The sequence below is a fragment of the Amycolatopsis speibonae genome (genome assembly GCF_042647925.1).
Lineage (GTDB): Bacteria > Actinomycetota > Actinomycetes > Mycobacteriales > Pseudonocardiaceae > Amycolatopsis > Amycolatopsis speibonae.
The window spans coordinates 1-55832 of the sequence record NZ_JBHRWK010000037.1 but is presented as its reverse complement, the minus strand read 5'-3'; the positions used below and the strand labels follow the sequence as shown (position 1 = coordinate 55832).

The window sequence follows — 55832 nt, the reverse complement described above, 5'->3', positions numbered from 1 at the left end:
GGTGTTGTTCGACCGGGTCGCCGGGTCCGCGGTCTTCGCCGGCGTCGCGGTCGCGTACTGAATCCCGGACGCGGAAGTTGTTGTCCGGGGACGGTGGCAGGGTGATGGGGATGTCGTTGTCGACTTCGGATCCGCAGACCGCGATCCGGCGGGTGGGCCAGGTGACGGATACGTCGGCTACGTCGTCCCAGGAGGTGAGGTCTGGCTCTGGTGCGCTGTCCCAAATCTCGGTGGTGACGGTGATGTCGCCGAGGTGGACGCCGCAAGTGACCGCGACGAATCCGGTTGCCACCGCGAGAAGTCCCGTGGCGTCGGGGGTGGGGAGGGCGCCGACGATGTAGAGGGGGCTGTGTGGGTCGGCGCGGTCTCCGAGGGAGAAGCCGTTGTCTTCGATGAAGATCGTGCCCGTGGAGTGGTGGAGCATCGCGGGAGGCATCGGTCTCCGGTCCGGTTTACGGGAACACGCCCGAGCGGAATCGTACCCATACGGCACGGCGAGAAACCTCGGCGCCGTGACAGACGGTCTGCCGCGTCGATCGCCACGGGTAGCTTGGTCGCATGGGGAAATCGCCGTACCAGGATCTGGTCGACGCAGGTGGTCTCAAGGCCGTGCTCCAGGCAGCCTGCCCTGACTGTGACATCGAGATGGCGGACGCTCGGGGCGCCTTCGGCGGCTTCGTGGCCACGGTAAGCAAAAGCGACCGCGCCGTGTACGTCAACCGCTCCGTGACAAGCGCTTGTTCCACATGCGGCACAAACTGCGGTCGACGTACCTGAGCCGGCTGACCACGACCGATCTGGCGGAGGTCACCGGATCTGCCGCGACCTGGCTCGGCCGGCGACGGACGGTTCACGGTCGTCGCCGACCGGTGTGTGGAACCCGAGGTCACGTACGACGCCGCAGAGGCGGTCCGGGTGTGTCTGGCCGAGATGGACCGCCTCGGCGTGTCGTCGCCCGACGCGCTTGGCGCCGGACAGTCTTCCAGTGCGTCAGCAGAAGACTTCGGTTAGCAGCTTGAGGAACGCCGGGTTGGCGTTGCCCTCGGTCGGTGCGCTCGTGACCGAGAGCTCCAGCCGTTTCTCGGTGTCCGGCGTCGTCAGCAGATGCGAGGAGTAGCCGGGGATGCCGCCGCCGTGGCCCCACACTTTGGTGCCGCACGGCAAGGTCTGCACCTGCAGGCCGAGGCCGTACTCGGGGCTGACCGCGGTGGTCTTGCTGATCTCCTGCTGCTGCGCGGGCTTGAGCAGCTTGCCGCTGGCCAGTGCCACACCGAACGTGTCCAGGTCGCGGGTCGTGGAGATGATCTCGCCGGCGGCCCACGCGACCGACGGGTTGATGCGGGTGATGTCGTTCGGCTTGCCCGCCACGGTCACGTAGCCGTGCGCGTGCGGGCCCCTGATGTCGACGTTGTCGCCGGGAACCTCGGTGCCGTCGAGGTGCAACGGCTTCAGGATCCGGTGCTCGACAGCCTTCTCGTACGGCCTGCCGGTCAGCTTCTCCACCAGCAGACCCGCGACCACGTAGTTGGTGTTGGAGTAGCTCCACCGGGTGCCGGGGTCGAAGTCGAGCGGCTTGTCGGTGGAGATCTTGAGCATCTCCTGAGGTGTCCAGTGCTTGTAGCGGATCTGCTCGAACTTGTCCGGGTCGAGCGGCAACGCGTTGGTGTAGTTGTAGAGCCCGCTGGTGTGCTGCATGACCTGGCGCACCGTGACGCGGCCGTCGATCAGACCGGGCAGGTAGCGGACGACCGGCGCGTCCAAGTCGAGCTTGCCTTCGCCGGAGAGTTGCAGCAGGACCGTCGACACGAACGTCTTGGTGATGCTGCCGATGCGGAACCGGCCGTTCTCCGGGACCGGGCGGTTCGAATCCAGTTCCGCCTTGCCGGAGCGTGCGGTGAACCGTTGGTGGCCATCGGTCACCCTGGCTTGCACACCGAGCGATCCGCCGCTCGTGGTGATCTGATCCAGCGCCTCCTGCACGACCTTGCGGTCAGCGCTGGTTTCCGCGAGCGCGGTGCCGGTGGTGGCGATGAGTCCGGCCGCGGTGAGCGCGGCCACGAGTCGAATCCTCAGCAAAGGCCGCGAGAATCTTCTTCGCATGATAAGAAAATCTCCCCTCAAAGCCCGAAATTTCTCCCCAGGCGGCGGTTTGCCGCCAGTTCAGCCGACGCTGGTGTCCGCTGATCGCCACCCACGTTACCGGAAAATCACCACCACCCGAGTAGGGCGGAAAACGTTGAATCGAATGATCCATTCAGCGCGTCCTTTTCCATCATCTGCGGTGTCGAACGGTGGAAACCGTCCACCGCGCCGATGCCTCAGGGCCGCAACCGGCGGACGAACACGGGCCCGCCGTAGTGAGTGCGTTCCGTACCCTGAAAGCCGTAGCGGCGCCAGAAACCCTCGGCGCCGCCCGCGACCGGTGCGACGCTGGTCTCCGCTGATTCCCGGTCATCGGCGCGGAGTTCGTCCGCCAGCAGCTCGACGGCTTGGCTGCCGACGTCGCGGCCCTGGTGATCCGCGTCGACCATGAACCGGAGCAGGTGCGGCGTCCCGGTCTCGACTTCGACGAGCAAGACACCGACAGGCAGATCGTCAAGATGGATGGCCCGCAGGAGCGCGTCCGGTTCGTAATTGCCCTCGGCGACGGTGAAGGCCGCCGGTGCGACGAGATGGCGTTGACCTTCGGACAGACGCAGCTCGCACACCGCGCGGACGTTCTCGCGGGACAGCTGCCGCAGCGAAACGGTCGGCGCGATCCTGACCATGCTCGCCGCCACAAGCCTCGGACAGCCATGGCGTCCCCGTCGCGGCGTGCTCGGCTGGGGCAGCGCTTCCGGAGTCCTCGCCGCCCTGTACCCGGCCGTCACCGTCCTGCTCGCCGCCCGCTTACTCGGAGAGCGGATCGGCTCCGTACAACGAACGGGCATCGGTATCCGCACCCTCGCGGTGGCCACTCCGGCTCTCGGCTGAGTCACGACACCATTCACGACAGGAGACCTCGAATGAACAAGACCGAGCCGCGGGCCGCGGAACGAATCACGAACGGAGGAGCCCCGTGCTGACACAGGTTGCCGAGGGTGTGCTGGTCCATCAGAGCGAATTACTCCAGAACAACACGGTCGTCGCGCAGGGCGAGGGTGGCGTGCTGCTCATCGATCCCGGGCTGACAAACGGCGAAATGGCTTGCTTGGCGAACGACCTCCGCAAGCTGGGCCAGCCGGTCACGGCGGGCTTCTCGACGCACCCTGACTGGGATCACGTGCTCTGGCACACCGAACTCGGCGAAGCGCCCCGCTACGGTACGGCCCGCTGCGCGGCGCGTATGCGGGACCTGCGGTCGAACCCGGACTGGAAGTCCCGGGCCGCGGAGGGATTGCCGCCGGAAATCGCCGGGGAGGTTCCGCTGGACCTGTTCGGCCTCATCACCGGTCTGCCCCCGGAAACCGCGCGGATCCCTTGGGACGGCCCTGAAGTCAGCCTCATCGAGCATCCGGCTCATTCCCCGGGCCATGCGGCGCTGGTGATCGAGGGACGCGGGGTTCTCGTCGCCGGCGACATGCTTTCCGATGTCTTCATTCCGATGCTCGACGACCTGAACGGCACCAACGACCCGATCGAGGAGTACCTCGTCGGACTGCGACTGCTCGAAGAAGTGGCGGACGACGTCGACGTCGTCGTCCCGGGTCACGGATCCGTCGGCCGGGGTGATCAGGTGAGCGCAAGGATCGAAGTGGACCGCGCGTACGTGCATGCCCTGCGTGACGGGGATGATTTCGACGACCCGCGGATCGGCTCGTCGGCCAAGCCTGGCTGGGAATGGGTGAGCGACATCCACGCCGGGCAAAGCCGCCGCTTCGCCAAGGGAAGCGAGCGCGACGGGACGCCGGGCTAGCGACCTTTCGGGCACGGCGCCGATCTCCGTCGGCGCTCAGGTTGCGCAGTGCTGTTCCGGTGTCTTCATGGCTTGGGACAGCCAACGCATCGCCGGTGTGAGGCTGTCCGGTGCTGCCCAGCCGTTGATCACGGCGAGTAGCTCGAAGTACCGGTCTCGGCGGGTGTCGGCGACGGTGTCCAGCCAGGCCAGAAGGTCGCCGGGCTTGTGCCGTGAGGTGAGGGCGGCCACGACGTGACCGGCCTCCGGCGAGTTCGGGTCGAGACCGGAGTCGAGGGCCGGGGTGACAGTGTCGCGGATGTCCGCGACCGGGTTGCGATGCAGGCCGGCGTCGGCGCGGCGGCTGTCGTGCTGCTCGGCGATGCGTCGCATGAGGGCGCGAAAGTCCAGGTCCTTGGACAGCTCGGCCAGTTCCACCCAGGCTTCGACCTGTTCGACTTCGGGATTGTCGGGTAGTTCGGGGGTCATCGAGCGGGCGATCCCGATGAATTCGGGATGATCGAGCCCGCGGAAGGTGGTCGCGAGGAAGTCGCCGATCAGGTGGCGGCGTTCGTCCTGGGTCAGCTTGGCCAGTTGGTGCACGAAGGTCATCTCCTCGGGGGTGGATCCGCGCTTGGTCACCGCTGTCAGCACCGCATGACGCAGGCGTAGCAGGCGGATCTGAACTTCCAGCGCCTGGATGTGCGCCGCTGCGACGTCGGACAGGGCGGCTTCGCTGTCGACGACCTTCCTGATCGTGGTCAGGTCGAGTCCGAGTTCGCGCAGGGTGCGGACGAACTCCAGGCGCGTGAGCGCTTCGGCGCCGTAGCGGCGGTGACCGGACACGGTGCGGCCGGACGGCGCCACGATGCCGCGGTCTGAGTAGAAGCGGATGGCCTTCACCGTCAGCCCGGTCCGCCGGGACAGCTCGCCGATCGAGTACCGGAGGTCGTCATCCATACCCGCCACCCTCGCACCTCCCCTCGGGGGAGATACAAGCGCGACTTGGCCGAGCTTCACCGTCGGTCAGCGATACTCGCGACATGGGGTACGACGCGTATGGGGCTGTGGTCGAGTGGGAGCCTTTGCTCTCCCTGACCCGCGAGCCGCATTGGGATCATGTGTGGCTGTGGGACGAGACCGGAGAGCCGATGGCGCCGTTCCTGTCCGTGGAAACCATGCCCGGCACCAAAGGCCACTGGAACAGTCTCTGGTACTACGGCGACTGCTTGCGCCCACGGCTCACCCTCGAGACTCGCGCACTCACCGACAGCGTGCTCGGTACGTTGACCACCGGCTACACCTTCACCGAGGAGTGGGAACAGGAGCGCCGCGACGACCTGACATCGGACGCGGGTCCGCACGCTCAGCCGACGCCGGGTGACTGGCGCGACCTGGGGACCTACACACTGCGCCCCGCCGGTGTGCGCGAGGTACTCGAGGCGGCTCACCGGCTGCCCTGGGGCCTTCTGGCCCGTATCGGTGAGGTCTGCGACGCGATACCGCAGGAGCAGCGCGAACCACCGTCCGGCGCGGTGCTCTGGTTCCACGACTTCCGCCACTTCACTCTCTCGCACGTCGCGCTGCTCGAGGAGGCCGCGGCCGGTGGCCACGGAGTCGTCACGATAGGCGGTTGGTGACCGAGGATGGGGACAAGGCTGGGCGAGTACGAGGACGCGCTTTCGACGGCGGAGGCGATCGAGCGCGCCATCCGCGAACAGGTCGCCGGTGTGACTCCTAAATGGACGGACCTCGGCATCCCGGTGATCGACCGGAGCGCGTATGCGATCTTCTCGCTCGCCATCGCGGCCGTGCGGGACGAGGGCGCGTCCGAGCTGGCGGAAACGCTGTACCGGCGCTGGGGATACCGGTACGGCGGGCATGACTACCGAGTCGGCCGGCTCGCACCGGACGAGGGATACGGCCGGAAGCTCGCCGTGCGTGCGTGGCGGAACACGCTCTGGATCGCCTTCTCGGTCTCCCCGATCCACTTGCTGAGCAGATCCGCGAGGGTCACGTGGATGAAGGACGCGCCGAGATCGCCGGCGATCGCCCTGGCGATGAACGTCTTGCCGCACCCGGGCGGGCCGTACATCAGCAGCGATCCGCCCGGCTTCTGCCCGAACGCCGCCGTCAGCTCGGGATTGCGCAGCGGAGCGAGGAACGCGGTGTCCAGGTGCTGCTTGACCTCGGCGAGACCCGCGACCTCGGCCAGCGTCACCGCCGGGCGCTCGGTGTCCCACAGTGTCGCCGAACCCGCGGCACCGCCGTACTGGCGGTCCTCGTCGGCAGGGGACGCCACGGTCCCGGCGGGCGGGTTCGAGGTTCGCAACCGTGCGGCCATCAGCCTGGCGCGCAGCAGGCGGATCCGCGCCGGACTGCCACCGTGGGCCTCGAACGCCGTAAGTTCGGCGGCGGCCCGGTCCGGGTTCTGCTCCAGCGACAGCGTGATGAAGTCCTCGCGCAGCGCCGGATTGCCCGGGTCGGCCTCCACATCGCGCGCGATCACCTCGATGAAGGCTCCGCTTTGATCGGCACCGCTCACCGCGCGGCCTCGGCGATCCAGCCCTTGAGCAGACCCAGGTTCGGTAGCGGGATGTGGTGGCCGATCCGAGGATGGTCCAGCGTCACACCGACGACGCCGGACCCGCCGAACGCGGCGAGGTAGTCGATCGCGGCAGGCATCGGCACGCCGAACAGCGGCACCGCGTCACCCTCCGGGACGGCCAGGCCGAGGGCGCGGGCGGCTTCGTTCGCCCGTCCGGCACTGCTGTAGAGGCAGATCATCGGCCCCTGCGCGGAGGCCACCGCGTAGGGGCGGGGACGGTCGGCCGGGCCGCGCGCGATGAAGAACCAGTGCTCCAAGCGGGTCGCGTGCCGCCACAGCGCGATCTGCGCCGTCGTGTCTCCCGCGGGCGCTGCTTCGACCGCCTCGTCGAGGCGGTCGAGTTCGGCGACCAGTTCGGGGCTGTTGTCTCCCGGCATTCGGTTCTCTCTCGCGTCTGAGCTCAGCTGTCGGCGGCTTCTCCTCACCTCGACCAGGTCGACGCCACCTTGGCGGCTGGGCCCGCACTCCAAAAGGGCCGAAGAGACCACGCCGCCCCGGCGGATATCGATCTTTCGGATATGGCAGGCAGGGAAGGCGGCTGTTGTTAGGGTCCGCGCCATGCGGATGTGGTGCTGTGGCCTGGTCGTGGGCGTGCGTGTGCTGCTCGGCGCGTGCGCCGGGGGTGGGTCGAGGGGTGGCCAGGTCGTGCCCGCGACGACCACGGAGGTCTCGAAGACGGTGGCGACGAGCCCTCCGCAGACGCCGACCGCGTCACCGCCGGAGACCCCGGTGACCACCACGGCCCAGCTGACCCCGGAGACGACGCGGACCACGGCTCATCGCTCCACGACGACCGCGAAGCGCCCGACGACCCCGCGTCGCACTCCCACCCGGAGACGCTGACGGCGGCGCAGCGGACCGTGGAGATCCGGAGGCCGAGCGGTGACACCCGGTGACGGAGTTCGGGCGGGGCGTAACGCGTCGAGTGCTGGTCAGGGCGCCCGGAGCGTGGCTGACAGACTGCGGGGATGATCGTCGGATACGTCCTCGCGCTGCTGGCGGCGCTGGCCTCGGGTAGCGGCTCGGTGCTGGAGTCGATCGGCGTCCGCCGCGCGGGCGCTTTCGGCGGCAGCGCGCTGGATCTGGTGCACGTGCGGCGCCAGTGGATCTACTTCTTGGGCATCGGCGTCGACCTGGTCGGCTTCGCCTGCGCCGCGGCCGCGTTGCATCGGCTGCCGCTGTTCCTGGTCCAGTCGGTGCTGGCGTTCAGCATCGGCGTGACGGCCACGATCTCCGCGTTCCTGGGCACTCGCCTGACGGCGCCGGGCTGGGCCGCGCTCGGCGTCGGGGCGATCGGTCTGATCCTGCTGGGACTGTCGGCGCAGCCTGGGCCTGCCAAGGCGCTCCCGTCGGCCTGGCGCTGGGTCCTGCCCGCGATGGCGGTGGTCGTGGGGGCGATCGCCTGGTACTTCAGGCGCTTCGACCGCCCCTGGGCCGCGCAGGTGCTCGGCTTCGCCACGGGAGTCGGTTTCAGCGTGGTCGGCGTCTCGGCGCGCACCCTGGAGCTCCCGTCATCGGGCTGGGCCGTGCTGGTGGAACCGGCCGTATGGGCGATGGTCCTCAACGGCTTGGCCGCGGCGGTCGCGTTCGCCCTGGCGCTGCAGAAGGGTGGCGCGACGGCGGTCAACGCGATCATGTTCACCACGAACACGGCGTTGTCTTCGGTCATCGGCCTGCTCTTCCTCGACGACCGCGTCCGCGACGGCTTCACCGCTTTCACGGTCGCGGGCCTGATCCTGGCCATGTCCGGCGCGATCGTCACCGCCCACTACGCCACCCAGGTCAAGGAACCCGTCCGTGCGGCCCAAATGGCCTCGTGAGTCTTTGTCGAGCCGTTCGTGCCGAGTGAGCTACCGGCCACATCGGGGAACGCCGGGGAGTGGGTCTTCCCACGACGTGCATCACGCGGTGGTGCCGGGTCTGCGGGCTTCACCAATGGTAGGAATGCCTGGTGACCGAACCGAATCTGATCGAAGCCGCCGCCGAAGAGGCAGTCACCCTCACCAGTGAACTGATCCGCATCGACACCACCAACACCGGTGACCCCGACACGCTGGTCGGTGAACGCGTTGCCGCCGAGTACGTCGCCGAGAAGCTCACCGACGCGGGCTACGAGATCACCTATGTCGAGTCCGGTGGCAAGAACCGTCACAACGTGATCGTCCGGCTGGCGGGTGCCGACCCGTCGCGGGGCGCGCTCCTGATCCACGGTCACCTCGACGCCGTCCCCGCCGACGCCTCGGAGTGGTCGGTGCACCCGTTCTCCGGCGCGATCCAGGACGACTACGTCTGGGGCCGCGGCGCCGTCGACATGAAAGACATGTGTGGCATGGCGCTCGCGCTGGCCCGCCACTACAAGATCAATAACATCGTCCCGCCGCGTGACCTCGTCTTCGCGTTCCTCGCCGACGAAGAGGCTGGCGGCAAGTACGGCGCGCAGTGGCTGGTGGAGAACCGGCCCGAGCTGTTCGAGGGTGTCACCGAGGCGATCAGCGAGGTCGGCGGTTTCTCGATCACGCTGAAGGACAACGTCCGCGCGTACCTCATCGAGACGGCCGAAAAGGGCATCCGCTGGATGAAGCTGCGGGTGCGCGGCACCGCCGGCCACGGCTCGATGATCCACCGCGACAACGCCGTCACCAAGCTGTCGGAGGCCGTCGCCCGGCTCGGCAACCACCGCTTCCCGCTGGTCATGACCGACTCCGTCCGCGAGTTCCTGGACGGCGTCACCGAGATCACCGGGTGGGATTTCCCCGAGGACGACATCGAGGGTTCGGTCGCCAAGCTCGGCAACATCTCCCGGATGATCGGCGCGACCCTGCGCGACACGGCGAACCCGACGATGCTCACCGCGGGCTACAAGTCGAACGTCATCCCCTCGGTCGCGGAGGCTTCGGTCGACTGCCGGATCCTTCCCGGCCGTCTCGAGGCGTTCAACGCCGAGCTGGAGGAGATCCTCGGCCCGGACATCGAGAAGGAGTGGATGGAGCTGCCGCCGGTCGAGACGACCTTCGACGGCGCCCTCGTCGACGCGATGACCAACGCGGTCCTCGCCGAAGACCCGGGCGCCCGCACGCTCCCGTACATGCTCTCCGGTGGCACGGACGCGAAGTCGTTCCAGTCGCTCGGGATCCGGAACTTCGGCTTCGCGCCGTTGCAGCTGCCCGCGGACCTCGATTTCTCGGCGTTGTTCCACGGCGTCGACGAGCGCGTCCCGGTCGACGCGCTGAAGTTCGGTGTGCGGGTGCTCGACCGCTTCCTTCGCTCGTCCTGATGCCCGGTCTGCTGGCGGCCGACGGGACACCCCTGCACTTCGAGCGCTGGGGTGATCCGTCGGCGCCGGTGACCGTGGTGCTCCTCCACGGCTACGCCCTCGACAGGCGGAGCTGGCGGGCCATCGCGCCGGTGCTGGCCGAGGCCGCGGAGGAGCCGATCGCGGTGCTGGCCTACGACCAGCGCGGGCACGGCGAATCCGGTGAGGTCCGGGCCGCCTCGGCGACCATGGGGCATCTCGCCGACGACCTGGCCGAGGTGCTGGGCACGGTGATTCCCGACGGCAGGGTCGTCCTGGTCGGCCACGACATGGGCGGGCTCGCGATCCTGTCGCTCGCCCAGCGCCATCCGGACGTCTTCGCGGCCAGGGTGGCGGGGATCGGGCTGCTCGCCATGTCGGCGGGCGGTGTCACGCCGGACGCGATCTGGCCGAACGCGCTCGGGAAGCTCGGCCGCGACCTGGAAATGGTGTTCGGGACGAAGCTGATCGGGCTGGTGCGGGAGCATACGAGCAAGGCGGTGACCGCCGGGTTGCGGTGGTGGCTCTTCGGGGACGACCCGGTGCCCGGCGACGTCGAACTGGCGGTGCGGATGATCCGCGGCAACTGGCCGCAGACGGTGTCCGCGTTCCGTCCGGCACTCGACGCCTACACGCGGGAATCGGCGTTGTCGCAGGTCGGTGCGGTGCCGGTGACCGCGATAGTGGGGGAGCGCGACAAGCTCGTGCCCGCGGCGGACGTCGAGGAACTGGCGGGTGCGGTGGAGAACGGGACGTCCGTGGTGCTGCCCGGCGTCGGGCACGTCGTCCCGCTGGAGGCGGCTCCGCAGGTGGTGCCCCGGCTCCTCGCCCTGGCGAACCTGGCTCGCCGACAAGACTGACTTTCTTGACAATTTCTGTTTTCGGTGGCACCTTTTTGCCATGTTCTCCGTAGCGGTGATCGAGGACGCGGAAGCGGCCGAAGTGTCGCTGGACCCGGTCCGGGCCAGGTTGCTCGCCGAACTCGCCGAGCCGGCGTCGGCCACGATGCTGGCGGCGCGGATCGATCTGCCGAGACAGAAGGTGAACTACCACCTGCGCGCGCTGGAGAAGCACGGGCTGGTCGAGCTCGTCGAGGAGCGGCGCAAGGGCAACGTCACCGAGCGCATGATGCGCGCGACGGCGGCGTCGTACGTCATTTCACCGACGGCGCTTTCGGCCGTGCAGCCCGATCCGGCCCAGTCGCCGGATCGCCTGTCCGCGCGCTGGCTGCTCGCGGTGGCGGGCAGGCTGGTGCGCGACGTCGGCGTGCTGATCACCGGCTCCACCAAGGCGCGCAAACGGGTCGCGACCTTCGCGATCGACGGCGAGGTGCGGTTCTCCTCCGCCGCGGACAGGGCCGCGTTCGCCGAGGAACTCACCGTCGCGATCACGAACCTGGTGGGCAAGTACCACGACGAAGACGCCGAACAGGGCCGCGACCACCGGATCGTCGTCGCCGTCCACCCGAGCGTCGGAACCGGGACCGAGGAGAGCTGAATGGGACACGAATACGAGATCGCCGATCGCGTCGAGGTCGACGCGACGCCGGAACAGGTTTGGGACGCCATCGCGACCGGCCCGGGGATCACGTCCTGGTTCATGGGGCGCAACGAGGTCGACGGCGGCGTCGGTGGCACCGTGAAGACCGCGTTCGCCGCCTACGAACCCTCGTCCGAGATCACCGCCTGGGACCCGCTGGAGCGGCTCGTCTACGGCACGGAACCCGGGCCGGACGGGCGATTCGTCGCCTACGAGTTCCTCATCGAGGGTCGTTCCGGCGGCAGCACCGTGCTGCGGACCGTGACGAGTGGTTTCCTGCCCGGCGACGACTGGGAAGACGAGTTCGAGGCGATGACCGCCGGCGGAGAGCTGTTCCTCCGCACCCTGGTCGAGTACCTCAACGGCTTCGCGGGCCGGAAGGCGGTGCCGGTGACGGCCTTCGGGCCGATGATCGAGGACTGGGACCGCGCGTGGCTGACGCTGGGCCGGGAACTGGGGTTGGCCGGGCGGCCGGGAGTGGGGGACAGGGTGCGCCTGTCCACCAGCGCGGTGTCCACTGTGGACGGCGAGGTCTACTTCGCGAACGCGCACACGGTCGGGATCCGGACCCCGGACGCGCTTCTGAGGTTCGTCCGCGGGTTCGCCGGGCCGATGGTCGCGATGCATCACCTGTTCGGCGAAGTCGACTCCGCGAAACAGGACGAACTCTGGTCCGGCTGGCTCGGCCGGGTGTTCAGACGATGATGCCGGGCAGGGGAGTGGCGGTGCGCTTGCGGCGCAACCACACTCTCCTGGTCCCGTCGGAGTAGAGCCGGACGGTCGAGAGCTCCCAGCCGGCGAACTCGGCATGGATCGACAGCTGCGTCGCCGCCGCCCGCCGGGAAACACCGGGAGGCAACTGCAGCCGCCGGTACTCCCAATCCCCTTCGACCACCGCCTCGTCCACAACTGTCATGGCGTGATCACCTGGATCCCTTCTCCGATGGCCGAGCCGACGACCACGCGGCCGCTCTGCTCGTCGACGGTGACCGAATCTGGCTGCCGCACGGTGGGGAACCGGTGCTTCTCGATCGGCTCCCCGCCGCGGACGTCGAAGCCGACGACCTCGTTGCGTTCGGTGAGGGTGACCCAGGCCAGGCCACGGGTGCGGTCGTAGGCGATGCCGTACGCCCCGCCGGGGACGGGGTAGCGCTGGCGCAGCAGCAGCGGCGTGGTGGAGAACGCCAGGAGCGCGCCCGCGCGCGCGTCGGTGACGAAGACACGTCCGAGGTCGTCGGTGACCGCGTTGGCGGCGCCGTCACCGGCTCGCAGGCCCTCGCCGATCTTGCCTTCGGCGAGGTCGACGGCGAACAAGGCGGTGCGCAGCTTGTCGAGCACGACCACGCCGTCACCGGTGTTCAGCACGTCGTCGGCGCTGTAGATCTGGCCCGTGATGGTCTTCGGGCCCGCGTTCTTCGACAGCACCTCGACGACCTTGCGGTCCCGGACCGAGACCAGCGTCGCGTCGCCGTCGGCGAGACCGGCCGACGGCTGCCCGGCGACCGGGACCGTCTCCAGTGCGCCACCGGGCAGGGCGACCTTCGCCAGCAGACTCTTGCCGGGAACGCTGGCGAGCACCTGGGAACCCGAGACCGTGAGCCGCTCGGCCGGACCGGGCAGGGCCACGGTCGCCTTCGGCGTGTCGAGGCTGGCGAGATCGTAGATGCGCAGGGAAGGCGGCTCCGAGACGGCGACGACGAGCGTCTTGCTCACCTCGTCGGTGGCCAGCGCCTTCACCCCGGGGACGGCGAACACCGAACCGGCGGGCTTGACCGTCGCCGCGGGGGAGACGGCCGCCGTCACCGCGACGGGGTTCTGCACTATCTGGAGCGAGTCGTTCGGGGTGTCGTCCGTACCGCAGGACGAAAGCACCAGGGCACCGGCGAGCGGGATCGCGATCCGGGAAACGGCGGACAGCCGACCCACCTTGGTGCCTCCACCTGCTACTCGTCGAACGGACTTGTCCAGCATCCCCCAGGAACCCCACCGCGTCACGTCTGTGTCACCCAACAGTCACCTAATCCAGTAATCGAGACGGCTCAGAGGCCGCGTTCCGGGTACCCGACCTCGATCGCGCTGACGTCGTCGAGCGCCGAGCGGATGGCGGGCGGGAGCGTGATCTCCTCGGCCGTGAGCGAACCGGTCAGCTGACCGGTGTCACGGGCCCCGACCACGGGCGCGACCACTCCGGGCCGGTCGCGGACCCAGGCCAGCGCGACGGCCAGCGGCGAGGTCCCGAGGCCGTCGGCGGCCGTCGCGACCGCCTGCACGATGCGGGCCGCGCGGTCGGTCCGGTGATGTTCGACATAGCCCGCGAAAACACTCGAGGCGCCGCGCGAATCGGCGGGCGTCCCGGTCCGGTACTTGCCGGTGAGTACACCCCGGCCGAGCGGCGCCCACGGCAGGAGCCCGATGCCGTGATGCTCCGCGGCGGGCACGACCTCGCGGTCGACCCCGCGCTCCAGCAGCGAGTATTCGACCTGCGTCGAGACCAGCGGGGCGACGGCGGAACTGCGGGCCGCGGCGGTCGCCAGCTGCCAGCCGGAGTAGTTGGAGACGCCGACGTAGCGGGCCTTCCCGCTGGTCACGGCGTAGTCGAGGGCGGCGAGGGTCTCGTGGACCGGCACGGTGGTGTCCCAGGCGTGCAGCTGCCAGAGATCGATGTGGTCGGTGCCGAGCCGGCGCAGCGACCCTTCGAGCGCGCTCAGCAGGGCACCGCGGGAGGCCCCGCCGCCGAACGGGCCGTCGGTGCGGCGGGCGACGGCCTTCGTGGCGAGCACGATGTCGTCGCGGGGGACGAGGTCGCCGAGCAGCGCGCCGAGGACGCGTTCGCTCTCGCCCTCGCCGTAGATGTCGGCGGTGTCGACCAGGGTGCCCCCGGCGTCGACGAACGCGACCAGCTGGCTGGCCGCCTCCTCCGAGTCGGTGTCGCCACCCCACGTCATGGTCCCGAGGGCCATCCGCGAGACCCGCAGTCCCGACCGGCCGAGCTGTCGCTTTTCCACGACGGGCGAGCCTAGCCGGAAGGCAAGTGCGGGACGCGGAGCAGGTCAGCGTGTCGTGATCGAGTACCACCGTGCGGGTCATCGGCTGTCAACACCCTGAACGGAGGCGTGCCGCCCCGATCGATACATTCACGCCGTGCGACTCGGACTGAACTTGGGCTATTGGGGCGCGGGAAACGACGCGGCCAACCTGGCATTGGCGAAGAAGGCGGACGAACTGGACTACGCGGTCGTCTGGGCCGCGGAGGCGTATGGCTCGGACGCGCCGACGGTGCTGTCGTGGGTGGCGGCGCAGACCTCACGGATCGACGTGGGCAGCGCGGTGCTGCAGATCCCGGCGCGGACCCCGGCGATGACCGCGATGACCGCCGCGACCCTGGACACGCTCTCGGGCGGCCGGTTCCGCCTCGGACTCGGTGTTTCCGGCCCGCAGGTCTCCGAAGGCTGGCACGGCGTGAAGTTCGCTTCGCCGCTCGGCCGGACCCGCGAATACGTCGAGATCGTCCGCAAGGCGCTGAGCCGCCAGCGGGTCAAGTACGAAGGCGACCACTTCCAGCTGCCCCTGCCCGGCGGGCCCGGCAAGGCACTGACCCTGACCGTGCACCCCGTGCGCGAAGAGATCCCCGTGTACCTGGCCGCCATCGGCCCGAAGAACCTCGAACTGACCGGCGAGCTCGCGAACGGCTGGCTGCCGGTGTTCTTCTCGCCCGAGCACGCCGGTGACCAGCTGAAGCTGATCCAGGCGGGAGCGGACAAGGCCGGGCGGTCCCTCGACGGCTTCGACGTCGTCCCCACCGTCCCGCTCGTGGTCGGTGACGACTGGAAGGCCTGCGCCGACGCGGTCCGCGGCTACGCGGCGCTGTACCTCGGCGGGATGGGCAGCCGGGAGAAGAACTTCTACAACCAGCTCGCCTGCCGGATGGGCTTCGCGAGCGAAGCGGCCGACGTCCAGCAGAAGTACCTGGGCAGGGACTACGAGGGCGCCATGGCGGCCGTCCCGCTCAAATTCATCGACGCGACGTCACTGCTGGGACCCAAGGAACGGATCGCCGAACGGATGCAGGCCTTCGCCGGGGCGGGCGTCACGACGCTGACCGTCGCGCCCTCCATGCCGGACCCCGAGAGCTCCGCACACGCTCTCGAGGTCGCCGCCGAAGCGATCGAACTGGCCGGTGTCGCCTGATGGGATGGTTCGAAGCACTGGTCCTCGGGCTCGTCCAGGGCCTCACGGAGTTCCTGCCGATCTCCTCCAGCGCGCACCTGCGGATCACCGCCGCGCTCGCCGGCTGGGACGACCCGGGCGCCGCGTTCACCGCGGTCACCCAGATCGGCACCGAGCTCGCGGTCATCCTGTACTTCTCGACCAAGATCGGGCAGATCCTCCGCGCGTGGTTCTTCTCGATCTACAAGAAGGAGTGGCGGCAGGACCCCGACGCCCGGCTGGGCTGGCTGATCATCGTCGGCTCGATGCCGATCGTGGTGCTGGGCCTGCTGCTGCAGGACGCCATCGACCAGACCTTCCGTGACCTGCGGATCACCGCGACCACGCTCATCGTGTTCGGCCTGATCCTCCTGGTGGCCGACCGCATCGGGAAGCAGCAGCGCACGCTCGACCACCTGACCGTGCCGCACGGCCTCGGCTTCGGGTTCGCGCAGGCGCTGGCGCTGATCCCTGGCGTCTCCCGCTCCGGTGGTACGACCAGCGCCGGACTGCTCCTCGGCTACACCCGCGCCGAGGCGGCGGAGTACTCGTTCCTGCTGGCCCTGCCGGCGGTGTTCGGATCGGGTCTGTACAAGCTGACCGACATCGGCAAGGACGGCGCCCCGGCCCAGTGGGGGCCGACGATCCTGGCGACGCTGGTCGCGTTCGGCGTCGGCTACGCGGTCATCGCCTGGCTGATGTCCTACATCAAGACCAAGAGCTTCGTGCCGTTCGTGATCTACCGGCTCGTGCTCGGTGTCCTGCTGTTCGTGCTGATCTTCGCCGGCGTCCTGGACCCCGGCGCGGGCCCGCACCTGTAAACCCTCGCATTTAGTCCTCTGGACGCGGTCCTTGCGTGTGCAAGTACCGCGTCCAGAGGACGAAACGCGTGAGCAGGCAAAGCGCCGGCACGTAGGGTGGGCCACGTGAGTACTGTGATCCTTCTGCGCCACGGCAAGTCCACGGCGAACGGTTCGGGCATCCTGGCCGGGCGCACGCCCAAGGTCGGCCTGGACGACACCGGCCGGGCACAGGCTGCCGCACTCGTCGAGCGCTTGGCGCCGGTCCCTCTTGCCGAGCTGGTGGTCTCGCCGATGCTCCGCTGCCGCCAGACGGTCGCGAAACTGGCCGAGGCACGCGGTCTGGACAAGGTCAAAGAGCCCGGTTTGTCCGAAGTGGACTACGGCGAATGGACCGGCCGCGCGCTCAAGGATCTGTTCGAGGAACCCCTGTGGCGGGTCGTGCAGGCGCATCCCTCGGCCGCGGTCTTCCCCGGCGGCGAAGGGCTCGCCGAGATGCAGGCCCGGTCGGTCGCGGCCGTCCGCGCGCACGATGCCCGGATCACCGCGAAGCACGGTGAGAACGCGGTCTGGCTTCTGTGCAGCCACGGCGACGTGATCAAGTCGATCCTCGCCGACGCGCTCGGCCAGCACCTCGACGCGTTCCAGCGGATCGTGGTCGATCCGGCGTCGGTTTCGGTCGTCCGCTACACCGAGACTCGTCCGTTCGTGTTGCGCGTCAACGACAACGGTGGCGACCTGGCCGGTATCTCCCCATCCGAACCCAAGGCCAAAGCCAAGCGTGGCAAGGGAAAACAGAGCTCCGACGCGGTGGTGGGCGGTACCACCGGAGCGTGACCATCGCCGACGGTGGCATCACCGCCACGGACGGCATCCACCGGCCCCTCACTGCCCGTAAGGTGGCCAGAACAGCAGATTCGACGACCCGGGAGCAACACCGATGATTTCGCAGGACAACCCGTTCGCCGCGCCGAGTGAGCTGCCCTACGCCCTTCCGCCGTTCGACCGGATCTCCGACGAGCACTTCCTGCCCGCCTTCGAAGCGGGCCTGGCCGAGCACGCCACCGAAATCGAGGAGATCGCCGGTTCGGCCGAGCCGCCGACCTTCGAGAACACCATCGCCGCGCTCGAGAGGTCCGGCAGGCTGCTGTCCCGCGTCTCCAGCGTGTTCTTCAACCTCGCCGGATCGAACGCGAACGACGAGATCCAGCGCGTGCAGGCCGAAATGGCCCCGCGACTGGCCGCGCACGCCGACGCCGTCAACCTGAACCCGGCGCTGTTCGCCCGGATCAACAGCCTGTTCGAGCGCAAGGACGAACTCGGCCTCGACGCCGAGTCGCTTCGCCTGCTGGAGCGGCACCACACCGACGTCCGCCGCGCCGGCGCCGGGCTTCCCGAAGCCGACCAGAAGCGCCTGCGCGAGCTGAACGAACAGCTGTCGACCCTGTCGACCCGCTTCCAGCAGAACCTGCTGAAGGACACCAACGAACTCGCCGTGGTCGTCGACGACGTCGCGGAACTCGCGGGACTGAGCCAGGACGAGATCGCCACGGCCGCCGAGACCGCGGGGGAGCAGGGCAAGTACGTCCTCAAACTGACCCTGCCGACAGCGCAGGCCTCGTTGGCCGCGTTGGAGGACCGCGCCCTGCGCGAGCGGATCTTCACCGCCTCGGTGTCCCGCGGCAACCGGGGCAACGAGTTCGACAACAACGACGTTGTGTCCCGGATGGTGCGGCTGCGCGCCGAGCGGGCCGCCGTGCTCGGCTTCCCCGACCACGCCTCGTACGTCATCGAAGACGAGACCGCGAAGACGGCCGCCGCCGCTGTCGGGCTCCTGGAACGTCTCGCGCCGGTCGCGGTCGCCAACGCCAAGGCGGAGGCCGAAGAGCTGCAGCGTTACCTCGAAGCCGACATCCCCGGCGCGATCCTGCGGCCGTGGGACTGGGCGTTCTACGCCGAGCGCGTCCGCAAGGACCGGTTCGAGGTCGACACAGCGGCGTTGCGCCCGTACTTTGAACTGAACCGGGTGCTGACCGACGGGGTCTTCTTCGCCGCGTCCAACCTGTACGGCTTGAGCTTCACCGAGCGGGAAGACCTGCCGAAGTACCACCCCGAGGTCCGGATCTTCGAGGTCTTCGACGCCGACGGCGCGGAGCTCGGCCTGTTCCTGCTCGACTACTACGCCCGCGACTCGAAGCGTGGCGGCGCCTGGATGAACAACTTCGTCGACCAGACGAAACTCCTGGGCACCAAGACGGTCGTGGTGAACGTGCTCAACGTCGCCAAGCCGCCGTCGGGCGAGCCGACCCTGCTGACCTTCGACGAGGTCGTCACCGCGTTCCACGAGTTCGGGCACGCGCTGCACTCGCTGCTTTCGGACGTCGAGTACCCGGCGTTCTCCGGCACCAACGTCCCGCGTGACTTCGTCGAGTACCCCTCGCAGGTCAACGAGATGTGGATGCTGTGGCCCGAGGTGCTGGCCAACTACGCCAAGCACCACGTGACCGGCGAGCCGCTGCCGCAGGAGCAGGTCGACAAGCTCCTGGCGTCGCAGCAGTACGGCGAAGGCTTCTCGACCACCGAGTACCTCGCGGCGTCCCTCCTCGACCAGGCGTGGCACCGGCTCGGCACCGAGGACCACGTCGAAGACGTCCAGCGGTTCGAGGCCGAGGCGCTGACCAAGGCCGGTGTCGCGCTGGAAGCCGCGCCGCCGCGCTACCGCACCACCTACTTCGCGCACATCTTCAGCGGCGGCTACAGCGCCGGGTACTACTCCTACATCTGGAGCGAGGTCCTCGACGCCGACACCGTCCAGTGGTTCCGCGAGAACGGCGGGCTCAGCAGGAAGAACGGCGACCACTTCCGCCGTGAACTGCTCGGACGCGGTGGCAGCATCGACCCGATGGCGGCCTTCCGCGCGTTCCGCGGCCGCGACCCGGAGATCGAGCCGCTGCTGAAGCGCCGCGGTCTCGCCGGGGCCTGATCCACCTGACGGTTCCCCCGCCCGGACACCCCAGTGCCCAGGCGGGGGAACCGCGATCAGGCGGGACGCCCGGCGAGTTCGGCGACGGCCGCGGCCACGTCGTCCACTTCCCGCTCGGTGTTGTAGTAGTGTGGGCTCAGCCGCAGGCACCAGTCGACGTCCTTGTCCCCGAAGTCGAACTGCGCGAACTCCCGGTAGCTGAGCGCCGAGTTGATCCTTCGGGCGTCCATCGCCTTTTGAAGGGGATGGCTTCCCAGTCCTTGAGCGAGAACGTCACCAGCGCGCCCAGCTTCGAACCCCTGTCGAGTACCGCGACGCCCGCGACGGAGGCCAGTCTGTCGCGCAGCCTCGCCGCGAGCACGGGGGTGCGCCGTGAGATCGCCTCCAGGCCGACCTCCTGGGCGTAACCTCGCGGCGGCGGCGCAGCCGAGCACCGTGGCGTAAGGGAATTCCCATTCTTCGAAGCGGGAAGCTGATTCCGCGGGTTCCACGCAGGAACTTGCGGCAGGTCGAGGTGAGCAGATCGGCGCCGATCTGCTCCACGTCGACGGGGTACTGGCCGACCGACTGGCAGGCGTCGACCAGGTACAGCAGCCCGAGTTCCCGGCAGTGCCGCCCGATCTCGGCGACCGGCTGGACCAGTCCCGAGTTGGTCGGGATGTGCGTGGCGGTGACCAGTTTCGGTCTCCGCGTACGCATCAGGGCCGCCATTGCCTCGACGTCGACACCGCCCTCCGGCACTTCGGGAGCGTGCACGACCTCGACGCCGAACCGCTTCCGCAGCGACAGGAACGCGATCTGGTTGGCGACGAAGTCGTTGCGGGTGGTGAGGACGACGTCGCCGGGCCCGAACCGGATCGAGGACAGCGCGGTGATTCCGTGCGGTTTTCAGTAGCACTACCATGGTCTTTCATGTCGGATAGTAGCACTTTCGCGCTCGCCCTCCAGTTGCGTTCCCTGGTCCGGGCAGCGGCGCCGGGGGACCGGTTGCCCAGCAGTCGTGAGCTCATCGAGCGCTATCGGGTCGGCCCGGTGACGGTCTCGCGGGCGATCGCCCTGCTGGCCGCCGAGGGCGCTGTCGTGACCCGTCCCGGGAGCGGGACTTATGTCGCGACGAAGCCAACGGCCGCGGGCGAACCGCTCGACACGGCCTGGCAGACGGTCGCGCTGACCGACCGCAGCGTCGACACCAGATCGCTCACCGGCACCCTCGGTTCGCCTCCGGACGGAGCGATCCTCCTCGACGGCGGCTATCCGCACCGATCCCTGCAGGCGACCCGGTTCCTGAGCGCGGGGCTCGCCCGAGCTGGCCGTCGTCCGGATGCCTGGGACCGCGCACCCGCCGCGGGGCTGGCCGCGCTCAGAGCGGTGTTCGCGGGTCCGGCCGGTGCGTCACCGGACGACGTCGTGATCACCGCCGGCGGGCAGAGCGGGCTGTCCATGGCGTTCCGGGCCGTCGCGGCGCCCGGAAGCCCGGTCCTCGTCGAATCGCCGACCTATCCGGGGGCGCTCGCCGCCGCGCGTGCCGCGGGACTCCGCCCGGTACCGGTCCCGATCGACGACGACGGGGTCCGCCCGGATCTGCTGGCCGAGGCGTTCGCGATGACCGGCGCCCGGCTCTTCTACTGTCAGCCCACCTTTCACAACCCGACCGGGACCGTGCTCGCGGCCGAGCGGCGCACTCAAGTGCTGGAGGTGGCGCGGGCGGCGGGAGCGTTCGTGCTGGAGGACGACTTCGCCCGCCACTTGTCACACGGGGCGACGGCGCCGCGCCCGCTGATCACGGACGATCACGACGGCACGGTCGTCCACCTGACCTCGGTGACCAAAGCCGCCGCGCCGAGCCTTCGGATCGGCGCGCTGATCGCGCGAGGACCGGTCCTCGACCGGATGAAGGCGATCCGGCGGGTCGACGACCTCTTCGTCACCCGCCCGCTGCAGGAGACGGCCCTCGAACTGCTCAGCGCGCCGTCCTGGGAACGTCACGTCCGGAAGCTGGGCACGGAACTGCGGGAACGGTGCGGAAAAGCGGCCGCCGCGCTGGCGCGAGAATGTCCTGAATGGACTGTCGCGCGCCTTCCCTCAGGGGGACTGCACCTGTGGGTGCGGCTACCGGTGGGGAGCGACGCGAACGCGCTCGCCCGCGCCGCGCGAGACCGGGGAGTGGTCGTCGGGGCGGGGGAGCGGTTCTTCGCCACCGAGCCCGCCGGACCGTTCCTGCGGCTGGGCTTCGCCGCCGCGGCCGACGTCACCGAACTCGTCGAAGGCATCCGGCGACTCGGGCAGTGTCCATGAAGACAGATGTATAACGACCTATACGGCGGGGTCAGGTCAAAACGGTTTCAAGCGCCAGGTAAACACCGCCACCGAGGACGACACCCGCAACCGTCCCGGCCGTGACTTCGGCCCTGGTGTGGTCGCCGAGTTCGACGCGGGACCAGCAAACCCAGCCGACGCCGAGGAAGACCAGCGCGAGCCAGGGGCCGTAGACGCGGATCAGCATCACGGCCGCGCCCGCCGCCACCATCGCGTGCATCGAGATCTTGAACTTCCACCCGAAGGTGATCGCGAGCGCCGCGACCAGGCAGACGAGTTCGGCGGCCGCCAGCGCGATCATCTCGTGCGGAGCGCCACCGGCGATCAGGATGACGAATCCGGCGGCCAGCGAACCGATGCAGACCGCGAACGGGACCAGGCGCCCGGCCCGATCGGTGACATGGTGGCTGTCCCACTTGCCTTTCTTGGCGCCCCGCACGATCACCGCCATCGGGATCAGCGAGCCGGTGACGCCGACGATCAGGCCCCAGAGCAGGGTCTCGCCGACGTGGAAGCCGGTGACCTTCCAGGCGACGACCAGCGGCAGGCCGAGCACCCACACCCACGGCGCGAGCACCTCGGTCGCGATCCGCGCGAGCCGTCGGCGGATCCCGGGTGCTTCCGTGGACTGGGTCGGCATGGCGCGTGGTCTCCTCGGTGATCGGGGCCTGAGCGGCTCCTGCCGGGCGCATGCCCGGCAGGAGCGGTGATCATCGTTCCAGACCCCGGCGCCCGGCCCGCGCGAGGATGTCGGCGCCCGCCGGATCGGCTCGGACGGCCTCGTCGAAGGTCTCCTTGGGCAGCACGGTGTTCGCGGCCACGGTCACCGTCTTGGGCGGGTCGTCGTAACCGTCGGGCCGGACATCCCAGAAGTTGCCCACGAAGGCGACGTTCTCCATCGGCGGACCCACCTGGAGCACGATCGGGGTGTCGGCGCGGTGGACGATGTTGCCGATGACGGTGATCCAAGCCGCGCCGTAGTCGGTGTAGAGACCGAAGTTGTACGAGGTGAGGACGTCGCGGATCACGTTTCCGCGCACCGTCGCCCCGCCGGCGAACGACGAACCCTGTGGTGCCGAGAGGTAGATCCCGCCGCCGTCCATCAGCTTCCCCATGCTGCGTTCGACGAGGTTCGAGAGCACGTGGGTGCCGTTGGCCCGCCCGCCGCCGGTGATCACGATACCGTTGTGCGGGACGTCGCGGATCTCGTTGTGGGCCACGGTCGTCTCTTCGGACTCGACCACGAGGACGGCGGACGAGCCGCGGTACTCGGTGCCGATGTCGTGGACGAGGTTGTCTTCGAGCGAGACCCGGGTGCCCGTGTGGACGGCGATCCCGCTGCCCGAGATCTCGTCGAAGACGCATCTCCGGATCTCGACGTCGGTGCTGTCCTCGATCAGCAGTCCGCCCGCGCCGAGGCGGGTGAAGTGGTTGTCCCGCAGGGTGACCCGGCTGACCGAGGTGAGGCTGACGTTGGCGGGCAACTGCACCGGGCTGGCCGGGACATGGACGTAGCCGACGTCCGCGCCCATGTCGATCTTCTGGAACTCGCCCCGCTCGTAGCGGGCGTTGCCGTGATAGTGCAGGTAGCCGCCGGTTCGGGTGGGTCCCGACCAGGCCGCGTCGGCGAAGGTGAAGCCGCGCAGCACGAGGTCGTGCACGCCCTGTCCGCTGATGAGCGTTTCGAGTACCGGGGCGACGACCATGGTCTTGCCGATTTCCTCGCCAGGGCGCGGGCGGTAGTGCAGGACGTGGTCGCCCGGCTCGACGCGGCTGACGGCGAAGGTGCCTGGCTCGCTGAGGAAGGCGACGTTGTTCTCGACCACCGAAGGCGCGGTGAGACCGTCCCAGGTCCCGTCTCCGCCGGCGCCGTACCACTTCGAGTCGTAAAGGGACTTGGCGTTGTCGAAGGCCGGCTGCGCCATGGTGATGGAGGTCGAGGAGCCGTCGCCGGAGATCGACGCGACCGCGAGCCGGGCTTCGGACCACGGATAGACGCCGGGGTAGACGAACTCCAGCCCGGACGGATCCGGCCAAGATTGAGGCTCCGCGCTGTCTGTGACGTAACCAGTTACTGTTTTCGTCACGTTCCCGGGTAGTCCGGTCACTCGGGCCGCCCGTGCCGCAGGGCTGCCGTCGACGGTGAGCCGCCGAGGTGCCAGGTCGCCGATCGATGCCGTCCAGACGCCGTCGTCGCCCACTGACCAGCCGCTGATCCCACGGCCGCCGCTCAATTCGACTCTCGCCTGGCCGGCCGTTCCGTAGTCGTGCGCCTGGTAGATCACCCGGAAGCCGTTCGCGCCGGAATCCGCCTCGTCGAAAACAAGAGGTTCTTCAAGGCGGTGGACGCCGGTCGTGAAGGTGACGACGATGTCGCCGGTCATCCCGCCGGCGACGGCGCGGACGGCGTCCTGTGCCGCTTTCGGGGTGCTGAAGGGCTGGTCGGCGGTCCCAGGCCAGTCGTCCCGGCCGTCGGGGGACACGAAGAACCTGATTTCAGGCATGCTGAAGCGCTCCTGTAGATGGTTTATTAGATATACTGAGGTTTATCAGCTAAACACGTGAGAGTGACGAGCGTCAAGGGGGTAGTGGTGGCGGAAGACGACGCGCAGCCGGATCCGGAGCGCGCGATCGAACTGCTGTGGGGAGCGCCCGAGCCGGATCGGCCCGGGCTGAGCCTCGGCCGCATCGTCACGGCGGCGATCGAGGTCGCGGACGCCGAAGGGCTCGCCGCCCTGTCGATGCGCAAGGTCGCGGAGCGGTTCGGTACCACCACGATGTCGCTGTACCGGTACGTTCCCGGCAAGGCTGAACTGGTGGAACTCATGCGCGACGCCGTGTACGGCGAGTTCCCGATGGAACCTTCGGACGGGCTCGGCTGGCGGACGGGCCTGGAACGCTGGGCGCGGCGGGCGTGGGAGCTGCACCGTCGGCACCCGTGGGTGGTCCACAGTGCCGGGACTCGTCGCCTGCCTGGGCCGAACATCATGGCCGGGTACGACCACGCGCTGGATGTGGCGTCACGGAGCGGCCTGGCGCCGGCGCAGGTGATCGCGGTGGTGAACCTGGTGGGCGGATTCGTCGAGTCTGTCGCCCGTCAGGCGGGCGAGACCGCGGAACTTCAGCGGCGCACGGGCGTGTCTCACGAGAGCTGGTGGAGTGAGCGCGAGTCCCTGTTCGAGCGCCTTGACCGCTATCCAGCGCTGGATGCGCTTTGGCGGGGCGGGGGGATGGACGCGCCGCTCGATCCCTTCGAATTCGGGCTGCAGCGCACCCTGGACGGCGTGCAGGCGCTCATCGAAAGCCAGGGGAGTGAGGTAATGCGTGACGAAACCGAGGCAGGGGAGTGCGTCATCTGCGGCAAGCCGCTGGACGGGGGAGGGCGGGGCAGGCCTCGGGACTACTGCTCACGAGCTTGCCAGCAACGCGCCTATCGCCAACGCCAGGCTCAACCCTGAAGCTCGAACTGCGGAGTGTTCGCTCCGGCCATCACCCGATTGCCGGAGCGGACCACCTTGTGTCAGGGGAGGTATCAGGGGAGCAGGTGGTCGAACTCGCCGTTCTTCGCGCCGAGGACGAAGGCTCGGATCTCGTGCGGTTCGAAGACGAGGACAGGGCTGGCGTCGCCGAGCTTCGAGTCTCGCACTCCCACGTAACCGGCTACCGAGTCATTGACCTCGACGCAGCCGCTTGCGCCGCCGCTGTAGCTCGACTTCCACCAGCCTGAAAGGCCGAGGAGGGTGGGACGGGTGGTGTCATTGTTCATTGAGTTCCCTTGCCAAGTTTTGAATGAAAGTCCGTGTCCGTCCCGGATTCTCCGCTTGAGCTTGAAGGCGCTCAAATGTATTGCGGAATCGACGCAGGTCTTCTTTGTCGTCGTAATAGAGGCCTTCTCGTCGGTTTTCGACGTACACGGTTCCGGGGTCGCCGCTGAATTCAGGCGGGTAGTCCAAAAGCACGAACATCCCGTCCGAGGCGCCATGGGCGCCCGCGGTGAAAGGAAGCACCTGGATGTCTATGTTCGATCGCTCGGACAGATCCATCAGGTGCAGCAGCTGATCATGCATCACTGCCGGTCCGCCGACCTGGCGGTGGAGGACGCTCTCGTCCAGAATCGACCATATCTGCGGCGTGTCGCCGGGGCGATCGAGTATTTCCTGTCGCGCCATTCTCAGGTCGACCATGGTTTCGAGTTCGGCCTTGTTGTCCCATCGACGGCCTTCTCGCATGATCGCGAGAGCATAGTCGCGGGTCTGGAACAGGCCGGGTAGTACGACCATGTCCACGGTACTGATCCGGGCGGCGCCGGTTTCCAGGCCGAGATACAGGTTGAACCAGTCGAACACCCCGTGGTCGAAATTGATCCACCAGTCGCGGCCGCGTTTCGCTCGCTTGGTCAGGTCGAGGAAACGCGGTGCCCGTTCGGGCACTCCGTAAAAATCGAGCAGGATTTCCAGGTCGGCGGGCGCGGGCAGGTTGCGCGAAGTCTCGATGTGCGCGATGACCGTCGTCGCCTTGCCGATGCGCTCGGCCGCGGCGGCGCGGTCGTAGCCTGCCGCTTCCCTCAGGCGCTTCATCTCGAGCGCGATCCAGCGCTTGATGGCGGTGGGGGTCAGTGTGCCCACGAAGTCACCACCTCTTCACTGTCTTGCTACGGAGGGTGATCCCAGCATCACCCGCATGGCCCTGCGGAAGCATGTAGACGACTTGCAATGTATCGCTCTACATTTGAGGTGTCCACAACGGGGCACTCTACATTGTGGAGATGCTTCCGTCGGTAAGCGGGTCGGCGCGTCCGGTTCGTTCCCGGCGTGGTCGGGGGAAAGGAGGTGACCGTGATGATCGAGATCGTGATGGTGGAGCGTACCGACGCGATTCGCCACGTTTACAGCGGAGACAACGGTTGACCTTGGGAGGGGTTCGGCGTGCGTCCACGAATCAAAGATGAGCATCGTCCGGTCCGGTTCGGTGACGGCTGGATCCGGATCGGCGGGGAGGTGTTCGGCATCGCCGCCGAGTTGAGGGACCGGGACGGCGCTGTGTGGGCGTTACTGGACCTTCTCGACGGCACGCGAACGATGAGCCAGGTCGTCGCGGACCTGGCTCATCGGTTCCCTGCCTCGTGTCCCGACGAGGTCACCGCCGCCATCGAGACGCTGGCCGAGCACGGGTATGTCGAGAACGCCGACGAGCCGACGTGTGCCGCGTTGACCGCGCGACAACTCGAGCGTCACTCGAGAAGCCGGTCGCTGTACCGGTGGATCGATCTGACGCGAAGAAGTTCGAGCTGGGACTTCCAGGTGTCGTTGGCTCAGGCGCGGGTGGTGTTGGTCGGCGTGGGTGGCGTCGGGTGCACGGCCGCCCTGAGCCTCGTCATGTCAGGGGTGGGACGGTTGCACTGCGTCGAACCGGACGTGGTCGAACTGTCCAACCTCGGTCGCCAGATTCTCTACACCGAGCAGCATCTGGGGCTGCCGAAGGTGTACGCGGCGGTGGACAGGTTGCGCGCGGCCAACTCGGACGTCGAAGTCACCGGGGAGCCGACGCGGATCGGGGACGTGGCGTCCCTGCGGAGACTGGCCGCCGACTGCGATGTCCTGATCATGACCGCCGATCGCCCGTCGGAGATCCGGACCTGGACGAACCAGGCGTGCGCCTCGACAGGCACGCCTTGGGTGTACGGGGGATACCACGGCCCACAGGTCAATCTGGGCGTCTACCGCCCCGGAGCCGGGCCGTGCTACGAGTGTGCCCGCCTCACCGAGCAGGATCGTGACGCCGAGCGGCCACCGCTGGCGACTTGGCGACCCGCCGCGAACATCCCGGAGCACGCGGCGAACGCGGTGACGGCCGGTGTCGCGGGCAATCTGGTCGCGCACGCGGTGATGTGCCTGATCACGAACGCGCCCAAGCTCGCGTTGAACTGTCAGTACGGCTTCAGCCTCGCCACCATGGACCACAGTTTCGTCACCAGCCTGGAGCAGCCACACGCGGAGTGCCGGACGTGCCGTACCGCGGTGTGATCGTGGTCAGGAGTCGCCTGCCAGTCGGTGCGAGACATTTCGGATCAGCCGGGCCGCCGCGTCGCCGGATACGGATGCGGCCTGCAGACGGCCGTACAGGGCCTCGTACAAGGCGATCTCGTCAGGATCCATGATCAGGTGCTCGCCGGCGAACAGTTCCACGACGACGAGGCCGGCGTCATAGATGCTGAAGCCGTGCAACGGGGCGATCGGCATGACGCTGTCGAACGGCACGATCCGCAGGTCGACGGTGCGCAGGCCGGCGAGAGTGTGAAGTCTGTCCAGCTGGCCGAGCTGGGTATCGCGATCGCCGATCCGAGTCCACAGCGTCGCCTCGCCGATCGTCAGGGACAAGGCTTTTCCCGGGTCGTGCAGCTGTGCCTGTCGTTCGATCCGGACAGCCACCAGCTGCTCGATATCGGCGTCGGAGGCACCGCCTGTCCGCGCCGGGCCGGAGGGGAGTGCCAGCAATGACCGCATGAACGCGGGCGTCTGCAACCGTCCGGGAAGCAGTGCCGGCTGGTACTGGGCGATGCGAGAGGCCTGCTGTTCCAGTTCGAGGACCGATCGTTGTTTGGCGGCGGCTCCGCCGGGCTTCCGGAACTCTTGGCGGAACGACACCGACTCCACGCGAGCGCGCCTGAGCAGAGCGGTGACCGCGTCCTCCTCGGTGCCGGCGCCTGCCGCGGCGAGCCAGCCGGTGATGTCGTCACCGGTCGGGAACTGCGTCCCGGTCTCTATCTTGGACACCCGCGACTGGGGCCAGCCCAAGGTCTTGGCGAACTGATTGCCGGACAGACCGGTGGCGGCCCGGATCTCGCGGAGTTTCGTGGCGAGCCGGACACGGTCGGAGCCAGGGTGGGGCGGCGAGGTGGGCATGTTCTTCTTTCGCGGGTCGAGGCGGGGGAGCTGCTCTTCGGTGCGTGATCATGCTACCCCTGTCCGGCACTAGAGCGCGAATAGTACACGAATAGACGCTTCGAACTAGGATAGTTAGCGAATAGTCTTGGGGGACGAAGCTGGCCGAAGAGCGGGGAGACCGATGTTCGCCAACTGGATCCAGATAGCCGAACTCGCATTGCTGCCGCTTGGTTTGGCAATCGGCTTCGCGGCCGGACGAACCAGCCGCGAAGACGAGCGCACGTCCTTCGGCGGTGGGCGCACGATCACCCACCCCGGCTTGGTTTCGGAGTATCAAAGCCCTGCCCCTGACGTGGGCGACACTTGGAGACCGGCGCGGTAGGCCGAAAACCAGGGGAGGGGAGTGCGTCGCGCACGTCGAACCTCCGGGTGGGGGAGGGCGGCGGCAGGCCTCGGATTCCGTCTCGAGGCCTGCCGCCGACAGTGTCCGGGCGGTGTTGAACCCTAAAAGTGTATAACGAGCTATATGTCTTGGCTTTGAACAAGATCATTTCTAAATCCTCAAAGACTAAATCGGCAAAGAGTGTCACGGGCTCTGGCTAGGGTTGTCCGGTGATCACCGAGATCTTGTTGGAGCCGGTCGAAGAGGGCGTCCGGACGCCCGTGCTCTTCAAGGGTTTTCTCGAACCCGGAGCGCAGGCGGCCCAGGCATTGCTCGTGCTGGGGAAGGTCGCCCGTACGCGGTTCTGGATGCCACCGTCGATGGTGAACCGGCTCATCGCCGAGTCCGATCCGGTGTTCACCGCGGACCGGACCACGCTGCGTGCGGAAGCCTTCTCGCCGTGCTGTGGGGTTTACGCCAGGCTCGACCTGTCGGACGTCGGAAGTCTCGGCGAAGGCTGCACCAACGTGGACCTGTCCGACGCGACGCGAGCCGTCCTGGCCGGGGTCGTGGCGCAGGATCCGTTGCACCTGACCGTTCGTGGTGAGGGCATCCACCTGCGCACTCTCGACGGGCAGAACGACGAGTCGGTGGTACCACTCCCGGATCGCTGGGTGGCGGGCTTCGCCGAGGTCGCCGCTGTCACGGCGGGCGCGGTCAAGAAAGTGGAGCTCGACAAGTTCGAGACGCGGGCCTTCCTGCGTCGGCTGCCCACCACCGTCGGCAGGTCGTGGGCGGTGGCTTCCGGGCGTGGGCTCCGGTTGACGTCACGGTCCGGCCCGGAGTCGATTCCGGCGTCCGGTCTGCACCGGCTGAGGGTGGTCGAGCCGCTTGTCCGGTTCGCCCAGGGGCTGACCGTCTACACGCGACCGGACAGTGAGGTCGCGAGCTGGGTGCTCCGGTTGGAGCGAGCGAGGCTCGTCGTGACGTTGTCCCCGGAGCCGTCCCGTGGCTTCTCCGGTGAGGGAGGCTGGCTGAACGCCTTGGCGGCGGGCCTTGACGTGCCGGAACTCGTCGAGGGTCGTGCCGGCCACGACGTCGTCGACGGCACGTGGTTCCCGCGTGAACTGCCGAGTGGGCGCGCTCCGGCGAACAGCCGGCTGGCGAAGGCGCGCGAGCTCGTCACCGCCGGAGCTGTCCGGGCGTTACCTGACGGCGGCTACGAAATCACGCGTGCGGGGTCGATGCAGCGAGTGCGGTTGTCGCCGCCTGGTTGTACCTGCGCATGGTGGGCCAAACACCAGGAGACCCGGGGGCCGTGTTCGCACGTACTGGCGGCCCGTCTGTCAGCGGCCGAGTCGTGATGCCGCCTTCGCTGCCTTCGAGCTGCCTTTGAACCCTGCGAGCCAAGCCTTCGTTTCGGCGCTGATCGTGCCTGCTCCGCGTTCCACGAGATCCGCGGCGAGCTCCAGCAGCGCGAAGACGCCGCGGTGGGCGGGCTCCAGCTTCGGCAGCAATGCGTCCAGTGTGGACAGGATGGCGATCGGGTGTTCGTTCGCGATGATCGAAAGCCGAGGGGCCAGTCTCGTCGGAACGAGATGGGGGCCGAGTACTCCCAGTGCTTCGCCGAGTGCGCGCGGGCCGAGCATGCGCCGGTCCAAAAGGGTCAGTGCGGCATCGGTGCCCAGCTGGGCCGAGGCGGGTCGTTTCAGCACGAGCGTGGTGGCTATGAGCATCGTGCCGGGGTACCCGGGTATCGAAGGACTGTCCAGGAACGGCAGCAACGCGGCCTTTTCCACCGGATAGCCGGCGTCGAGGTCGTTGAAGAACAGGTTTCCGGCGACCAGTGCTTCGAGGCGATCGCGGTCGTAGGGTGAGGAGACGGCTTCGTGGCATTCGGTGAAGCCGAGCCACCGGTGATCCGGGCGTTCGAAACGTGCGCCGAGCCAGGGAGCGTTCGGTGAGACGGTTTCGGGAGCTTGCTCGATGTCCAGCGTGGCCAGGCCGTATTCGTTGGGGGCGACTTTCGCCGTCCAGGTGATCGGCGGTCCGGGTTCACCGCGGAGCGCGGCGGCGGGGTCGGCGGATTCGGGGTACCGGGCGCGGGCGGCGGCGAGGGCGGTCCAGCCGGTGTCCTCGATGGCCGGTCCGCCGAGGGCGTAGCGGATGGTGCCGGCATGGGGGCCGGTGAGTGCCGCGGCGAGTGAGAGAGCTTCGGTCCGGGTGTCCGGGGCGAGCCGGAGCAGTGCGTCGACGACGTCGTCCTCGGGTGCTTCCGGGTGTTCGAGCATGCGGGAGACGAAGGCGACCGGGTCGAGCCAGCCTCCCTGGTGAGTTGCCGCGGAGACGGGCCGGGCGGTGCCTTCCAGCAGGGCGGTGACGCGATGGTGGAGCGGGCGGCGCCAGCCGTCGACCTGCGGTGGGTGGGCGACGTCGCGGCCGCTGAGGCCGAGGATGAGCGTGGCGACGAGTTTGGGCACGGCTGCGGCGTACTTCTCGCCCGCGATCTTGGTGGCGCGTTTCAGCAGCGGCTTGAGGGCTTCCTGAAGTTGGCCGGGGACGCGGTGGGTGCCGTCGAGGACGGCCAGGAGGAGGTCGGCTTGGTCGGGGTCGGCGAGGAGGGAGGAGAGGGCTTCCGCGACGGCGGCGGGCGTGTCCGGGATGTCGAGCGGGATGGTCAGCGTTTTGCGCTGGTCCCAGGGCTGTCGCGTGGGCTCCGGATATTCGGCGGCTTCGACGACGTCCGGTGCGTCGGGGGTGACGCCGAGCCGGGCGGTGGCGATGGTGCGGACGTCGGAGGCTTCGTGAGTGAGGGCCGCCTCGAAGACTTCGTGAGCGAGGTCGGTGAGTTCGGGTCGCCGGTCGGCGATGCGTCCGGCGAGTTTGAGAGCGAGTTTGGCGGTGGCGGCGCCGCGTCCGGCCGCGGCGGCGGGGAGGTGCTGGAGGGCGACTTCGTCGTCGAGGGTGCCTTGTTTGTCCACTAGGGACAGTGCTTTCACGGCGAAGGAGACGGTGCGGGGGAGACCGCTTCCGCAGAGGCGTGCGTAGCGGGTTTGGGCGGCCGCGCGCTCGTCCGGTGTGGGTGCGAACGTCTCGTGGAGAGCTGCGTACCACTGGGCGCGGAAGGCCGCGAAGTCGCGGGCGAGGATTTCGAGGGTGAGGTCGAGCAGCCTGGTGCGGTCGACTTCGCCGGTCGTGGTCAGTTCGAGCAGTGCGGTGGACCACTTGTCTTCGTCGCGGACGTACTTGTCGAAGGCGGCGAAGCTGGCGTCGCCGTTGCCTTCGAGCGCGAGGAGTTCCCAGAGTTCGGTGAGTGCTTCGGGTTCGGTGCGGAGCCGTTCGGCCAGGGATTTTCCGCCGAAGCGTCCTGCCCAGCGGAACCAGCCCGAGTAGTAGTCCGGTGTCCGGATGGGTTCGAGGTCGCCGTCGAGGATCATGCGGCGGATCGCTTCCCAGGCGGTCTGGTGGCCGATCATGCGGAGGGCGATGGTCTTGCGTTCGGCGAGTGACCGGTCCTGGAGGACGCGTTCGAGGATCGTGGGTGAGGCGAGCCAGAGTCTGCGGAGCAGGGGGTCTCCGGCGGGGAGGACGGCCCAGAGGGCGGTCGCGGCTCGCTGGCCCTTGAGCGGGTTTCGGGCGCCGTAGGTGTTGGGTTCGATCTCGATGAACTCGCTGCTGTCCTTGAACACGGCCGTGAGCTCGGGGATGAGGGTTTTCCGCTCGGCTCGGGAGAGTTCGAGGGTCCTGGTGAGGACTTCGGAGGGTTGGCCGGTGAGGAGCGCGTCCAGGTGCACGGGTCCATTGTGGCCTCACGGTGGTCGTGAGTGGCGATTCGGGTTATCGGGGTAAGGCAGCCGTGTCTCCACTGTGGCGTTGGGGGCTTCCGGGACCGGAACTCGGCGGGAGGTGAGGTGAGGTGAGGTGAAGGGAACGTCCCCGCGTGCGATGCGGCGAAAGTCCCCTTCATCAGCCCGACACGCTCGCCGTACTCCTGAAAAGAATCCGAATCGCCACTCACGACCACCGCGACCGAACCGGTACTGGCGCCTACCCACAGCAAGGTGTGAAGGCCGAGTTTCCTCGGCTGAGAGGAGGGAAGGGGTCCTTCACACGAGGCCTTCACAGGCGAAGGGACTTTCCTTGCTCCATCGCCACTCACGGGGTCAGGGGACGAGGATGGCCCGGCCGCGGATGTGTCCGGCGCCGAGGTCGTCGAGCGCGGTTTGGAACTCTTCGAGCGGGTAGCGGGCGGTGTGGAGTTTCACCCGGCCTTGTGCGGCGAGGACCATGAGTTCGCAGAGGTCGGTGTAGGAGCCGACGAGGTTGCCGATCAGGTTGATCTCGGTTGAGATGACGTCGATGGTGGGGACGTCGATGTTCTCGCCGTAGCCGACGACGTGGTAGTCGCCCGCTCGGCGGAGCATGGCGAGGCCGTCTTTGGTTGCGCCGCCTTCGCCGACGAAGTCGATGACGGTTTCGGCGCCTTCGCCGCCGGTGAGGTCCAGGACCTGCTCGATCTGGCTGCCGTCGGCGAGGATGCCGTGGTCGGCGCCGATGGTGACGGCGAGGTCGACGGCGTCGGGGTTGCGGTCGATGACGACGAGTTCGGCGGCGGTGAGGGCTTTGAGTACCTGGATGCCGATGTGGCCGAGGCCTCCGGCGCCGATGACGACGCAGCGGTCGCCGGGCCTGAGCCTGCGGGAGGCTTTCGCGGCGGCGTGGTAGGCGGTGAGTCCGGCGTCGGCGAGGGCGGCGACGTCGGCGGGTTCGAGGGAGTCGTCGATCTTGACGACGCTGCGGGCGGAGGTCTTGAGGTATTCGGCGTAGCCGCCGGCGGTGTCGATGCCGGGGAATTGGGATTGTGTGCAGTGGACGTCGTCGCCGGAGCGGCAGGCGCGGCAGAGTCCGCAGGTGATGAGGGGATGGACGATGACTTTGTCGCCTTCGGCCACGTTGGTCACGGCGCTGCCGACGGCGTGGACCCAGCCGGCGTTTTCGTGGCCGATCGTGTAGGGCAGGGTGACGCCGGATTTCCCGGCCCACTGGCCTTCGAGGATGTGGAGGTCGGTGCGGCAGACGCCGGCGCCGCCGATGCGGACGATGACGTCGTGGGGGCCGGTGGGTTGGGGTTCGGCGACCTCGGTCAGCTGGAGCTTCTCGTGGTATCCGATCACCTGGATCGCTTTCACGATGCGTGGACCTCCTGGGTTCGGGGTGTCTGGTCGGCGGCGGATTCCGGGTAGCGGGTGCGCAGCAGGCCGCGGCAGAAGTGGGCGTTGCCGTCGATGGAGATGCGGACGGATCGGGCGAAGCGCAGTCGTAGCGGGACTTCTTCGCGGGGGTAGGGCGTGCCGTGGTCGTCGACGAGGACCGGTGCTTCCGGTGCGGTGTCGAGTCCGAGCGAGGCCCGTCGTCGCAGGAGTGCGTGGGTGGTGCGGTGGTCGGGCAGGTCGGCGAGGGTGACGTCGTGCAGTTGTTCCTCGGCCAGTTCCCGGTTTTCGCGGAGGAGCAGGGTGAGGACGCGTTCCATGGCCGCGGTGTGGGCTTTGCGGCGGAAGGTGAGCCGGAGTTCGTCGAGGTCGTGTTCGGCTTCGTCGCCGAAGGTGCCGCGGTAGCCGGCGTCGGCGGCGAGGCCGCGGTTGATGAGGTCGGAGTCGTGGTGGTCGTCGAGGACGACCAGGACGTGCGATACGCCGTCGAGTGCGGTGAGGACGTCTTTGGCGTCGGAGGCCATGAGGTAGGCGAAGTTCGGTGAGCAGAAGGAGGTGGGGAGCCTCAGGTGGACGGTGACTTCGCCGCCGTCGACGGTGAGGGAGCGGACGAAGCCGAGGTCGGTGATGGGTTCGTCGAGTTCGGGGTCGAAGACGGTGTGAAGGGCGGCGTAGGCGTCTTGTTCGTGCATGTCAGGCCACCGAGACGGCTTGGGTTTCGACGCGCTTGACCTGGAGTTCCTCGGGGACCGGGAGGTCGTACATCGCGGCGGCGTTGAGGCCGAGGATCTTGCGTTTCTGGTCGGTGGTCAGTGGCGCGTATTCGGTCATGTCCGCGGGGATCTGGAAGTCGACGAACCGTTCGACCAGCCATTTCGGGGTCCAGAGGGCGTAGTCGCTGGAGAACTGGATGCGGTCTTCGTCGAGCCAGTAGAGGAGCTCGCCGATGATCTGGGCGAAGTAGCGCGGGCGGGTGTGGATGAACGGCATCGCGACGGCGAGGCCGGCGTGCACGTTGGGTTCCTGGGTGGCGATCCAGCAGAAGTCTTCGAGCCGGGGGAGTCCGCAGTGTTCGACGACGAAGTTGAGGTCGGTGTAGTCGGTGGCGACCTTGTCGACGTCGGCGACGTCGAAGGCGTCGCGGTCGAGGGGGCGGATGGTCGGGCCCTTGTGGACGTGGATGTTGCGGATGCCGAGTTCGAGGCAGGTTTCGAGGTAGCGGCGGCACCAGGGGTCGTCGAGTTTGTAGCCGCGGGAGTCGTCGCGCCATTCGGCGGTGTAGAGCTTGACGCCTTTGAGGCCGAAGCGTTCGGCGTCGCGGCGGAGCTGGTCGAGGCCGGCTTGTTCGAGGCGTGGGTCGAAGCAGTGGTTGTAGGTGAGTTTGTCTGGGTGTGCCTGGGTGAGGGCGAAGGCTTCTTCGGTTTGGCCGAAGCCGGTTTTGTAGAAGGCGCCGAGGTGGGCGGGCTGGAAGATGGCGTGGTCGACGTACCCGTCCTGGAAGAGGTCCTTCATCAGGCGTGCGCCGCCGTAGTAGAGGTACTCCTCGTAGGACCAGAGCTCGGATTCCGGGCTGAGGTTGCGGTGGTAGTCGTAGAAGCAGTCGATGAACTGTTTGCCGTGGATGTTGGCCTGGTTCTCCGGCCGGGCGTCCCAGAGCGCGACGTGCGCGTCCACGATGAAGTAGTTCTCGCCGTCCTTGGTGTACATGGGTTTCCTCCGCGTTCGTGACCGCCGTTGGCACGTTGGGGGTGAACGGTAGGGGTGTCGGCGCAGGTCAGGGAGGTGGTCGGTGTCTCAGTTTGAGACACCGACCGTGCTGTGGGCCGGTGGTCGCGGACGTACGCTGGGCCGAGGTCCGAACGCACTGTTCCGAACGCGCTGTGGCGTCCCGGGAGGTCGATGTGGAGAACCCGCGTGTGTCGGCGAGGCGCGCGTTCGACGCGAAGAGCGCGAGTGCGGTGATCGCGCCGCGGTTGCGGGCGTCGTGGCAGCGCAGTGCCCGGTACGGCGCGCCCGAGGACGAGGTCCGGCCGGTGTTCACCGGGTCGTTGGACACCGGTTCGCTGCTCTACGAGTGCGGTAACGAGGTGTTGCGGGGTCTGCAGGCGACGCTGGCGAATGAGCCGGTCAGTCTGATGATCACCGACAGCGAGGGTTTGGTGCTGAGCAGGCTGTGCACTGACGCGTCGATCAAGCGGTCGCTGGATCGGGTCCATCTGGCGCCGGGGTTCTATTTCGCGGAGAGCAACGCCGGGACGAACGGGCTGGGGCTTGCGCTGGCCGATCGCGCGCCGACGTTGGTGCGGGCCGCGGAGCATTACTGCACGGGGTTGCGGGGTTATACGTGTGCGGCGGTGCCGGTGCTGGATCCGTTGACCGGTGCGCTGGCCGGGAGCGTGAATCTGACGACGTGGTCGGAGCAGTCGTCGGAGTTGCTGCTGGCGTTGGCGCAGGCGGCGGCCGGGAACACGGCGGCGTTGATGCTGGCGCGCGCGTCGGGGCGGACTCCGCGGCCGGCGCCGCGTGGTGAGGTGTTCCGGGTTCATTCCGACCGGTTCGATCCGGCCGATGTCCCGAGCCTGTCGCCGGGGTGGGTGGCCGCGCTCGGTGAGGTGGGTTCGGCGTTGAGCGGTGGCCGGGTGGTCGCCGTGGTCGGTGAGGCGGGTGCGGGGAAGACGGCGCTCGCTTCGGCGGCGCGGCGGTCGGTGCGGCCGAGGGACCGGGTGCTCAACGCGCGTCCGCCCGCGCCGGACGATGTCGACACGTGGCTGACGCTGTGGACTCCGGAGCTGGTCAAGGACGAGACGTGTGTGATCGTTTCCGGGGTGGACACGCTCCCGGCGTGGGCGGCCGCCGAGCTGGCGGGGTTGTTCGCGCAGGCGCGTCGGGAGGGTGAGCCGCCGCCGTTCGTGCTCACCGCCGAGGATCCCGGTGCGATCCCGGAGGCGCTCGGTCCGCTGGTGGAGGTGGTCGTCGAGGTTCCGCCGCTGCGGTTCCGGCCGGATGACGTGCTCCCGCTGGCCCATCATTTCGCGCGCCGCGACCGGGGTCGTGAGGTCGTGTTCACCCCGGCCGCGGTACGGGCGCTGGCCGCTTGTGACTGGCCGGAGAACGCGAAGCAGTTGCGCCGGGTGGTGCACGAGGCGGCGTCACGGTCGGACGTGATCGACAGCCGTCATCTGCCGGCGGAGGTGTTCTCCGGGGTGGGGCATCGGTTGAGCCGGTTGCAGGCGATGGAGCGGGACGAGATCGTGCGCTGTCTCGCCGAGCCGGGGTCCACTGTGGTCGGTGCGGCGGAGAAGCTCGGGATGGGCCGGGCGACGCTGTACCGGAAGATGGGTCAGTACGGCATCAAGGCGCGGCAGTTCCGGTCCTAGAGCGCGGCGAGCCTGCCGAAGCCGTCTGATCCGTGGCCGGCGTCGAGGGCTCGCTGTATTTCGGCGCGGGCGGCAGACAGTACTCCGTTGTCGAGGTTCTGCGCGCGGATCGCGTCGAGGATGTGGTCCATGGTCGCCGCGGTGGAGTCGAGGGTGCCGTGTTCGCCGGGGTAGTGGCCCGTGCCGACCTGTTCGGCGAGCAGGTCGATCATGTCCGGGAAGAAGCCGAGCAGTGCTTTCGCGTGTCCGGCGAGGTCGGCGGCGGCGATGTTTTCGGCTTTGGCGAGGGCGAACATGTGCACCACGCCGCTCATGGAGGTCCAGAGCATGTCCTGCAGGGAGGCGTCGAAAGCGGCGGCCCGGCCGGGGGAATCGCCGGCGTATCGCGCGTTCTCGCCGAGCGCGGCCAGGGTGGGCCGGTGTGTTTCGTAGAGGTCGGCGGGTCCGCTGAAGAACAGGGCCGCGTCCGGGCCGCCGATCGCGTCGGTGGTCGCCATGATGACGCCGTCTAGGTAGCCGATACCGTGTTCGGTGGCCCATTTCGCCATCGCCCGGGCCTGTTGTGGTGATCCGCCGGTGAGGTTCACCAGGGTGCGGCCTTTGAGCGCGTCGGCGTCGAGGATCGACTGTGCCACGGCGTAGTCCCGCACGCAGACGATCACGAGCGGGCTCGCCGTGATCGCGTCGGCCGCAGTGGCCGCGGTGGTGACGTCGAGGCCGTTTTCCTTGCCAGGAGTGCGGTTCCAGACTGTGGTGGGGTGGTCGGCGGCGGTGAACGCGGCAGCGAGGGCGTGTCCCATGGGGCCGAGTCCGAGGACGGTCACGGTGGTCATGGCGGCTAAGGTAAACCTTGACATTGACGTGAGAGTCAAGTCGGGAGTGCGGATGCGGATCGGGGAACTCGCGCGGCGGACAGGCGTGAGCGAGCGCGCGTTGCGGTATTACGAGGAGCAAGGTCTGCTGATCCCGCAGCGGCTGCCGAGCGGCTATCGCGTGTACGGCGAGACCGACGTGGCAGTGGTGCGGAGGATCAGGATCCTGCTCGCCGCCGGGCTGAACACCGCGCGGATCCAGGAGATTTTGCCCTGCATCGTCGACGAGGACGGCTGGCTGACGCCTGATTGCCCGGAGCTCGTCGACGCGTTGCGGCAGCAGCGGAACCGGATCGACGACGCGATCGGCGAGCTGGAAACGACCCGGGCGAACCTCGACACGATCATCGGTGCGGGTCGGCGGGCGAGCTGACATGAGCACGGTCACGCGGGAATCGGTGCCGGGCGCGGTCCGGCTGTCCCGGGCGTTGCTGATCGCGGTGGCGGTGAGCCATCTGGTGGTTCCGCTGGTGCTGTGGGCGAACGAGAGCGCGCTGCGTGCGCAGATCGCGGAGCGGTACCCGGGTTTCGGCGAGGCCGAGGTCGCTCGCTCCGCCTCGGTGGCGATCGAGTCCGGAGCGGTGTTCCACGGGATCCTGCTGGTGCTGTGCGTGGTGCCGGTGTGGAAGCTCGCGACGGGGCGGACGTGGACGCGGCGGCTGATCACGGCCACGCAGGTGCTTTCGCTGGTGTTCAGCGTGTTTTCGTGGACGTCCTCACCGATGTTCCACGTCGTCATCCCGGTCGTGGGACTCGTCCAGGTCGTGCTGGTCGCGTTGCTCTGGGTGCCCCGGCCCGCCCGGGACTTCTTCGCCTGACAACGTGAAAGGCGGCCGTGCCCCTCGGGACACGGCCGCCTTTCACGGGTGGTTCAGGCTCAGATGAGGCCGAGCTTCTTCACCGCGTCGCGCTCTTCGGTCAGCTCGTTGACCGAAGCGTCGATGCGGGCACGCGAGAAGTCGTCGATCTCCAGGCCCTGGACGATCTTGTACTCGCCGTTCGCGGCGGTGACCGGGAACGAGGAGATCAGGCCTTCCGGGACACCGTAGGAACCGTCGGACACGACCGCCGCCGAGGTCCAGTCACCCTCGGGGGTGCCGTTGACCCAGGTGTGGACGTGGTCGATCGCCGCGGAGGCGGCCGACGCGGCGGAGGACAGGCCGCGGGCTTCGATGATCGCCGCGCCGCGCTTGGCGACGGTCGGGATGAAGTCGTCGGCGAGCCACTGCTGGTCGGTGAGGACCTCGGTCGCGGGCTTGCCGGACACCTCGGCGTGCGCGATCGACGGGTACTGGGTCGCGGAGTGGTTGCCCCAGATCGCGACCTTCTTCAGCTCGGTCACCGGTACGCCGAGCTTCTTCGACAGCTGCGCGAGGGCGCGGTTGTGGTCGAGGCGGGTCATCGCGGTGAAGCGGTCGGCAGGGACGTCGGGCGCGTGCGCCTGCGCGATGAGGGCGTTGGTGTTGGCCGGGTTGCCGACCACGAGGACCTTGATGTCGCTCGCCGCGCCGGCGTTGATGGCCTCACCCTGCGGCTTGAAGATGCCACCGTTGGCCTCGAGCAGGTCGCCGCGCTCCATGCCCTTGGCGCGGGGACGGGCGCCGACCAGCAGGGCGACGTTCGCGCCCTCGAAAGCCTGCTTCGGGTCGTCGAAAATGTCGATGCCCGCCAGCAGCGAGAACGCGCCGTCTTCGAGTTCCATCGCGGTGCCCTCAGCCGCCTTGACCGCCTGCGGGATCTCCAGGAGCCGCAGTTTCACCGGGGTGTCCGGGCCGAGCAGCTGACCGGACGCGATGCGGAAGAGCAGCGCGTAGCCGATCTGGCCGGCCGCACCGGTGACGGTGACGTTGACAGGGGCTTGGGTCATTGCGGTTCTCCAGCTTGAGGCGACATCGACTTTGTACCGCGATGCTAGTCCTGTCCCGAGTCGCCGTTCGGGTGCGTCCAGTCACTGTTTTCTTGATCGATGCCGCCACCGGCGACGTTCGCGGCGAGTCGCGACAGCAGCGCGGCCAGTGTGGTGATCTCTTCGGCGCTGAATCCGGCGCGGATCCGTTTGTCGTGTGCGATCGCCGCTTTCGCGAGGCGGTGGAAGACCGTTTCACCCTCTTCGGTGAGTTCGACGACATGGACTCGCCGGTTGTCCGGGTCACGCCGCCGGGTGATCAGGCCCGTGCTCTCCATGGCGTTCAGGTGGTGGGTGAGCGTGGCGCCCTGGATGCCGACCGCGGCCGCGAGTTCCCGTTGGTTGGCCACGCGCCGGGTCTTCAGCGTGATCAGGATCTGCCAGACGGGCTGTGAGCCGCCTTCGACGGCCAGGGCCTGGTCGAAGGCGCGCCCGGCGGTCTTCGCGGTCTTGGCGAGGACGACGCCGATGGGGGCCGTGGTCGGTTTCTGCACGTCCTCCAGTATAGCGCACCAATCGAAGGGTTTGACATCGAATCGTTCGATATCTAACGTTGAGGGCATCGAACGAGAGCGAGGAAACGTCATGGGCGGTACGGAGAACGAGATCCGCGACCTCGGGGCCCGCTGGGCCGACGCCGAGGTCCGCGGCGACACCGAAGCACTCGACGGGATGACCGCGGCCGACTTCACGCTGGTCGGGCCGCTGGGTTTCGTCCTCGGGAAACCGCAGTGGCTGCAGCGCTACCGCGGCGGCGACCTGGTCACCGAGAAACTCGACTGGGCCGAGGTCGAAGTCCGCGACTACGGCTCGGCCGCCGTGTCCGTCGGCGTGCACGCGCAGGAGGGCACGCACCAGGGGAACCGGGTCGACGGCCGGTTCCGCGTCACCCACGTGTTCGTCCGCGACGACGACCGCTGGCTCATCGCCGGCATCCACCTGAGCCCGATCGGCGGGCCGCCGCCCTTCGCGCGCCCCGAAACGCCCGGGTCAAGGGGGTCGTGAGTGGCGAGTCGTGTTCTAACCCGAATCGCCACTCACGACCACCCGCGCGCCGCACCCTCCGGCCGCTGCCGTGCCTCCCACGTAAGGACGTGAACCCCATGCGAATCAGTGTCAGCGTCACCGACTTTTCCTGGCCCGGCGGACAAGCCGGCCTGGTCGACAACCTCGTCGAGGTCGCCAAGGTGGCCGACGCGACCGGCCTCGACACCCTCTGGGTGGCCGACCACCTCCTGCAGACCGCGCCGGGCAGCGCCCCGGACTCGGAAATGCTGGAGGCGTACACGACCTTGGGTTTCCTGGCCTCCGCGACGGAGAGGATCAGACTCGGCACCATGGTCAGCGCCGCCACGTTCCGCGCGCCCGCCTTGCTCGTGAAAGCCGTCACCACCCTGGACGTCCTCTCCCGAGGTCGTGCCTGGCTGGGGATCGGAGCGGGTTACCAGGAGGACGAGGCGCGCGCGATGGGGCTCTCGCTGCCGCCGGTGGCCGAACGGTTCGAGCGACTGGAGGAGACCCTCCTGATCGCCCGTCGGATGTGGGACGGCGACACCTCCTCGTTCACCGGACGCCACTACCGGCTGGAACGGCCGGTGAACAACCCCCTGCCGGTGCGGCGGCCGCGGGTGCTCATCGGGGGCACGGGGCCGAAACGGACCCTGCGGCTGGTCGCCGGGTACGCCGACGCGTGCAATCTCTTCGACGTCCCCGACCGCGGCAAGACCGTCCGCGGGCACCTGGACGTCCTCGCCCGGCACTGCGCCGACGTCGAGCGGCCCGTCGAGGAGATCGAGAAGACCATCGCGACCCGGCTGGCTCCGGGGGAGTCCTCGGAGGACTTCGCCCGCCGGTGCGCCGAGTTCGCATCATGGGGGCTGGACCACGTGGTGGTGATCACCGCGGGCCCGTGGCGGCCGGAGGCGGTGTCGGTGCTCGGCGAGGCCGCGAGCCTGGTCGCGGACTGAACGGGTTCTGTCTCCCCGGAATCGTCAACAGCGAACCGCGAACACCATTTCCATATCGTGCGAACCGGGTGGTGTTTTCCGGGGATGCCGTCGTTTTCGCCGTCCTCGGAAAACGGTTACAGACCATAATATCAATTCATGAACCGATTGCCGAGACGGTTTCGTCCGATCGGCGGGCGGCATCGAGGAGATCGTTTCGCTAACATGAGTCCGCCCAGTTCCCCGCCCCCCGTGTGGAAGTTTTGGGAAGGACCCCATGCTCAGTTCAGTGGTTGCCGCGGTATCACTTTTCTCGTCGATATTAACGCCGAATAGCTGGTCGCCGCCGCCGGGGCCGCCGCCCGATCGTGTCGTCATCGACGTGATCACGGTCAATGGTTCCGGTTGTCCGCCGGGTTCGTCCGCCGTCGCCGTCGCCAGGGACAACAGTTCCTTCACCGTGACCTACAGCGAATACACCGCACAGGTCGGCGTCGGCTCGAAGCCCACCGACTTCCGGAAGAATTGCCAGCTGAATCTCAACATCCACGTGCCGCAGGGCTTCACCTACGGTATCGCCAGTGCCGATTACCGCGGTTTCGCCTCGCTCGAATCGGGCGCCAAGGCGCTGCAGCGGGCGAATTACTACTTCCAGGGGAATTCGCCGACGGCGCAGGTGAGCCACCCCATCAACGGGCCGCTTTCGGACAACTGGCAATTCCGTGACGAGGCCGAAGGCGGCGTCATCATCTACAAGCCGTGCGGCGAGGACCGGAATCTCAACGTGAACACGGAACTGAGGGTCGCCGCGGGTTCTTCGGATCCGAAGAAGACCACAAGTTTCATCACGATGGATTCCACCGACGGTGCGTTCAAGACCACCTATCACTTCTCGTGGAAGATCTGCCCGGGCTCCTGACCTCGTCCCCCAGGTGACGGCCTGCTTCCCGGCCTGGAAGAAGGCCGTCCCTCCCGTACCTGGTCAGGGCCTTGGCCGCCCTGTACGAGGACATCACCGCTCGTCGTCGCCCTGTCCGGCGGCGGCGAGTCTTCTCGACGACCCCATTTTCGGCGGTCACCCGGTATCCGGTGACCGAATCCATTTTCCTCCGATCGGCGGGGGCCGGGGAAAGATCGTCTCGCTGACATCGAATCCTGCCCGGTTCCCGCCGCGTGGAAGCTCTTTGGGAAGGATCCCATGCTCAACGTGCTGGTCGCTGCCGTAACGCTTTTCTCCTCGGTCGTCACTCCGAGCGGCTGGGTGCCGCCCCCATTGCCGTCCGACAAGATAGTCATCGACGTCGTGACGGTCAATGGAACCGGATGCAGACCCGGTACCGCGGCTATTTCCGTATCGCCGGACAACACCGCGTTCACGGTCACCTACAGCGAATACACCGCCCAGGTCGGAATCGGTGCGAAACCGACTGATCTGCGCAAGAACTGTCAGCTCAACCTTTATGTTCACGTGCCACAGGGATTCACCTACGGCATCGCGGGCACCGATTATCGCGGATTCGCCTCCTTGGTCGCGGGAGCGACCGGAGTCGAACGAGCGAACTACTACTTCCAGGGCAATTCCCCGACGTCCTACGTGGCCCACAACCTCAAGGGCCCGCTGGAGGACAACTGGCAGTTCACCGACGACATCGAGGTCGGCGCCATCGTCTACAAGCCCTGCGGTGAGGATCGCAACTTCAACATCAACACGGAATTGCGGGCCGCGGTCGGTACTTCCGATCCGAAGAAGACCACCAGTTTCGTCACCATGGACTCGACCGACGGCTCGATCAAGACCACCTACCACTTCTCGTGGAAGAACTGTCCCAAACCGACGAACTGATCCCTGAGGCGGCGGCCTTCTTCGAACCTCGACGAAGAAGGCCGTCACCCTTTTCCGGACGGCGCGGGATCCGTGGCCCCGACCCCGAAAGCGCGGCCCAGCGCGATCACCGTCTCGTCGAGATGCCCGAGGCTGGTGAGCACCGAACGCGCACGCGGATCGTCGATCCGGTCCGCCACCGGCGTGCCGTCGTCCCGGACCAGCGTCCCGTGCCCCGAACCGCCGGGATCACCGATCGCCTTGCCCAGGATCGCGATGTTCTCCCGGATCCGCCCGGTGTAGAGCAGCAGCCGGTCCGCTTCGTCGACCAGGAGCCCGGCCTGCGACCGCGCCGCGACGTGCCGGGCGCGGAAGGCGATCGTCTCCACCGTCGTGAGCACATGCCAGCCGTAGTCACGGCGGCTGCTGAGATTCACCGGATGAGTGAGCGGCTCGATCGTCGTGCGGACCTTGTCCACCGCCCTGTCCAGATCACGCGACTTCTCGATGACACTCACGTTCTCCGCACCGGACAACAGGCCCGCGGCCTTCTGGACGAACTCGTCCAGCTCGTCCAGCAACGCCGAGACGTCGTCCAGCATCACCGCGCGGGTGCGCACCGGCATGATCACCACCGCCGCCAGCACCCCTGCCGCCGCGCCCACCGCGGTCTCCGCGACCCGGATCCACAGCACCTCGAGGCTGAACGTCCCCAGCAGGCTGTAGAGCAACCCGAGCATGCTGGTGATGAAGAACGCCATGATCACCTGCGACACCCGCGCCATGTAGACCATGCCGAACACGCACACCAGGATCAGCGCCAGCGTCGCCGGCACACTGCCCGACACGACCAGCGTCAGCAACAGCCCGCCCACGATCCCGATCAGCGTGCCGCCGAGCCGCCGGACGCCCTTGACGAACGTCGCCCCTGCCGACGACGAGCCGATGAACACCACGAACACCGTCAGCACCGCCCAGTACCAGCGCTGACTCGACACCAGCTCCCCGCCCAGGACGGCGAGCCCGCCGCCCACCACGGCCTGGATCGCACTGCGCGTCTGGTTGTCGTAGGCGAACGCCGCCGACTTCTCCTCGTCGGGATCCGCGGGATCGTCGGCGGTATCGGAGACGTCGTGCTCGGCGACCCGCTGCGCCCGCACGTCGGCCAAAGCGAGCTCGGCGAGCGCGCGGCGGACGCCGTCACCGGGTGCGGCGTGCTCGTCGATCCGGCTGCCTTCCACCAGCATCTTGCTGAACTCTTCGGTCTCGCTGATCAGCGGCAGCTCGCGCGGGTCGCGTTCGATCAGTGACCGGAACCGCCGCATCCGCGCGATCAGATCCTCGCGGACGTCCTCGTCGAGGTCCTCGGCACAGGTGCGCTGCACGGTGATCGTCAGCCACTGCACCGCCAGCTCGACCTCGATCGCCCGGCGGCGGAGCCGGTTCGCCGAGTCCGCGCCGGTCACCTCCGGCGCGGTGTCCTCGATGAGCAGCACCGACTCGTGCATACGGGAGTTCGTCGTGCGGAGCCGTTTGCGGGTGCGCTCGCTGCCGCCGACGGCGAGGTGGTCCTCGGCCGCGCGCACCACGGCGGCGAGCCTGGCCCGGAACGCCCGCCGGATCCGGAGGAACTCCGCGTCGGTGCGCCGCCGCACCAGGACGAACCGGACCACCGCGTTGGCCGCGATGCCGATGGTCAGCGCCAGCAGCAGCACCGGGACCTGCTTCAGATGCGTCTGCAGGAACATCGCGAAGAAGAACAGGAAGAACGACAGGGAGCCCAGCGCGATCCCGCGCGAACCGAAACGCTGGGCGTAGACCGCGACGAAGATCAACAGCACGAACACCACGCTGTCCAGCGGCGGAACCGCCGAACCCACACTGGCCGCGGTGAGCGACGCCGCGCCGAGCACCAGTCCCAGCAGCAGTGTCACCGCCTGCTGCCCCGAGGTCGAGTCGTTGACGGTGAAAGCCGAGGTCATCGCGGCGATCGCGGCGACGAGCGTGATCGTGAGCGGCTGATGGAACGGCAGGATGGCCAGCACCGCGACGACGATGCTGAGCACGGCCGAGAACGCGAGCCGGAGCCGGACCAGGCCGGGATCGGAGGCGACCAGACGGTCGGTCGTGGCCTGGGTGATGCGGGAGATCATCGGGCGAGCAGCTCTCCTTGGGCGAGGGTGACCCGCCTGGCGGTGGACGAGGTGATGCGAAGACGGTATCGGGCGTGCCGCGCGGGCTCGGCGAGGGCGAAGGGCCGCGTCTGACGACGCCACCGGAACGTCTCGCCCTCCCGCTGGTCGAGCAGCGCCCAGTGCTCGCCGTCGTCGGATCCCTCCAGCACCCACGAACGCGGGTCACCCCGGCGGCTTCCCGAGGTCAGCGTGTACATCACCACCTCGCGGGCGGTGTCTTCGACAGGGAAATCGATGACAGGCTCGCGCTCGGAGAAGGTGACCTCGGTCTTGGTGGTGTCGTCGAAAAGGGCACCGGAGCCCGCCGTGATGTCCGTGAGCGGGTCCGGGGCGGCGGGCTCGGCGGGGGACCGGCCCCAGTCCGACGGCTGCTCGCCCATCGTGAACTCCAGCACCGCCCCCTCGGCCAGCGCGGAATGCGGGAGCGTGCTGCTCTCGTGCGGCCGCCCGTCGATCGTCAGCCCTTGGACGTAGACGGCGTCGTCGGTGTTGCCGGGTGCCTCGACGACCAGGTCCTTCCCGTTCTCCAGATGGACGGTCGCCTTCGTGAACAGCGGCGACCCGATCGCGTACTCGGGGCTGCCCATCGCCAGTGGGTAGAACCCGAGCGCGCCGAAGACGTACCAGGCGGACATCTCGCCGTTGTCCTCGTCGCCGGGATAGCCCTGGCCGAGGTCGCCGCCGACGTAGAGCCGCCGCAGGACCTCCCGCACGATCCGCTGCGTCTTCGAAGGCGCGCCGGCGTGGTTGTAGATCCACGGAATGTGGTGCGACGGCTGGTTGGAATGCCCGTACTGGCCCATCCGGACGTCGCGGGCCTCGGTCATCTCGTGGATGAGCCCGCCGTAGGAACCCGGTTTGCGGCCGGTCTCCGGGGTCGCGAAGAACGTGTCCAGTTTGGCCTCCAGCGCTTCGGTGCCGCCGTGCAGCGCGGCGAGCCCGGCGCCGTCGTGGGGCACGGAGAAGGCGGTGTTCCAGGAGTTCGTCTCGGTGAAGTCGCCGCCCCACGCCTCGGGGTCGTAGCCCTCGGCGGCGAAGTGACGGCTGCCGTCGCGGTTGCGGCCCTGGAAGAACCCGATCAGGTGGTCGAAGTGGTTCGCGTACTGCTGCGAGCGCTGCCGGAAGTACGCGGCGTCGTCGCGGTGACCGAGCGCCTCGGCCAGATTTGCCAGGCCGAAGTCGTTGACACAGCCCTCCAGCGCCCACGACAGGCCTTCGTGGACCGACGTCGGGGTGAACCCGAGGAAGATCGACTCGTGCAGGCCCTTCCGGCCGACGCTCTGCCCGCGCGGAGTCACGGTCGCGTTCTTCAGCGCCGCTTCGTAGGCGGCCTGGACGTCGAACCCGCGCACACCCTTGAGGTACGCGTCGGCGAACGCCACGTCGGAACTGGTGCCTGTCATGAGGTTGGCGTAGCCGGGAGAGGACCAGCGCGAGATCCAGCCGCCCTCGCGGTACTGCTGGACGAACCCGTCGATCATCCGCCCGCACCGGCCCGGGGTCAGCAGGGCGTACGCGGGCCACGTGGTGCGGTAGGTGTCCCAGAAGCCGTTGTTGACGTACATCTCGCCGTCGACGACCTTCGCGCCGGTCCTGGTGCGTGTACTCGGCCAGAGCCTGCGGATGACCGGGCTCGCGTGGCGGACGCCCTTCGGCGTGTCCTCGTGCGCGGAGTTCGGATACAGGAACAGACGGTAGAGATTGGAGTAGAACGTGGTGCGCTGGTCCTCGGTCGCCCCCTCGATCTCGACACGGTCCAGCACCTCCGCCCACCGCGCGCGGGCCTCGTCGCGGACCTGCTCGAAGCCCGTCCCGGCGGGGATCTCCAGGTCGAGGTTCCGTTTCGCCTGCGCGAGGCTGATCAGCGACGTCGCGATCCGCATCGTCACCTCACCGGCGGCGAACTCCAGGAACCCGGTCACCGTGCGCCAGGCGGGGCGGCGGATCTTCGCGCCGCGTTCGGCCGGGACGTCGAACTCGGCGTGGACGAACATCCGCCGCGCCCCCGTCGACAACCTGCTGCGGACCCAGGTGTGGCCACTGACCACACCTTTCGCCGCGTCGACGCGCAGTCCGCCCCGGTTGCGGGCGTTGTCGAACAGCAGCCAGCCGCGATCACCCGGGAAGGTGAACCGGAACAGCGCGGCGTGATCCCCCGGGGCGATGTCGGTGGTGATGCCGTCGGCGAATCGGACGCCGTAGTGGTGCGGCCGGTCGACCTCGTCGTCGTGGGAGAACGCGAGAGCGCGACGGGCCCGGCCCGCCTCGACCGGGCCGATCCCCGGCATCACCTGGAAGGTGTGCCGGTCGCCCATCCACGGGCTCGGTTGATGTGACAGCGCGAAAGCCTGCAGCGCCGGGCGGTTCTCGGCGTCGTTGTGCCGGTGGTAGCTGTAGAGCCAGTTGGTGACGCCCGCGTCGGTGACCGGGGTCCAGAAGTTGAAGCCGTGCGGGACCGCCGTCGCCGGGAAGTTGTTGCCCCGCGAGAACTTGTCGCTGGAATGCGTGCCGCGGGTGGTGCGGACGTGGTCGACCGGCTCGCGGATCTCGACAGCGCGCTCGGTGATCCTGACATCGTCCATCCAACCCGCGCTCGCGCCGCCGGGCGGTTCGCTGACCAGGACGATCCGGGCGATCCGCCGTCCCGCGAACCCCTCCAGCCTGCGGCGCACCAGGTTCCACTGGTCCACGTACAGCGTCTTGTCCAGGCCTTGCTCCTCGGCGCTGAACCCGGCGGCCGTCCCGTCGGCGAACTCGACGTCCAGTGCCACGAAGGTGCTGCGATAGCCGGGCATCGCGTCGGTCTCGGCCTCGGGGAAGACCACATAGGACAGTTCCGTGTGGCCGGTGACCTCGATGTCCACTTCGAACATCGTCGCGCGCAGCGTGTTCTCGTAGCGGAGAGCGTGCGCGCCGGTGAACCCGACGCCCGCCTTCGCGGTCGGCGACGACCCCGGCCCGGTGCCGACGCGCAGAGCCGGATCCACCGGCTGCGGATCACCCGTTTCGAAGGAGGAGAAGAACCCGGTGATCGTCACCCGGTCACCGTAACTCGCACGCGTGAGCCCGGCTCGGTGTGCCGCGTTCAGAGGACTAAACGCGGGCGGCGAGGAACTCCTCGAAGGTGCCCTTACCGGTCGCGTTCTCCGGGGTCAGGTTGCCGCCCGCGCGGAACGCCTTGGCCGCCTTGCCCGGCAGCCACAGCGACACGATCGGCTTCCTGCGCCCCACCGACCGCTGATACGCCTGCGCCAGGTCACGGGCATCGCGCACTTCGGGTCCGCCCAGGTCCGGCACCCGCCCCGACGGCTCACCGGACGCCAACGCGACCAGCCGATCCGCGACGTCGCCGGTACTGACCGGCTGGAACCGGAATCCGGACGGCATGAACGTCACCGGCAGCCTCCGCTGCGCCGCCGACGCCCGCGCGACGAGATCGTGGAACTGCGTCGCGCGCAGCACCGTCCACGGCAGACCGGACTCCTCGATCACCTTCTCCGACGCCAGCTTCTCGTCGTAGTAGAAGAACCTGATCACGTCGATGCCGACGATCGAGATGTACACCAGATGCGGGCTGCCCGCGCGCCGCGCCGCCTCGACCAGGTTCCGCGTCACCTGCTCGTCCCCGCGCCCCAGCGTCGAGGCGCAATGGATGATCGCCGCGACGCCGTCGACCGCGTCGGCGAGACCGTCGCCGGTCTTCAGATCGCACCGCGCCCACTCGTGAGCGGTACCCGACGGCCGCGGTCGCCTGCTCATGATCCTGACCGGCCGGCTTTCGGCCGCCAGCCGCCGCACCACCTCGCGGCCGAGGTCGCCGGTACCGCCGGTCACCAGGATCGGTTTCACCACTCAGGGCCTCCGCTCTCGAGAGTTTCACTCTCAAGAACAGGCGGGCCACCCGGAACGTGACAGCTGCCGTGAGAGGAACGCGAGCTTGTCCGGATTCCCGACCGCGCGGAGCCCGGCGATCCGGCCGTCCACCACCTCGAACCCGAGGACGCCGTACAGGGCGCCACCGGCCGTCGCGATCACCGCGGGACCGCCGTTGACCTCGCCGACCACGATCGACACCTGTGCCGCGCCGGCGAACATCCCGGCGTACAGGCGGGCGATCCTCGCCGCGCCGTGCACCGGACGCCGGGCCGCGGTGACCTTGCCGCCGCCGTCCGACCACGCCGTGACGTCGGCGGTCAGCAGGCTCTCCAGCGCGGGCAGATCGCCGTCCCGCGCCGCCGACAGGAAGCTCTCGACAAGCTTCTCGACTTCGATGAGCGACGGGTTCGAAACCCGTCGCTCGCCCGACCGGTCCAACGCCTTTCGCGCCCGGCTGTGCAGCTGGCGCGAGTTGACTTCGGAGACGTCGAGGATCGCGGCGATCTCGCGATGGCTGTAGGCGAATGCCTCCTTCAGCACGAACACCGCCCGCTCGACCGGGCCGAGCTGTTCCAGCAGCACCAGCATCGCCAGCGACACCGAATCCCGCTGCTCCGCCGTCTCCAGCGGGCCTAGCACGTCTTCTGAGGTCAGGACCGGTTCGGGCAGCCACGGCCCGACATACCGCTCGCGCTGGACCCTGGCCGAGGTCAGCCGGTTCAGGCAGAGATTGGTGACCACTTTCGCCAGCCACGCCCGCGGCGACTCGATCGAACCGCGTTCGGCGCCCGCCCACTTCAGGTAGGCGTCCTGAACAGCGTCCTCCGCCTCCGCGGCAGAACCGAGGAGGCGGTACGCGAGTCCGAACATGACGGGGCGCAGCTGCTCGAATTCCGTGGCGCCGTCCATTTTCCCCTACGAATCCCGCTGAATCCATCGTGGACGGTGCGGCGCCGAGGGTACCGCTCACCGGGATGGCCGTACCTGATCGGCGCTGACGTCCACAGTGACTGTATCGGTACGAAGAGAACGTCTGCGTCACCACCGAGAGAGGGGTCTGGAGTGACGTCACGTTCGTCGCGTTCGCGTGCCTCGTTGTGCGCCGTGACCGCAATGACAGTGTTAGCGCTGATCACAGCGCCCCAAGCCGGCGCGGCACCGGCACCGGGCGCCGTCCACACCACACCGGACAGATCCGGAAAGGACGTCGATGTCCGCGACACGGCGAGAACCGGCCCGCGTGCCCTCGGCGCGCAAGACCGGCTCTCGGCGTCCCGGGCGAACTCCGTCGCGAAGGCACGAGCGGAACTCGGGAACCAAGCCCTGCTCGATCTCGACGAGCTGACCGGCACCCCCCGCGTCCTGTCCCGCACCGACGGATTCCTCACCGGGCCGAGCGCCGAGTCGCCCCGCGACATCGTGCTGAACTACCTGCGGGAGCAGGAAGGGCTCGTCGGCCTCAGCGCCGGTGACACCGCGAAACTGAACCTGCGCAAGGACTACGTCGACGTCGAAGGCACGCACCATCTGTCCTTCACCCAGGCCGTCGGCGGGGTCCCGGTGTTCGGCAACGGGTTGAAGGCGCACGTCACGAAGGACGGCAGGCTGATCCAGCTGGACGGCTCACCCGTGCGCGCTCTTCCCGAGTCACTCGGCGCGGGTGCCTTGGCCGCACCTGCCCCGGACGCCGAGCAGGTCGCGTTCCTCACCGCCGACGGGATCCGTCCCGCCTGGTACACGCTGGCCAAACCCGCCGCGGACAAGATGTTCCAGGAGGTGACCGACGCCGGCACCGGCAAACTGCTCTACCGCAAGAACCTGGTCAGCCACGCGAACGACGCCGACGGCGCAAAGGGCCTCGCCTGGGAGGCGCAGCCCGGCCCGCAGAAGCAGGTCAACCTGACCCAGAAGGGCTGGCTGCCCGCCGACGCCAAGACCCTGGACGGCAACGTCGCGCACGTCGCCGCCGACGTCAACGGCGACCAGAAGTTCCAGCCGCAGGAAGAGATCGGGCCGAACACCGACGGCACCTACCGGTACAAGTTCACCGACTTCAACGCCGCCGTCGGCCCGCCGTGCTCGACGGCGAGGCCGTGCTCCTGGGACCCGAAGACACCGGGCTCGTGGGCGAAGAACCGGGAACAGAACGCGGTGCAGGCGCTGGCCTACGTCGGGAGCTTCCACGACCACCTGGCCTCCTTCCCGATCGGTTTCACCCGCGAGGCGGGCAACTTCGAGAAGGTCGACGGCGACGCCGTCCAGGTCCACACCCTGCTCGGCGCCCAGACGCCGGGCTACTACGACAACGCGTTCATGGGCACGCCGCCGGACGGCCACGCGCCGACGATGGGGATGTTCCTGTTCCACGATCCCCGGGACCCCGGTGACCCGTTCCTCGCGGCGAACTCGGCCGACGACGCCACGATCATCCACCACGAGTACACCCACGGACTGTCCAACCGGCTCGTCGTCGACGCGCAGGGCAACTCGACCCTGAACGCCTTCCAATCCGGCGCGATGGGGGAGGCGTGGAGCGACTGGTACGCCTTCGACTACCTCGTCGAGCGTAACGCGATCAAGGACACCTCGGCGCCCGGCGAACTCCTCGGCGGCGACTACGTCAGCAACGGCGTGCCCCTCGCCCGCACCCAGCCGCTGGACTGCCCGGTCGGCGCCGGCGCGCCGCAGTGCCCCGGCACACCCGGAGCCGGTCCCGGCGGTTACACCTTCGGCGACCTCGGCCGGATCATCGGCGGCGCGGAGGTACACGCCGACGGTGAGATCTGGGCGAGCACGCTGTGGGACGTCCGATCCGCGCTCGGGGTGCCGCTGACGCGCGCACTGGTCACCCGCGCGATGGAACTCTCGCCCGCGTCGCCGTCCTTCCTGGACATGCGGAACGCGATCCTGCAGGCCGACACGGTGATCAACGGCGGCCGCGCGCACGCCAAGCTGTGGAAGACCTTCGCCGCCCGCGGCATGGGCTACTTCGCCGCGACGATCACCGGCGCCGACACCCAGCCGGCCGAGGACTTCTCCACCCCGCCGCCCGCGGGAACCCCGACCGGGACCGTCACCGGCAAGGTCAGCAACCGCGAAGACGGGGCCCCGATCGCGGGCGTCGCCATCCGGTTCGGCGGGCACGACTCGGGTTTCGGTGGCTCGCTGTCCGCGGTCACCGACGGCGGCGGCGTCTACACCATCCCCGGCGTGATCCCGGGTACCTATCCGAAGGTCTACGCATCCGGAGGCGGCGTGGACAGCGAGATCCGCACGATCTCCGTGCGCTCGGGTACCACCAAGGCCGACTGGTCACTGCGGTTCAACTGGGCCTCCGGCACCGCCGGTGCCGCGGTCGCCGGGTTCAACGGCGTCGACTTCACCCCGTACGGCTGCGGTCCCGGCGATCTGGCGGCGGCCTCGGTACTCGGCGGTGGCGGCTGGTCGACCGACAAGATCGTCCGCCCCGACGGCACGATCGAGACCCGGTTCGTGACGATGAAGCTGGGCAAACCGATCAACATCACCGCCATCGAGATCGACCCGTCCAACGTCTGCGGCGACGACCCGCCCGCCGCGGCCAAGGACGTCACCGTCGAAACCTCGGTGGACGGCACGAACTGGGTGAAGGCGGGCAGCGGCGACTTCAAACCCGCCGACCTGAACAAGCTCACCGCGCTCCAGCTCGCACCGGGCAGCGCGACCGGTGTGCTGTTCGTGCGCCTGACCGTCTCGTCCAACCAGCTGTCGTTCTACCCGGACAAGACCTGCTCACCGCAACCCAGCACGGCCGGGTGCCTGTACCTGGACGTGCAGAAACTGGCGGTGCGGGGCGTTCCCGCCTGACCGCTGGACTTGGGCCTCGTGAGTGGTGAGTGTCGTTCTAACGCGACTTGCCACTCACGACCACCTGGACCGCCTCGGTTCCGGGCCGTGAAGGCCTCCTTGCCTACCTTGAGAGTAGGGAAGGGGCCCTTCACGGCCAGACGAACGAGAGCGGGCCAGCGGTCAGGAAGACTAGACGCCTCCAATGTGGCGTTGGGGACAGTCAATGTCTCCAACGCCACATTGGAGGCATCACGGCGTGGTATCGCTGCCACTCACGAGGGGCGTATGGTGGCGGTATCGGGGTAGAAACGTGCTCACCCCAGGCGAGCACACGTATACGCGGCATCGAATGATCCGTCACTCCTTCACTTCGAAGGAGTCGACCTTTGCGTTCCCCTGTTCAGAGCCGTTCCCTGAAGGACGCGTGGCCCGCGCTGGCCGGGCTCTCGGCCGTGTTCCTGTTCGAGATGCTCGACAACTCGATCCTCAACGTCGCGTTGCCGACCATCGGCCGCGAGCTCTCCGCCTCGACGACCACCCTGCAGTGGGTGACCGGGGCGTATTCCGTCGTGTTCGGCGGCCTGATGCTGGCGTTCGGCGCACTGGCCGACCGCGTGGGCCGCCGCAAGATCATGCTCACCGGACTCGTGCTCCTCGCCGTGGCGAGCCTGGCCACGGCGGTCGTCACCGTCGCGTGGCAGCTCATCGCCGTCCGGGCCGTCATGGGTGTCGCGGCGGCGATGACGACACCGGGCTCGCTCGCCCTCGCGTTCCGCCTGTTCGACGAAGACGTGCTGCGCGTCCGCGCGACCACGCTGATCTCGACCGTGGGCCTGGTCGGGCTCGCGCTCGGCCCCACCGCCGGCGGTCTTGCGCTTTCCGTCGCGCCATGGCAGGCACTGCTGCTGGTGAACGTGCCTGTCGCCGCGCTCGCGTTCTTCGGCATCCGGTCCGGGATCCCCGCCGACGATCCGGCCGACCTGCACCGCGACCCGATCGACGTCGCGGGCGCGGTCTTGGGAACTGCGACGATCGTCCTCGCGCTGTTCGCCCCGACGCTCTTCGTCGAAGAAGGCGCCGCGTCGGCCCTGCCCTGGGGCGTCACCGCGGCCGCGCTCGCCGTCGGAACCTGCTTCGTCCTCCGTGAGAAGACGGCCCGGCACCCACTGCTGGACCTGAAACTCGTCGCACGGCCACTGGTGTCCAGCGGTCTGGCGTTCAAAGCCGCTGCGGGATTGGCGACCGCCGGGCTCGGCTACCTCGTGACCCTGCACCTCCAGTTCGGTCTCGGCTGGTCGCCCGCCGAAGCGGCGATCGGGATGCTGCCCCAGGTCGTCGTCCTGATCGCCGGCGGTGCGCTCATCTCCCCGCTGATCACCCGCATCGGCCTCGCCAAGGCCGCCTGGCTCAGCGCCGTCGCGGTCGTGTGCGGGCTCGCCGTCTACACCGCTTTCGGCGGGCTCGGCTATCTCTGGATCGCCGTCGCCCTCGCCCTCGTCGCGGTGGGTATGCGGGTGGTCGGTGTCGTGGCGGGCACCAACGTGATGCGCGGCCTGCCGTCGAACCGGACCACCATCGGCGCCGCGCTCGTCGACACCGCCAGCGAGGTCACCACCGGGATCGGCATCGCGCTCAGCGGCACCATCCTGGCACTGGTCTTCCCCGGCGCGCTGACAGCGGCCCGGAACTCGGCCGATTTCCTGAAAGCGACCACCTACGCGGGTCTCGCGCTCACCCTGTTGTCCGCGGCCCTGGTCGGCTTCGGCATCCTCCGCGGACGCCGCCCCGAATAGACGACGAAGGCCCCCTTCACCTTGGGTTCTAGTGGTGGTTGCAACACCTGACTTGTCTCAGGGGTTGTGTTGTTTGAGATCCGTGGGGATCGGTCGCCTCAGGGCCCGAGGAAGCTGCTCGCC

The 55832-nt window shown here is 68.4% G+C and carries 54 protein-coding genes (1 of these 54 running past the window's edge); 27 read left to right on the top strand and 27 right to left on the bottom strand.

The features are described from left to right. The 3 genes from ACFOSH_RS23860 to ACFOSH_RS23850 all read right to left on the bottom strand — a co-directional run. Positions 1–436 carry the 5' portion of a hypothetical protein gene (locus tag ACFOSH_RS23860; RefSeq protein WP_378241265.1) on the bottom strand. It extends 113 nt beyond the left edge of the window, so 436 of the gene's 549 nt are visible here — the first part of the coding sequence; its start codon is at positions 434–436; the stop codon falls past the left edge of the window. 554 nt (positions 437–990) lie between these two features. Continuing rightward, a complete protein-coding gene (locus ACFOSH_RS23855) occupies positions 991–2100 on the bottom strand; it encodes a serine hydrolase domain-containing protein (protein WP_378241264.1) in 1110 nt (369 codons plus the stop codon). A 218-nt stretch (positions 2101–2318) separates the two neighbouring features. Next, positions 2319–2768, bottom strand: coding sequence for a GNAT family N-acetyltransferase (locus ACFOSH_RS23850; protein WP_378241263.1), 450 nt, complete (start codon positions 2766–2768; stop codon positions 2319–2321). Here ACFOSH_RS23850 and ACFOSH_RS23845 point away from each other — a divergent pair. After that, complete coding sequence (locus ACFOSH_RS23845) at positions 2767–2973, top strand: hypothetical protein (RefSeq protein WP_378241262.1); 207 nt, start codon at positions 2767–2769, stop codon at positions 2971–2973. The two genes, ACFOSH_RS23850 and ACFOSH_RS23845, sit on opposite strands and share 2 nt — an antisense overlap. An 85-nt stretch (positions 2974–3058) precedes the next feature. Continuing rightward, positions 3059–3895, top strand: a complete 837-nt coding sequence (locus ACFOSH_RS23840; protein WP_378241261.1) for an MBL fold metallo-hydrolase — start codon at positions 3059–3061, stop codon at positions 3893–3895. Between the two features lie 36 nt (positions 3896–3931). Here the strand turns inward: ACFOSH_RS23840 and ACFOSH_RS23835 are convergent, their stop codons facing one another. Continuing rightward, on the bottom strand, positions 3932–4834 hold the full coding sequence (locus ACFOSH_RS23835; protein WP_378241260.1) for a helix-turn-helix domain-containing protein: 903 nt from the start codon (positions 4832–4834) through the stop codon (positions 3932–3934). An 83-nt stretch (positions 4835–4917) separates the two neighbouring features. Here ACFOSH_RS23835 and ACFOSH_RS23830 point away from each other — a divergent pair, with 83 nt between their 5' ends. Then, entirely contained in the window at positions 4918–5514 is a 597-nt protein-coding gene (locus ACFOSH_RS23830) for a hypothetical protein (protein WP_378241259.1), read from the top strand. Positions 5515–5759: 245 nt separating this feature from the next. Here ACFOSH_RS23830 and ACFOSH_RS23825 read toward each other — a convergent pair whose 3' ends face one another. Both ACFOSH_RS23825 and ACFOSH_RS23820 read right to left on the bottom strand, forming a co-directional pair. Continuing rightward, positions 5760–6419 (bottom strand): AAA family ATPase, encoded by a 660-nt coding sequence (locus ACFOSH_RS23825; protein ID WP_378241258.1) that lies wholly within the window; start codon positions 6417–6419, stop codon positions 5760–5762. Continuing rightward, positions 6416–6859, bottom strand: a complete 444-nt coding sequence (locus ACFOSH_RS23820) for a hypothetical protein (RefSeq protein WP_378241257.1) — start codon at positions 6857–6859, stop codon at positions 6416–6418. Before ACFOSH_RS23820 ends, ACFOSH_RS23825 begins: the two co-directional genes overlap by 4 nt. A 181-nt stretch (positions 6860–7040) precedes the next feature. Here ACFOSH_RS23820 and ACFOSH_RS23815 point away from each other — a divergent pair, with 181 nt between their 5' ends. The 6 genes from ACFOSH_RS23815 to ACFOSH_RS23790 all read left to right on the top strand — a co-directional run bounded on the left by ACFOSH_RS23815 (position 7041) and on the right by ACFOSH_RS23790 (position 12018). Beyond that, a complete protein-coding gene (locus ACFOSH_RS23815) occupies positions 7041–7325 on the top strand; it encodes a hypothetical protein (RefSeq protein ID WP_378241256.1) in 285 nt (94 codons plus the stop codon). Between the two features lie 125 nt (positions 7326–7450). Beyond that, entirely contained in the window at positions 7451–8302 is an 852-nt protein-coding gene (locus tag ACFOSH_RS23810) for a hypothetical protein (RefSeq protein ID WP_378241255.1), read from the top strand. Between the two features lie 131 nt (positions 8303–8433). After that, positions 8434–9756 carry a M20/M25/M40 family metallo-hydrolase gene (locus ACFOSH_RS23805; RefSeq protein ID WP_378241254.1) on the top strand — a complete coding sequence of 441 codons (1323 nt, stop codon included), beginning with the start codon at positions 8434–8436 and terminating at the stop codon, positions 9754–9756. Further along, positions 9756–10634, top strand: coding sequence for an alpha/beta fold hydrolase (locus ACFOSH_RS23800; RefSeq protein ID WP_378241253.1), 879 nt, complete (start codon positions 9756–9758; stop codon positions 10632–10634). Before ACFOSH_RS23805 ends, ACFOSH_RS23800 begins: the two co-directional genes overlap by 1 nt. 40 nt (positions 10635–10674) lie before the next feature. Beyond that, a complete protein-coding gene (locus ACFOSH_RS23795) occupies positions 10675–11271 on the top strand; it encodes a winged helix-turn-helix domain-containing protein (RefSeq protein WP_378241252.1) in 597 nt (198 codons plus the stop codon). Continuing rightward, on the top strand, positions 11272–12018 hold the full coding sequence (locus tag ACFOSH_RS23790) for an SRPBCC family protein (RefSeq protein WP_378241251.1): 747 nt from the start codon (positions 11272–11274) through the stop codon (positions 12016–12018). It begins immediately after the preceding gene. Here ACFOSH_RS23790 and ACFOSH_RS23785 read toward each other — a convergent pair. The 3 genes from ACFOSH_RS23785 to ACFOSH_RS23775 form a co-directional block, all read right to left on the bottom strand. After that, positions 12008–12229, bottom strand: coding sequence for a DUF5703 family protein (locus ACFOSH_RS23785; protein ID WP_378241250.1), 222 nt, complete (start codon positions 12227–12229; stop codon positions 12008–12010). The two genes, ACFOSH_RS23790 and ACFOSH_RS23785, sit on opposite strands and share 11 nt — an antisense overlap. Beyond that, entirely contained in the window at positions 12226–13239 is a 1014-nt protein-coding gene (locus ACFOSH_RS23780) for a YncE family protein (RefSeq protein WP_378241249.1), read from the bottom strand. The genes ACFOSH_RS23785 and ACFOSH_RS23780 overlap by 4 nt, the downstream gene beginning before the upstream one ends. A 113-nt stretch (positions 13240–13352) precedes the next feature. Continuing rightward, a complete protein-coding gene (locus tag ACFOSH_RS23775) occupies positions 13353–14318 on the bottom strand; it encodes an aldo/keto reductase (RefSeq protein WP_378241248.1) in 966 nt (321 codons plus the stop codon). 136 nt (positions 14319–14454) lie between these two features. On the opposite strand from ACFOSH_RS23775, the gene ACFOSH_RS23770 reads away from it, so the two are divergent. The 4 genes from ACFOSH_RS23770 to ACFOSH_RS23755 all read left to right on the top strand — a co-directional run bounded on the left by ACFOSH_RS23770 (position 14455) and on the right by ACFOSH_RS23755 (position 19302). Beyond that, positions 14455–15501 carry an LLM class F420-dependent oxidoreductase gene (locus tag ACFOSH_RS23770; protein WP_378241247.1) on the top strand — a complete coding sequence of 349 codons (1047 nt, stop codon included), beginning with the start codon at positions 14455–14457 and terminating at the stop codon, positions 15499–15501. Then, complete coding sequence (locus tag ACFOSH_RS23765) at positions 15501–16340, top strand: undecaprenyl-diphosphate phosphatase (RefSeq protein ID WP_378241246.1); 840 nt, start codon at positions 15501–15503, stop codon at positions 16338–16340. Before ACFOSH_RS23770 ends, ACFOSH_RS23765 begins: the two co-directional genes overlap by 1 nt. Before the next feature lie 105 nt (positions 16341–16445). Further along, positions 16446–17156 (top strand): histidine phosphatase family protein, encoded by a 711-nt coding sequence (locus ACFOSH_RS23760; RefSeq protein ID WP_378241245.1) that lies wholly within the window; start codon positions 16446–16448, stop codon positions 17154–17156. A 103-nt stretch (positions 17157–17259) separates the two neighbouring features. After that, the gene (locus ACFOSH_RS23755) at positions 17260–19302 is read left to right on the top strand and encodes a M3 family metallopeptidase (RefSeq protein WP_378241244.1); all 2043 of its coding nucleotides are present in this window, start codon (positions 17260–17262) and stop codon (positions 19300–19302) included. A 56-nt stretch (positions 19303–19358) separates the two neighbouring features. On the opposite strand, the gene ACFOSH_RS23750 is transcribed toward ACFOSH_RS23755, so the two are convergent. Both ACFOSH_RS23750 and ACFOSH_RS23745 read right to left on the bottom strand, forming a co-directional pair. Further along, positions 19359–19532, bottom strand: coding sequence for a hypothetical protein (locus tag ACFOSH_RS23750; protein ID WP_378241243.1), 174 nt, complete (start codon positions 19530–19532; stop codon positions 19359–19361). A 43-nt stretch (positions 19533–19575) separates the two neighbouring features. Beyond that, complete coding sequence (locus ACFOSH_RS23745) at positions 19576–20100, bottom strand: aminotransferase class V-fold PLP-dependent enzyme (protein WP_378241332.1); 525 nt, start codon at positions 20098–20100, stop codon at positions 19576–19578. Positions 20101–20214: 114 nt separating this feature from the next. Between ACFOSH_RS23745 and ACFOSH_RS23740 the strand changes: the two genes are divergently transcribed. Then, the gene (locus tag ACFOSH_RS23740) at positions 20215–21597 is read left to right on the top strand and encodes an aminotransferase-like domain-containing protein (protein WP_378241242.1); all 1383 of its coding nucleotides are present in this window, start codon (positions 20215–20217) and stop codon (positions 21595–21597) included. 31 nt (positions 21598–21628) lie between these two features. On the opposite strand, the gene ACFOSH_RS23735 is transcribed toward ACFOSH_RS23740, so the two are convergent. Continuing rightward, positions 21629–22258 carry a hypothetical protein gene (locus tag ACFOSH_RS23735; protein WP_378241241.1) on the bottom strand — a complete coding sequence of 210 codons (630 nt, stop codon included), beginning with the start codon at positions 22256–22258 and terminating at the stop codon, positions 21629–21631. Between the two features lie 70 nt (positions 22259–22328). Further along, a complete protein-coding gene (locus tag ACFOSH_RS23730) occupies positions 22329–24122 on the bottom strand; it encodes a right-handed parallel beta-helix repeat-containing protein (RefSeq protein WP_378241240.1) in 1794 nt (597 codons plus the stop codon). A 63-nt stretch (positions 24123–24185) separates the two neighbouring features. Between ACFOSH_RS23730 and ACFOSH_RS23725 the strand changes: the two genes are divergently transcribed. Next, positions 24186–25076 (top strand): TetR/AcrR family transcriptional regulator, encoded by an 891-nt coding sequence (locus ACFOSH_RS23725; RefSeq protein ID WP_378241239.1) that lies wholly within the window; start codon positions 24186–24188, stop codon positions 25074–25076. Positions 25077–25150: 74 nt separating this feature from the next. Here ACFOSH_RS23725 and ACFOSH_RS23720 read toward each other — a convergent pair whose 3' ends face one another. Next, positions 25151–25384: a DUF397 domain-containing protein gene (locus ACFOSH_RS23720; protein ID WP_378241238.1), complete on the bottom strand. Its 234-nt coding sequence runs from the start codon at positions 25382–25384 to the stop codon at positions 25151–25153. Next, the gene (locus tag ACFOSH_RS23715; protein ID WP_378241237.1) at positions 25374–26243 is read right to left on the bottom strand and encodes a DUF5753 domain-containing protein; all 870 of its coding nucleotides are present in this window, start codon (positions 26241–26243) and stop codon (positions 25374–25376) included. Before ACFOSH_RS23715 ends, ACFOSH_RS23720 begins: the two co-directional genes overlap by 11 nt. A gap of 300 nt (positions 26244–26543) precedes the next feature. Between ACFOSH_RS23715 and ACFOSH_RS23710 the strand changes: the two genes are divergently transcribed. Further along, on the top strand, positions 26544–27641 hold the full coding sequence (locus ACFOSH_RS23710) for a ThiF family adenylyltransferase (protein WP_378241236.1): 1098 nt from the start codon (positions 26544–26546) through the stop codon (positions 27639–27641). Between the two features lie 6 nt (positions 27642–27647). Here ACFOSH_RS23710 and ACFOSH_RS23705 read toward each other — a convergent pair whose 3' ends face one another. Beyond that, positions 27648–28520 (bottom strand): helix-turn-helix domain-containing protein, encoded by an 873-nt coding sequence (locus tag ACFOSH_RS23705; protein ID WP_378241235.1) that lies wholly within the window; start codon positions 28518–28520, stop codon positions 27648–27650. 163 nt (positions 28521–28683) lie between these two features. Here ACFOSH_RS23705 and ACFOSH_RS23700 point away from each other — a divergent pair, with 163 nt between their 5' ends. Next, positions 28684–28884, top strand: coding sequence for a hypothetical protein (locus ACFOSH_RS23700; RefSeq protein ID WP_378241234.1), 201 nt, complete (start codon positions 28684–28686; stop codon positions 28882–28884). Positions 28885–29114: 230 nt separating this feature from the next. Continuing rightward, positions 29115–30248 (top strand): SWIM zinc finger family protein, encoded by a 1134-nt coding sequence (locus tag ACFOSH_RS23695; RefSeq protein ID WP_378241233.1) that lies wholly within the window; start codon positions 29115–29117, stop codon positions 30246–30248. Here ACFOSH_RS23695 and ACFOSH_RS23690 read toward each other — a convergent pair. The 4 genes from ACFOSH_RS23690 to ACFOSH_RS23675 form a co-directional block, all read right to left on the bottom strand. Beyond that, positions 30231–32678, bottom strand: a complete 2448-nt coding sequence (locus ACFOSH_RS23690; RefSeq protein ID WP_378241232.1) for a DUF6493 family protein — start codon at positions 32676–32678, stop codon at positions 30231–30233. The two genes, ACFOSH_RS23695 and ACFOSH_RS23690, sit on opposite strands and share 18 nt — an antisense overlap. A gap of 369 nt (positions 32679–33047) precedes the next feature. Continuing rightward, positions 33048–34073, bottom strand: a complete 1026-nt coding sequence (locus ACFOSH_RS23685; protein WP_378241231.1) for an NAD(P)-dependent alcohol dehydrogenase — start codon at positions 34071–34073, stop codon at positions 33048–33050. Then, a complete protein-coding gene (locus ACFOSH_RS23680; RefSeq protein WP_378241230.1) occupies positions 34070–34786 on the bottom strand; it encodes an iron-sulfur cluster assembly protein in 717 nt (238 codons plus the stop codon). Before ACFOSH_RS23680 ends, ACFOSH_RS23685 begins: the two co-directional genes overlap by 4 nt. 1 nt (position 34787) lies before the next feature. Further along, positions 34788–35801, bottom strand: a complete 1014-nt coding sequence (locus tag ACFOSH_RS23675; protein WP_378241229.1) for an amidohydrolase family protein — start codon at positions 35799–35801, stop codon at positions 34788–34790. A 194-nt stretch (positions 35802–35995) separates the two neighbouring features. Between ACFOSH_RS23675 and ACFOSH_RS23670 the strand changes: the two genes are divergently transcribed. After that, the gene (locus tag ACFOSH_RS23670) at positions 35996–37471 is read left to right on the top strand and encodes a helix-turn-helix domain-containing protein (protein ID WP_378241228.1); all 1476 of its coding nucleotides are present in this window, start codon (positions 35996–35998) and stop codon (positions 37469–37471) included. Here ACFOSH_RS23670 and ACFOSH_RS23665 read toward each other — a convergent pair. Continuing rightward, positions 37468–38304 carry an NAD(P)-dependent oxidoreductase gene (locus tag ACFOSH_RS23665; RefSeq protein WP_378241227.1) on the bottom strand — a complete coding sequence of 279 codons (837 nt, stop codon included), beginning with the start codon at positions 38302–38304 and terminating at the stop codon, positions 37468–37470. The two genes, ACFOSH_RS23670 and ACFOSH_RS23665, sit on opposite strands and share 4 nt — an antisense overlap. A gap of 52 nt (positions 38305–38356) precedes the next feature. On the opposite strand from ACFOSH_RS23665, the gene ACFOSH_RS23660 reads away from it, so the two are divergent. Together ACFOSH_RS23660 and ACFOSH_RS23655 are read left to right on the top strand one after the other, a co-directional pair. Further along, positions 38357–38716: a MerR family transcriptional regulator gene (locus tag ACFOSH_RS23660; protein ID WP_378241226.1), complete on the top strand. Its 360-nt coding sequence runs from the start codon at positions 38357–38359 to the stop codon at positions 38714–38716. Between the two features lies 1 nt (position 38717). Continuing rightward, positions 38718–39161 (top strand): hypothetical protein, encoded by a 444-nt coding sequence (locus ACFOSH_RS23655; protein WP_378241225.1) that lies wholly within the window; start codon positions 38718–38720, stop codon positions 39159–39161. Between the two features lie 59 nt (positions 39162–39220). Here the strand turns inward: ACFOSH_RS23655 and ACFOSH_RS23650 are convergent, their stop codons facing one another. Continuing rightward, positions 39221–40210 carry a malate dehydrogenase gene (locus tag ACFOSH_RS23650; RefSeq protein WP_378241224.1) on the bottom strand — a complete coding sequence of 330 codons (990 nt, stop codon included), beginning with the start codon at positions 40208–40210 and terminating at the stop codon, positions 39221–39223. Between the two features lie 44 nt (positions 40211–40254). Beyond that, positions 40255–40743, bottom strand: coding sequence for a MarR family winged helix-turn-helix transcriptional regulator (locus ACFOSH_RS23645; RefSeq protein ID WP_378241223.1), 489 nt, complete (start codon positions 40741–40743; stop codon positions 40255–40257). A 91-nt stretch (positions 40744–40834) separates the two neighbouring features. On the opposite strand from ACFOSH_RS23645, the gene ACFOSH_RS23640 reads away from it, so the two are divergent. From ACFOSH_RS23640 to ACFOSH_RS23625, 4 genes are all read left to right on the top strand, one after another. Next, positions 40835–41254 (top strand): nuclear transport factor 2 family protein, encoded by a 420-nt coding sequence (locus ACFOSH_RS23640; protein WP_378241222.1) that lies wholly within the window; start codon positions 40835–40837, stop codon positions 41252–41254. A gap of 98 nt (positions 41255–41352) precedes the next feature. Continuing rightward, entirely contained in the window at positions 41353–42216 is an 864-nt protein-coding gene (locus tag ACFOSH_RS23635) for an LLM class F420-dependent oxidoreductase (protein WP_378241221.1), read from the top strand. Between the two features lie 256 nt (positions 42217–42472). Next, positions 42473–43114 carry a DUF4360 domain-containing protein gene (locus tag ACFOSH_RS23630; RefSeq protein ID WP_378241220.1) on the top strand — a complete coding sequence of 214 codons (642 nt, stop codon included), beginning with the start codon at positions 42473–42475 and terminating at the stop codon, positions 43112–43114. A gap of 279 nt (positions 43115–43393) precedes the next feature. Then, positions 43394–44038 carry a DUF4360 domain-containing protein gene (locus tag ACFOSH_RS23625; protein WP_378241219.1) on the top strand — a complete coding sequence of 215 codons (645 nt, stop codon included), beginning with the start codon at positions 43394–43396 and terminating at the stop codon, positions 44036–44038. A 44-nt stretch (positions 44039–44082) separates the two neighbouring features. Here the strand turns inward: ACFOSH_RS23625 and ACFOSH_RS23620 are convergent, their stop codons facing one another. The 4 genes from ACFOSH_RS23620 to ACFOSH_RS23605 are packed head-to-tail and all read right to left on the bottom strand — an operon-like array spanning position 44083 to position 50997. Next, positions 44083–46170 (bottom strand): FUSC family protein, encoded by a 2088-nt coding sequence (locus ACFOSH_RS23620; protein WP_378241218.1) that lies wholly within the window; start codon positions 46168–46170, stop codon positions 44083–44085. Beyond that, entirely contained in the window at positions 46167–49250 is a 3084-nt protein-coding gene (locus ACFOSH_RS23615) for a GH92 family glycosyl hydrolase (protein ID WP_378241217.1), read from the bottom strand. Before ACFOSH_RS23615 ends, ACFOSH_RS23620 begins: the two co-directional genes overlap by 4 nt. Positions 49251–49305: 55 nt before the next feature. Then, positions 49306–50064 (bottom strand): SDR family oxidoreductase, encoded by a 759-nt coding sequence (locus ACFOSH_RS23610; RefSeq protein ID WP_378241216.1) that lies wholly within the window; start codon positions 50062–50064, stop codon positions 49306–49308. Between the two features lie 30 nt (positions 50065–50094). Then, positions 50095–50997, bottom strand: coding sequence for an RNA polymerase sigma-70 factor (locus ACFOSH_RS23605; RefSeq protein WP_378241215.1), 903 nt, complete (start codon positions 50995–50997; stop codon positions 50095–50097). A 204-nt stretch (positions 50998–51201) separates the two neighbouring features. On the opposite strand from ACFOSH_RS23605, the gene ACFOSH_RS23600 reads away from it, so the two are divergent. Together ACFOSH_RS23600 and ACFOSH_RS23595 are read left to right on the top strand one after the other, a co-directional pair. After that, entirely contained in the window at positions 51202–53934 is a 2733-nt protein-coding gene (locus ACFOSH_RS23600; RefSeq protein WP_378241214.1) for a M36 family metallopeptidase, read from the top strand. Positions 53935–54302: 368 nt separating this feature from the next. Then, positions 54303–55709, top strand: a complete 1407-nt coding sequence (locus tag ACFOSH_RS23595; protein WP_378241213.1) for an MFS transporter — start codon at positions 54303–54305, stop codon at positions 55707–55709. The last annotated feature ends 123 nt before the right edge of the window (positions 55710–55832 follow it).

Bases quoted from the DNA above. Each gene is read 5' to 3' on its own strand.
- ACFOSH_RS23675 (WP_378241229.1), bottom strand. From the start codon at position 35,801: ATGTACACCAAGGACGGCGAGAACTACTTCATCGTGGACGCGCACGTC.
- ACFOSH_RS23740 (WP_378241242.1), top strand. From the start codon at position 20,215: ATGTCGGATAGTAGCACTTTCGCGCTCGCCCTCCAGTTGCGTTCCCTG.
- ACFOSH_RS23785 (WP_378241250.1), bottom strand. From the start codon at position 12,229: ATGACAGTTGTGGACGAGGCGGTGGTCGAAGGGGATTGGGAGTACCGG.
- ACFOSH_RS23655 (WP_378241225.1), top strand. From the start codon at position 38,718: ATGAGCACGGTCACGCGGGAATCGGTGCCGGGCGCGGTCCGGCTGTCC.
- ACFOSH_RS23660 (WP_378241226.1), top strand. From the start codon at position 38,357: ATGCGGATCGGGGAACTCGCGCGGCGGACAGGCGTGAGCGAGCGCGCG.
- ACFOSH_RS23755 (WP_378241244.1), top strand. From the start codon at position 17,260: ATGATTTCGCAGGACAACCCGTTCGCCGCGCCGAGTGAGCTGCCCTAC.
- ACFOSH_RS23790 (WP_378241251.1), top strand. From the start codon at position 11,272: ATGGGACACGAATACGAGATCGCCGATCGCGTCGAGGTCGACGCGACG.
- ACFOSH_RS23730 (WP_378241240.1), bottom strand. From the start codon at position 24,122: ATGCCTGAAATCAGGTTCTTCGTGTCCCCCGACGGCCGGGACGACTGG.
- ACFOSH_RS23800 (WP_378241253.1), top strand. From the start codon at position 9,756: ATGCCCGGTCTGCTGGCGGCCGACGGGACACCCCTGCACTTCGAGCGC.
- ACFOSH_RS23810 (WP_378241255.1), top strand. From the start codon at position 7,451: ATGATCGTCGGATACGTCCTCGCGCTGCTGGCGGCGCTGGCCTCGGGT.
- ACFOSH_RS23850 (WP_378241263.1), bottom strand. From the start codon at position 2,768: ATGGTCAGGATCGCGCCGACCGTTTCGCTGCGGCAGCTGTCCCGCGAG.
- ACFOSH_RS23700 (WP_378241234.1), top strand. From the start codon at position 28,684: ATGTTCGCCAACTGGATCCAGATAGCCGAACTCGCATTGCTGCCGCTT.
- ACFOSH_RS23640 (WP_378241222.1), top strand. From the start codon at position 40,835: ATGGGCGGTACGGAGAACGAGATCCGCGACCTCGGGGCCCGCTGGGCC.
- ACFOSH_RS23720 (WP_378241238.1), bottom strand. From the start codon at position 25,384: ATGAACAATGACACCACCCGTCCCACCCTCCTCGGCCTTTCAGGCTGG.
- ACFOSH_RS23830 (WP_378241259.1), top strand. From the start codon at position 4,918: ATGGGGTACGACGCGTATGGGGCTGTGGTCGAGTGGGAGCCTTTGCTC.
- ACFOSH_RS23665 (WP_378241227.1), bottom strand. From the start codon at position 38,304: ATGACCACCGTGACCGTCCTCGGACTCGGCCCCATGGGACACGCCCTC.
- ACFOSH_RS23630 (WP_378241220.1), top strand. From the start codon at position 42,473: ATGCTCAGTTCAGTGGTTGCCGCGGTATCACTTTTCTCGTCGATATTA.
- ACFOSH_RS23815 (WP_378241256.1), top strand. From the start codon at position 7,041: ATGCGGATGTGGTGCTGTGGCCTGGTCGTGGGCGTGCGTGTGCTGCTC.
- ACFOSH_RS23750 (WP_378241243.1), bottom strand. From the start codon at position 19,532: ATGGACGCCCGAAGGATCAACTCGGCGCTCAGCTACCGGGAGTTCGCG.
- ACFOSH_RS23835 (WP_378241260.1), bottom strand. From the start codon at position 4,834: ATGGATGACGACCTCCGGTACTCGATCGGCGAGCTGTCCCGGCGGACC.
- ACFOSH_RS23600 (WP_378241214.1), top strand. From the start codon at position 51,202: ATGACAGTGTTAGCGCTGATCACAGCGCCCCAAGCCGGCGCGGCACCG.
- ACFOSH_RS23650 (WP_378241224.1), bottom strand. From the start codon at position 40,210: ATGACCCAAGCCCCTGTCAACGTCACCGTCACCGGTGCGGCCGGCCAG.
- ACFOSH_RS23765 (WP_378241246.1), top strand. From the start codon at position 15,501: ATGGGATGGTTCGAAGCACTGGTCCTCGGGCTCGTCCAGGGCCTCACG.
- ACFOSH_RS23795 (WP_378241252.1), top strand. From the start codon at position 10,675: ATGTTCTCCGTAGCGGTGATCGAGGACGCGGAAGCGGCCGAAGTGTCG.
- ACFOSH_RS23605 (WP_378241215.1), bottom strand. From the start codon at position 50,997: ATGGACGGCGCCACGGAATTCGAGCAGCTGCGCCCCGTCATGTTCGGA.
- ACFOSH_RS23735 (WP_378241241.1), bottom strand. From the start codon at position 22,258: ATGCCGACCCAGTCCACGGAAGCACCCGGGATCCGCCGACGGCTCGCG.
- ACFOSH_RS23820 (WP_378241257.1), bottom strand. From the start codon at position 6,859: ATGCCGGGAGACAACAGCCCCGAACTGGTCGCCGAACTCGACCGCCTC.
- ACFOSH_RS23680 (WP_378241230.1), bottom strand. From the start codon at position 34,786: ATGCACGAACAAGACGCCTACGCCGCCCTTCACACCGTCTTCGACCCC.
- ACFOSH_RS23620 (WP_378241218.1), bottom strand. From the start codon at position 46,170: ATGATCTCCCGCATCACCCAGGCCACGACCGACCGTCTGGTCGCCTCC.
- ACFOSH_RS23845 (WP_378241262.1), top strand. From the start codon at position 2,767: ATGCTCGCCGCCACAAGCCTCGGACAGCCATGGCGTCCCCGTCGCGGC.
- ACFOSH_RS23625 (WP_378241219.1), top strand. From the start codon at position 43,394: ATGCTCAACGTGCTGGTCGCTGCCGTAACGCTTTTCTCCTCGGTCGTC.
- ACFOSH_RS23705 (WP_378241235.1), bottom strand. From the start codon at position 28,520: ATGCCCACCTCGCCGCCCCACCCTGGCTCCGACCGTGTCCGGCTCGCC.
- ACFOSH_RS23855 (WP_378241264.1), bottom strand. From the start codon at position 2,100: ATGCGAAGAAGATTCTCGCGGCCTTTGCTGAGGATTCGACTCGTGGCC.
- ACFOSH_RS23635 (WP_378241221.1), top strand. From the start codon at position 41,353: ATGCGAATCAGTGTCAGCGTCACCGACTTTTCCTGGCCCGGCGGACAA.